The sequence below is a fragment of the Pseudomonas sp. RA_105y_Pfl2_P56 genome (assembly GCF_963970845.1).
GTDB classification, from domain to species: domain Bacteria; phylum Pseudomonadota; class Gammaproteobacteria; order Pseudomonadales; family Pseudomonadaceae; genus Aquipseudomonas; species Aquipseudomonas baetica_A.
Window position 1 is genome coordinate 1 of sequence record NZ_CAXAPL010000013.1, and the last position, 56,077, is coordinate 56,077.

Here is a 56,077-nt window from a genome sequence, read left to right on the forward strand (position 1 = left end):
GGAGGGAGCAAAAGCGGAAATGGCCTTGGCGGTGAACGCTTACAACCTCAAGCGAGCGATTAGCGTGCTCGGAGCCCGCCAGTTGATGGCGCTAATGGGCTGAAAGGCCTTTTTTCGTCTGTTGCCCGCACAAAAACAAACGCCCCGAACAAGTCGGGGCGTTTTGTTGGGCCTTCATCAGTGTGTTTTCACACAGTCTGTTCGGCCGGTTTTTTTGTGTCCGTTACTCACAGGCGCCACAGTCCAAAGGTGGGTGGGCTTGCTCGCGAAGGCGTCATTTCAGGCGATATTTTGGGTGACTGGCACACCGCTTTCGCGAGCAAGCCCGCTCCCACAAGGGACGCGGGTTGGCAATGCAGGATCAGCGGCGGCAAAGGGGCTGGGTTTCGAACTTCACGCCGGCCAGACCGTTGTTGATCAGCGCTCGAATATTGCCGTGATCGCTGCCTTCAGGCGCCGCCACCACCAAGCGGTAGTGCTCGCCGAACGCCAGCAGCGCTTCTTCATCGCTAAAGCCTTCCAGCAGCGCCAGACCGAGGGTCTTGCACGAGCCTTCGTTCTGCCCGGCAGCGTTTTCCACGCCGCCGTTGTTGAACGCCTGAGGCTGGTAGTCGTAACCGGCGGCGATGAAGGCCAGGGTGTCGGCAAAAAGGTGCTCGCCGCTCTTGAGGCTGGTGCGCAGGGTGTTCAGATCACTCATGAGGTTTTCCTTTGGCGAACGCCGCTTGTTGTTCGGCGCTGGCTTCTTGCTGAAATTGAGACTTCCACTCGGCGTACGGCATGCCGTAAACCACTTCGCGGGCTTCATCGAGGCTGACCTCGATCTGGCGCTCGTCGGCTTCGGCCTTGTACCACTTCGACAGGCAGTTGCGGCAGAACCCGGCGAGGTTCATCAGGTCAATGTTCTGCACGTCCTTGCGGCTGTCCAGATGGGCGACCAGCCGGCGGAAGGCGGCGGCTTCGAGTTCGAGGCGTTGTTGATCAGTCATGGGGGTCTCTGCGAGACAGCGTTGAGCGGCAAGCTTCAAGCTGCAAGATTTCAATGGTGGGGTGCCTGTAGCTTACCGCTTGCAGCACGAAGCTTGAAGCTCAGCGGCTTGCCGCAAGGGTAATCGACACCGACTCGGCAAAACGCAGCGCATGCGGCTTGTCGACTTCGACTTCGGCATACAGCACCGAGCCGTTACTCATCACCAGATCCAGTAGTTCCTGGGTCAGACGTTCGAGCAGCGCGAAGCGGTTGCCCTCGACGTGGGCGATGATCGCCTTGGTGATGGTGCGGTAGTTCAGCGCGTGATCGATGTCGTTGTCGCGCACTGCTTCCTGCGCCGCGTACAGGATGGTGAGGTTGATCAGCACATCCTGCTTGTTGAGGATTTCGTCCTCGTTGATCCCGATAAAGGTGCGCAAGCGCAGATCCTTGACCCGGATGCGTGCCATTCCCGGTTGAAGTTGTGCCATTTACTTGCTCCGTCCAATCAATTGCAGGAACTCCTGGCGGGTGTTGCTCGACTCGCGAAAGGCGCCGAGCATGACCGAGGTGTTCATGGTCGAATTCTGTTTCTCGACACCGCGCATCATCATGCACATGTGTCTGGCCTCAATGACCACGGCGACGCCGGCGGCATCGGTGACTTGCTGCACCGCATCGGCAACCTGTCGGGTGAGGTTTTCCTGAATCTGCAGGCGCCGGGCGAACATGTCCACCAGCCGCCCGATCTTCGACAACCCCAGCACCTTGCCCGTCGGAATATAAGCCACATGGGCCTTGCCGATGAAGGGCAGCAGGTGATGTTCGCACAATGAGTACAGTTCGATGTCGGCGACGATGATCATCTCGTCGCTGTCGGAGGCAAACAGCGCGCCATTGACGATCTCATCGACGCTCTGTTCGTAGCCGTGACACAGGTATTGCATGGCCTTGGCTGCGCGTAGCGGCGTGTCTCGCAGTCCTTCGCGTTCGGGATCTTCACCAAGACCGATCAGTATGTCGCGGTAATGCTCGGGCAGGGAGCGGGTCATCGAACATCCTCGCGGGCGTTGTTATTTGACGTGCCGTCCGCCGTTGACGGTCAGGGTCGTACCGGTGACATACGGGTTGTCGAGCAGGTAGCGCAGGCTCTGATAGATCACTTCACTGCCGGGTTCGATACCCAGCGCGGATTTGGCCAGCGCTTTGGCGCGGTACGCCGCGTCGTCGTCGGGATTGAACAATAGCAGGGCAGGGGCGATGCCGTTGACCTTGATCGCCGGCGCATAGCGAGCGGCGAACGACAAGGTCAGGCTGTCGAGCCCGGCCTTTGTGGCGCAGTAACCGATGTGCTTGCTGCTGCCCTTGCGGGTGACATCATCGCTGATGTGGATGATGTCCGCAGGCGTCGATAGCGTGAGCAGATCGGCGCAATGCAGGTTGATCAGATAGGGCGCGAGCATGTGCAGGTTGAACAGGCGTGTGAACGCTTCGGCTCCGTTGTCCGGGGTTTCGGCCAGCCATTCGGAGGCGTTGTGTACGATTGCCCGCAGGCTGTCGGTGTGGGTTTTCAGTTCGGCGATGAAGGCGAGTATGCCGGCTTCGCTGGAAAAATCCGCGAACACGCCGATGGCGCCCAGATCACGCAGCACTTGCACGCCGGGACGTTCGCTGCGGTAACTGAAGATCACAGCGTGGCCGTCTGCAAGCAAACGCTGCGCGCAATGCAGGCCGACACGCTGGCCGGCGCCGGTGATGAGGATCGGGGCGGAGGTTGTGGTCATGTACGGCTCGCGTCGCGGTTGAAGTAAAAACTATAACAGCGACACGAGCGACCTACCTATTGCAGAACCGACTTCAGATGGCTGCGAGCAAGCCCGCTTCCACAGAGGGATCAGCGATTTTGCGCGCAAGGGGTAACGGGCAACGGGCGGGCTGGCGTACTGTTCAGCCAATTTGCCAGTAATCGGGTCGACAACGGAATAAAGAAATAAACCATCAACGGCGTCAGGCATGCCGTGCTGATCAGCATCCGTGGCAGCAGGCTCATTTCACTGAGCAGCGGGCCGAGGACAAAGTTGAACAGCAGCGACACCGGGAAGAACGCCAGCCAGATCGCGACAGCCTGCTTCCAGCGTGGCGGGCGCTGGCCGATCGCATCGGCGCCGAACCAGCCCTCAATGCCGCTGACGCGATGTTCCTTCGGGTGCACAAACAGGTCGCTGCCACGATCCAGCCAGGCAGTACGCGAGGCCGAATGCTCCCACGCATGCAGTGTGTGCTCATCGGCAAAGCGGAAAATGATTTGAAACTCGTTATCGCCGGGCGGTGGAGCGAGCACACCGGAGCCGAGATAACCGGGGAAGTCGGTGGCCAGTTGTTCACCTTCGCGCAGCCAGGCGATCAGATCCTGATAGCGTCCATCGGCGACGCGACGCGCAACCATCAGCGTGACGGGGGAAGTAGACATTGTATATCTCCGTATTTCGAGTGCGTCGCTCCGGGTAGGAGTTTCGCCTGACGCAGGGCCGGGGGTAGTGGCCAGCGTTTTACAGTATGCAAGGAATATTCCGGATTTTACCGATTTAACCAGCGACTTTGGTCGCTGTTCATCGCTTGAATCTTAATGCTCCATCAAGGTTAGAATAGGATCCAATTCGCCAACAAGGAAGTTGATTGTCTTATGTCTGTCATCACGGACAAAAGCCCTGCTTCGCAGGCATCCATTGCGCTGGAATGTGAAGATCTGTTCCCCATACGTGAAGTCGCACGATTGACCGGCGTTAACCCGGTCACGTTGCGTGCATGGGAGCGGCGCTATGGTTTGATTCAACCAACACGCACCGAAAGTGGGCATCGCTTGTATTCGATGGCCGATATCGAGCGCGTTCGCAGCATTCTCGACTGGATCGATCGTGGTGTGTCCGTCAGCAAAGTCGGCAAGATTCTGGCCAAGACCGAGCCGTTGAAAGTGCTGGCGCACATCATCCCCGACGATCGGGTGCAGGCCGATTATCTGCAATGGCAGGTGCAACTGCAGGATGCGATCAGTTCGTTCGATGATCAGCAACTGGATCTGGTCTACGGTCAGATCTTTTCTTCTTATACGTTGCCCGTCGTGTTCCAGGACATTCTGATGCCCTTGTGGCTGCAACTGCTGCAGCGACAAGATGCTTTTGGGCAAACCAGCGAATGGCTGTTCTTCGATGGGTTTCTCAGAGCGCGGGTATTGCAGCGGATCGTCATGCTGCGCGGCTCGAAACCGCGCAGGGTGATTGTCAGTGCCTTGGCCGGACAATGCCGAGAGCTGGAACTGCTGGTGACGGCACTGTTCCTGAGTGGTAATGGCTCAGGGATCCGCGTGCTGACCACCGGCCAGCCGTTCGATGAACTCACCCTGGTCTGCGAACGGACCCGGCCTGACGTACTGGTATTGTTTTCCAACCACGCACCGAGCGCCGACCTTCCGCGACGCTTGAGCCGGCTGGCGTTGAGCCTTGATTGTCAGGTGCTGCTGGCGGGGGATGCCTCCGATCTGGCGCAGGAGAGCCTGGCTGGAACGTCAATCGGTTGCATTGGTAATGAAGGGGCGACAATGTTTCAGCGGCTGACGCAGTTTCTGGCGGGCACGCTGGATACCTGAAGGCCAGGTTTTAAAGGCTCAGGTGTGCAGGGCCGGATGTGTCAGGCGATGTTGTTGCAGGATGAACTGGCGCAGACGTTCGGTTTCATCGGCATAGGTCTGGCTCAGTTCGTAGGCGAAGAAACCTTGCTCGGTTTCTCGTTCGAAATGGCCACGCAATGAAATCCGCTCATAACCCGATGGGCTGAACCACAGAGCGAAATGCTTGGGCGGTTTGGTTTTGTTGCGCACTTCCAGCAATACGCCTTTGTGCGAGATCTCGTGTACCCACAGCGGGCCCGGCTGGCCTTTGGCGTTCTCCAGTGCCACCGGTTCTTCAAGAGCCAGTCGCCATGGGCGAACCATCGGGCCGTCTTCGTAAATGCTAGGTACGCCGAGGCGCAGATGCAGCGCGTGAAACTCGTCCTCCACCAAATGCAGCGGGAAGGTCATCTGCTGATTTTCGAAGTTGGCCTGGATGGTGACCTGTTCGTGAGCGGCCAGACGCGTGAGCAAGTCACGGATCTGCGAACCACCATTCACCAGCAGGCTCGACGTCGCATCCCGCACATTCAATTGCGGGTTGTGTTGCATGGTCTGGATGAAATCCAGCTCATCCTGAGTGAGGAGGGCGTCGCGTTGCATGGCGGACTCGAAAGGAATAGTTACAAAGTCTTTGGTGATTGTAGTTAATGACAATTGGTTCGCTGTTTTGTTTTAACCGTTTGTCGCTTTCAGTTCAGCCAGTTCGGCTTTGAGTGCGGCGACCTGTGCTTCCAATTGCGCAACGCGTTGCTGGGCCTTGACCTGAACCGTCACATCTTTTTGAACACCGACGAAATAGGTTTGTCCGTCATCGGCGTTTTTAACCGTTGAAAGCGACAGTTCATTCCAGAACGGTGTGCCGTCCTTGCGATAGTTGCGCAAGATTTCCCGGCAAGATCCGCTATTGCGCAGCGCTTCGCGAATCAGTGTCAGGTTTTCCTGATCCCTGTCTCCGGATTGCAGAAAGCGACAGTCTTGATAGAGGATTTCCTCGCTGGCGTAACCGGTCAAGCGCTCGAAGGCCGGGTTGACGTAAATCAGGATGTTGTCCTGTTCGCCTTCCTTTTCCGCGACCACAATTCCATCGTTCGATGCGTTGATTACCATTTGCAGCAGGCTGGCGTTGATCATCTTTGAATCCTTTCAGAGGTGTCTGTGACGGGCATTCTAGAAGATCGGCGGAGGCTGTCTATAGGTCATTGGCGCTTATTGGGAGTTAATCGCAACTTCACGGCTCAGGCTGTTAATATCGGCGCTCTTTTTTTCAGCTCCAGGATCAGATTGATGAAAGTCGCCATCCTCTCCGGTTCGGTCTACGGCACCGCCGAAGAAGTCGCCCGCCACGCCCAGAATCTGCTGAAAGCCGCCGGCTTTGAAACCTTCTACAACTCGCGCGCCAGCCTGACGGACCTTCAGTCTTTTGGCCCTCAAGCGCTGCTGGCGGTGACCTCGACCACCGGCATGGGCGAGTTGCCGGACAACCTGCAGCCGTTGTATTCGGCCCTTCGTGACCAATTACCCGCTGCCTGGCGCGGTTTGCCGGGGGCGGTGATTGCGTTGGGCGACGCCAGTTACGGCGACACCTTCTGCGGCGGCGGCGAGCAGATGCGCGAACTGTTCGGCGAACTGGGCGTGCGCGAAGTGCAGGAGATGCTGCGCATCGACGCCAGCGAAAGCGTGACCCCGGAAACCGACGCCGAGCCTTGGCTGGCTGAGTTCATCGGCGCGCTCAAGGGCTGATTGGTCGCTCGCGCAGCAGAGAAAGCCAGGCTTGCGCCGCTTTCGACAGATAGGCGCCCTGACGCCAGATGAAAACGATATCCCAGCGAAGCGAGTCCGGTGCTTTCAAGGTCAGGCGCACGACGCCTGGCCGCACCAGACCCCGCGCGACCACGCTGGGCAGCAACACCACGCCTTGCCCGGCGGCCACCAGTGACACCAGAAAATCCGCCTGCCCACTGCGTCCGCCTTCCTTCGGTGTGAAGCCCATCTGCTGGCACGCCTGGAGCAAGCGATCATTGAGCACAAAACTGCGCTGATACAGCAGAAACGGCGTATCGGCCAATTCTTCCAGACCGATTTCGCCCCGCTCAGCCAACGGATGATCCCTCGGCAACAGTGCATCGAGCTTCTCATCGCAGAACGGCTGATAGTCGAACTGCGCATCCTTGGGCAACAAACTGCCGCCCAATTCCAGTTCTGCACTCAACACGGCTTGCTCAATATGGCGGCTACCGCCTTCAAGTAATTGGATCTTGATATTCGGATAGCGCCGACGGTATTCGGCAAACAGCCCGGCGAACAACGTGTCACTGCCCAACAGCGGCAGGCCCAGGCGCAATTCGCCACGGGCCAGATGGCTGAGGTCGTCGAGTTCGCTGAGCAATTCGTTGCGCAAGCGCAGCATGCCCTCGGCTCGTTGCAACACCACGCTGCCGGCGGTGGTCAGGCGCAACTGCGAACCCAGCCGTTCGAGCAACGGGGTGCCCAGGCTTTGTTCGAGTTGCGCGACTTGTTTGCTCACGGCCGATTGGCTGATGTGCAGGGTTTTCGCGGCCTGGGTAAAACCGCCCTGATGCATGACTTCGACAAAACTGCGCAGTTGTTTGAATTCCATAGTCTGATTCCTTTTTGGAATGGCTTGGAGTCTAACAATTCGCTTCTGGGATGGGTGCTCGGTTCGTAAAATAAGCCCCTGTCAGGAGCAAAGCCATGAACGCCGCAACCCTCAAGTACCTTTCCCGCCTTGTTGTCGAACTGGCCGTGCTGCTCGGTCTCTACCTGCTTGGCTGCCAACTCGCCGCTTGGCTGGCGTGGCCGATTCCCGGTGGCGTGATCGGCATGGCGCTGTTGCTGCTGGCGTTCGCCTTTGGCTGGGTCAAACCGGCGGCATTGCAATTGGGCGCGGGGCTGCTGATGGCGGAGATGCTGCTGTTCTTCATCCCGGCGCTGATGAGCCTGCTTGACTATGGGGCGCTGCTGCGCAATGACGGTTGGCGGATTCTGTTGGTGATCGCCGCCAGCACGTTGATGGTCATGCTGGTGACGGCGTTCACCGTGGAATGGGCCGTGCGCCTGAGGCGGTCCCATGAAGCTTGAATTGATGCCGATGTTCTGGCTCGCATTCACCCTGCTGGCGTACTTGTTCAGCCGCTGGATTTATCGGCGCACCGGCCGTTACCTGCTGTCGCCGCTGATTCTGGTGCCAACGCTGTTGTTGGCGCTGGCCGTGCCGCTGCACACCGCTTACGCCGAGTATTCCAGCAACACCCACTGGTTGATGCGGGTGCTCGGTCCGGTGACAGTCGCCTTCGCCGTGCCGATCTGGCAGCAGCGGCATCTGTTGATGCGGCACTGGCCTGCATTGATGCTCGGCATGGTTGCCGGCAGCACGGCATCAATCGCCACCTCGTTCGGACTGGCCAAGGCCCTGGCACTGGACAGTTCGGTGACGATGTCGCTGGTGCCGCGCTCGATCACCACGCCATTCGCCATGCCGCTGGCTCATGATCTCGGCGGCGTACCGGAATTGACGGCGGTGTTCGTGATGTTTACCGGGGTGTTTGGCGCGATGCTCGGTGGCGTTCTTTTGAAGTGGTTGCCATTGCGCAGTGCCTTGGCCCGTGGCGCCCTGTTCGGTGTCGGTGCCCATGGCGCCGGTGTCAGCCGCGCCCATGAAGTGGGCGGTGAGGAGGGCTCGGTGGCGGGTCTGGTGATGGTCCTCACCGGGTTGCTCAATCTGTTCGCCGCCCCTTTGTTGGCGTCGTTGCTTTGACACGGATCCAAGCTGTTTGCCGGGCTGACTCGTTCAGTCATCAAGCTGGCTGCCAATGCAACTACGCGATGGCCTGCGCCTGACTAGACTGCTCACACGTGCAGAACAATAAGAACGCAGAGGTGCATACAGTGAGCGTAGCCCCCATCCAATCGTCCCTTAATGTCAAAGATCAGGTCAGCGCCGCGGAATGGCAGACCCGAGTCGATCTCGCCGCCTGCTATCGTCTGGTCGCGCTGCATGGCTGGGATGATCTGATCTTCACGCACATTTCGGCCAAGGTGCCGGGCACCGAAGATTTCCTGATCAATCCGTTTGGCCTGATGTTCCACGAGATCACCGCATCAAGCCTGGTGAAAGTCGATCAGGCCGGCAACAAACTCATGGACAGTCCTTACGAAATCAACCCCGCCGGTTACACCATCCACAGCGCCGTGCACGAAGTTCGACACGATGTGGTTTGCGTGCTGCATACGCACACGGCCTCGGGGGTTGCGGTGTCGGCGCAAAAGCAGGGTGTGCTGCCGATCAGTCAGCAATCGCTGTTTGTCCTGTCCAGCCTCGCTTATCACGCCTATGAAGGCGTGGCCCTCAATCACGAGGAGAAGGCGCGCTTGCAGGCCGACCTCGGCGATAACCATTTCCTCATGCTGCACAACCACGGTCTGCTGACCTGTGGCGGCACTATCGCTGACACTTTTCTGATGATGTTCACCTTCCAGCGTGCCTGCGACATTCAGGTGATGGCGCAGACCGGCGGCGCTGAACTCATTGCCATCGAACCGCAGGTTCTGGCCGGCGCCAAAGCGATGATCGCCGGCGTCACCAAAAGTGCTCAAGGCATGGGCGGCGCGCTGGCGTGGCCGGCATTGCTGCGCAAACTCGATAAACAGAACCCTGGATATCAACTCTGATGCCTCTTGCCGAGATTCCGTTGTGTGTCTGGCGCAAGCGCAGCCAGACCTTTGTTTTTCGTGGTCAGTCGATCCGTTACTGGACGACGGGGCAGGGTGAGCCGCTGCTGCTGATCCATGGTTTCCCGACCGCCAGTTGGGATTGGCATTACCTGTGGCAGCCACTGGCTCAACGGTATCGCGTGATCGCCTGTGACATGCTCGGTTTCGGCGACTCGGCCAAACCGGTCAATCACCGCTACAGCCTGCTGGAACAAGCCGATCTGCAACAGGCGTTGCTCGCGCATCTGCAGGTCGAGCAGCCGGTACACCTCCTCGCTCATGACTATGGCGACAGCGTCGCGCAGGAACTGCTCGCGCGGCATTACGAGGCGCACATCAAGGTCGCCAGTTGCGTGTTCCTCAACGGCGGGCTGTTCCCGGAAACCCACCGCCCGGTGTTGATGCAAAAACTGCTGCTCAGCCCTTTAGGCTGGATGATCGGTCGCGCCTTCACCCGAGACGCGCTGGTGAAAAGCTTCGGCCAGATTTTCGGCCCGCAGACCCGGCCAAGCGAGAGCGAGCTGGATGATTTCTGGAGTCTGATCGACACCCATCAAGGCCCGCGCATCATGCACAAGCTGATTGGCTACATCCCCGAGCGTCGCGTGCAGCGCGACCGTTGGGTGGCGGCCATGCAGCGTGGCGAAATCCCGTTGCGGGTGATCGATGGCGAAGTCGATCCGATCTCCGGTGCGCACATGGTCGAGCGGTACCGGGAGTTGATTGCAGACGCGGACACCGTGCTGTTGCCGGGTATTGGTCACTATCCGCAGACCGAAGCGCCGGTGCAGGTGCTCACGCATTACCTGGCGTTCCGCGACCGTTTGGCGCTGCCGCCGCGCAAAGTGGCGTGTTCCTGAAAGATCAATGGATCGCCGCCAGCGATCTATTGATCTTGCTTGGCATCATCCCCTCACCTTATCGCGCATCATTCAGCCTCAGCCGTGTTCGTTGTGACCCAAAGCCCCGTGCCTGACACTCGGGCTCTCTGTCCTTTGGCCTGCTGGAGTTGCCCTGATGAATGAGTCTGTGCGTTTCGAAGATAAAGTCGTGATCGTCACCGGAGCCGGTGGCGGTCTGGGACGGGCGCATGCACTGCTGTTCGCCAGACAGGGCGCCAAAGTGCTGGTCAATGACCTCGGAGGCTCGACCCAGGGCGAAGGCGCCAATGCTAGCGCCGCCGACCGCGTGGTGGCAGAAATTCGTGAGGCCGGCGGCATCGCCGAAGCCAACCACGACTCGGTCACTGACGGCGACAAACTGGTGCAGAACGCCCTCGACGTCTTTGGCCGCGTCGACGTGGTGGTCAACAACGCCGGGATCCTGCGCGACAAGACCTTCCACAAAATGGACGATGCCGACTGGGATCTGGTTTACCGCGTCCATGTCGAAGGCGCCTACAAAGTCACCCGCGCCGCGTGGCCGCACCTGCGTGAACAAAACTACGGTCGAGTGATCTTCACCGCGTCGACTTCCGGCATCTACGGCAACTTCGGCCAATCCAACTACGGCATGGCCAAACTTGGCCTGTACGGCCTGACCCGCACCCTTGCCATCGAGGGCCGCAAGAACAACATTCTGGTCAACGCCATCGCCCCGACTGGCGGCACGCGCATGACCGAAGGCCTGATCCCGCCGCAAGTATTCGAGCAACTGAAGCCGGAGCTGGTCAGTCCGTTGGTGGTGTATCTGGCCAGTGAACAGTGCCAGGAGACCTCCGGGCTGTTTGAGGTCGGTGGTGGCTGGATGGGCAAGGTGCGGTGGGAGCGCAGTTTGGGGGCCGGGTTTGATCCGCGTGCTGGATTTTCCCCGGAAGATGTCGCGGCGCACTGGCAGCAGATTTGCGATTTCGAAGGCGCGGCGCACCCCAAGGACAACATTGAGGCGCTGAAGGAAATGATGGCGAATTTGCAGAAATATTCGCTCTGAACCCTGCGCAACAATCGGCAGGGCTGCGCCAGCCCTGCCATCTCCCCGCTAAAACCCGTCACCCATAAAAAAGGCCGCTGCAAACGCAGCGGCCAAGGTAAGACGTTGGATCAAGGAGCTACAAATCAACGTCAGTGAACACCGGGGCGAGCAACCGAAGACCTTCGGTTGATCTGAAATCTGTCAGCAATGGCTTGAGTGGTTAAGGCGCCAAGGCCGAATGCTTTGCGGCGTGTCCCGTGAAAGCCCGCTCAGAATACGGATTTGAGTCTGTAAGAAAAATAGCGATTGCGGACATGAACTGTTACGGGGCATGTAACAGTCTGCCCCGTACCACATGCACCATGCGCTGCAATGATGTTCGACTATCCAGCGCACTCATGGCCCGCGCAAAGGCGCATCCCACCGGGGCATTCATCCTTTCGAGCGACAACGCGAATACCTCCTTGGTGCGCTTATCGACCCGGTCAACCGGCAGTAGGGTGGGGCCTTCTGTCACTCACCGGGGAAGACGCATGAAAACAAGAACAATGCGCGCCATCTTCACACCGCAGGCGCTGGCAGCCGCGGTGGCTATGGGCTGCTGCGCCCAGGCGCACGCGGTTTCGTTCAACATCGGGGAAATCGAGGGCACCTTCGACTCGTCACTGTCGGTCGGTGCGAGCTGGGGCATGCGCGATGCCGACAAGTCGCTGGTCGGCACGGTCAATGGTGGTACCGGGCAATCTTCGACGGGTGATGACGGACGCCTGAATTTCAAGAAGGGCGAAACCTTTTCGAAAATCTTCAAAGGCATTCACGACCTCGAACTGAAGTACGGCGACACCGGGGTGTTTGTGCGTGGCAAATACTGGTACGACTTCGAACTCAAGGATGAAGACCGCGAGTTCAAACAGATCAGCGACAAGGGGCGCAAGGAGGGCGCGAAGTCTTCCGGCGCGCAGATTCTCGATGCGTTCGTCTATCACAACTACGCCATCGCTGACTTGCCGGGCACCGTGCGTGCCGGCAAGCAAGTGGTGAGCTGGGGCGAAAGTACCTTCATCGGCAACTCGATCAACAGCATCAACCCGATCGACGTGTCGGCGTTTCGGCGTCCTGGCGCCGAGATCAAGGAAGGTCTGATCCCGGTGAACATGCTGTTCGGCTCGCAAAGCCTGACGGACAAGCTCTCTGTCGAAGGTTTCTACCAACTGGAATGGGACCAGACCGTCCTCGACAACTGCGGTACGTTCTTCGGCGTCGATGTGGCGGCGGACGGTTGCAACAACGGGTATACCGTCGGCAGCCCGGCGATTGCGCCGTTTGTGCCGTTGACCACGGCCTTCGGTCAGGGCATTGAGGTGACTCGCGAAGGCGTCGTGGTGCCCCGGGGTGGCGACCGCGATGCACGGGATTCGGGGCAGTGGGGCACGGCGTTGCGCTGGCTCGGCGACGACACCGAATACGGTCTCTATTTCATGAACTACCACAGCCGCACGCCGACGGTGGGCACCACCACGGCCGGGCGTTCGACGCTTGCCGCGTTGCCGGGCATGGTCGGCATCGCCAATGGTCTGGCCCCCGGCAGCGGCTCGGGACTGGCGCAAAGCGTGATGTTGGGACGCGGTCAGTATTACCTCGAATATCCGGAAGACATTCGTCTGTACGGCGCCAGTTTCTCTACCACACTGCCCACCGGCACCGCGTGGACCGGCGAGATCAGCTACCGGCCAAACGCGCCGGTGCAGGTCAACACCAACGACCTGACCCTGGCGTTGCTCAACCCGATTGCCGGGGGCGCTGCTTCGCCACTGGCGACTTCGCCCGGTGCTGACAACAAGGGCTATCGTCGCAAGGAAATCACCCAGATCCAGAGCACCCTCACGCACTTCTTCGATCAGGTATTAGGGGCCCAGCGCCTGACCGTCGTCGGTGAAGCAGCGGTGGTGCGGGTCGGCGGTCTGGAGTCGCGCAGCAAGCTGCGTTACGGCCGCGACTCGGTGTACGGCCAATACGGTTTCGGCGGCGACACCGATGGCTTCGTCACGTCGACTTCGTGGGGCTACCGCGCCCGGGCCATCCTCGATTACGCCAACGTGATTGGCGGGGTCAACCTCAAGCCGAACCTGTCGTGGTCGCATGACGTCGCCGGTTACGGCCCCAATGGCCTGTTCAACGAAGGCGCCAAAGCGATCAGCGTCGGCGTCGATGCCGACTACCGCAACACCTACACCGCGAGCCTCAGTTACACCGATTTCTTCGGCGGCGATTACAACGTCCTCGAAGACCGTGACTTCGTCGCCCTGAGTTTCGGCGTGAACTTCTGATCTGCCCGAGAAGGATGAATGCAATGCGCAAAATGATTCTGCAATGTGGTGTCCTGGCCCTGAGCCTGCTGGCGGCCAACGTGATGGCGGCAGTGTCACCGCAAGAAGCCAACAAGCTTGGCACCAGCCTCACGCCGCTGGGCGCCGAGAAGGCCGGTAACGCCGATGGCTCGATTCCGGCATGGACCGGTGGCATCCCGAAAAACGCCGGGGCGGTCGACAGCAAAGGGTTCCTGGCTGACCCGTTTGCCAATGAAAAACCGTTGTTCACCATCACCGCCGCCAATGTCGACCAGTACAAGGACAAACTCTCGGACGGTCAGGTGGCGATGTTCAAGCGTTACCCGCAAACCTACAAGATCCCGGTTTACCCCACCCACCGTACCGTCGCCGTACCGCCTGAGATCTATGAGTCGGCCAAACGCAGTGCGCTGAATGTGACCACGATCAATGACGGCAACGGCCTGGCCAATTTCACCGGCAACCGCTACTACGCCTTCCCGATTCCGAAGAACGGCGTTGAAGTGTTGTGGAACCACATCACCCGTTACCACGGCGGGAATCTGCGCCGGATCATCACTCAGGTCACACCACAGACCAACGGCAGCTACACGCCGATCCGCTTCGAAGAAGAGATCGCCGTGCCGCAACTGATGAAAGATCTCGACCCGGAAAAAGCCGCCAACGTCCTGACCTTTTTCAAGCAGTCAGTCACCGCGCCGGCACGTCTGGCCGGCAACGTGCTGCTGGTTCACGAGACGCTCGATCAGGTGAAGGAGCCGCGTCTGGCGTGGGTCTACAACGCCGGTCAGCGTCGGGTACGCCGCGCGCCGCAAGTGGCCTATGACGGGCCGGGCACCGCCGCGGACGGTCTGCGCACCTCGGACAACTTCGACATGTTCTCCGGCGCCCCGGATCGTTACGACTGGAAACTGGTGGGCAAGAAGGAAATGTACATTCCTTACAACAGCTACAAGCTCGATTCGCCGAAACTCAAGTACGACGACATCGTCAAGGCTGGCCACATCAATCAGGATCTGACCCGCTATGAACTGCATCGCGTGTGGGAGGTGATCGGTACGGTCAAACCGAACGAGCGGCACATCTACGCCAAGCGCCACATGTACATCGATGAGGACAGTTGGCAGGTGGCGCTCGCTGACCATTACGACGGTCGCGGCCAACTGTGGCGGGTCGCCGAAGGTCACGCTCAGTACTACTACGATCACCAGACGCAGGCCTACACTCTGGAAGCGCTCTACGACATCATTGCCGGCCGGTACATTGCCCTGGGGATGAAGAACGAAGAGAAACACAGCTTCGAATTCGGCTTCGAGGCCAAGGCTGCCGACTACACACCATCGGCCCTGCGCGCAGCGGGTGTGCGGTAACGTTTGGGATACAACGGCTGTACAAAAGGCGACCGCACGGTCGCCTTTTTTATGGCTGCCAATCAGCGCGCTGAATATTTATCAACAAGCTGACAGCAGAGGGCTAGGGTGGCTGCAAAACAATAAGAAGGCTCACCCGATGACCGCCATGACGCCGTGTCTGGATCGCCCCGGTTTCCTGCCCAGACTGTCTTCCCATCACCAGCCACGTTTGCGATTGAGCGAACCACTGCTTGAGTCGATGGCGCGGGTCAGGCTGATCTGTGCGCCCCCCGGTAGCGGAAAAAGTGCGCTGCTTACCGAATGCCTGCTTCAGGCGCCCGCGACGTATAAGGTGCTCTGGTTGCCACTGGCAGGTGCGCAATTGAGCAACGGCGAGATGTGCCATCGATTGACTGCAGCGCTGGGCCTGACCGACACGGATGAGGCTGGTCTGATCGCGGCATTGACTCATTGGGAGGCACCAACCTGGCTGTTCATCGACGATTACAGCCGTTTGCCGGATCCGTCACTCGATGCCTTGCTCGACCGTTTGCTGACAATCAGCAGCCCCGCATTGACCTGGTGGATCGGCTCTCGCCGGCGTCCGCAATGCAACTGGCCGCGGCTGTTGCTGGACGACGAATTGTATGAATGCGAAAGCCCGACGCTGGCGCTGACCCAGGACGAGATCGCCCAGGCACTGAAACACTTGTCAGCCGAGCAGGCCGCCAATGTGGCTGGACGGATTGTTCATCGCACCGGTGGCTGGTGCGCCGGAGTGCGAATGACGTTGCTGCAAAAATGCGACTGGTCGCAAAGCACCCAACCGCAGCAACGTGTGGAAACCTTGCTTGATTATCTGCAGCACGAACTGTTCAGCGGTTTGACGCCGGAGCTGGCGGAAGTCTGGCGGGTACTGGCGAATTTGCCGCGTTTCAACGCTGAACTGTGTGAACACTTGTTCGGTGCCGGTGAGGGGGCTGATTACCTGCGAACGCTGCAAACGCTGGGTTGCTTTATCGAGCCATGGAATGAATCGTCGCAGTGGCTACAGATATTCGCGCCTTTGGCGCAGGTGATGCGCGATGAACATTGGCCCGCGTCTCGTTCATGGCATCGTCGGGCGTGCCAATGGTTCGCCGCTACCGGTGATTGGCGTTCGGCTTTCGAGCAGGCGTTGCTTGCCGAGGAATTCGAAACGGCAGTGAGCCTGTTGCAGCATTTCAACTTCGAGCATCTTTTTGAAGAGCAAACGGTGGTGCTGTTGTTGCGCCTGCATGAATCTCAGGGCGAAGGATTGACCTTGGGATCACCGCAGTTGGTCGGGCTGATCAGCGCAGCGCTGTTGTTTGCCGGCCGGTTCGAACAGGCCACGCAGTGCATCGCGCACCTGGCGAGGTTCATGCCACAGCCTTCGGCCACGCTCGAGCGGCAACTGATTGCGCGCTGGCAAACCTTGAATGGCTGGCTGCTGCATCTGGAAGGGCAGATGACTTGCGCTCAGGGTCATTTTTCCGAGGCGCTGGATTCGCTCGACGACGACCACTGGATGGCGCGGGTGATGTGTTTGTCGGGGGTGACGCAACAGGCGCTCTTGAGAGGGGCGCTGGATGTGGCCTACGCCCACAATCGGCAGGCGCTGTGTCTGGCGCGGGCGCAAAATTCGCTGGTTTTCGAGGCGCTGCTTGAGCTCGATCATGCACAAATACTGGAGCAGCGTGGCGCGGCGGCGCGGGCCGAATGTCTGTTGGCCGCAGTGCACGCTCTGCTCGGCAGACGACCGGATCGACCGACGCCGCTATTGGGCAGGATTGCACTGCGTCGGGGGCGTCTGGCTCTCAGTCAGGGGCAGGATGCCCTGGCGGCTGCTTTTTTTCAGTCCGGCCTCGACGATTGCAAGCGCAACCATGACAAGCGGGTCTTGTATGGCTATCTGGGGCAGGCACAACTGGCGGCCAATCAGGCGGATTTTGAAGGCGCATTTGTCTGGTTGCGCGATGCACAGCGGCTGATGCAGCAGCGGCAGATTCCGGAGACTGTCTATCGTGGGGTGTTGTTGCAGATCAGCAGTCTGTTGTGGCTTCAGCAAGGGCGTGCCGAACTGGCCAACGAGGCGATGGCGCGTCTGCTGCGTCACTATCAAGGGGCCGGTGCATTGCAGGCACCGCCGGCGACCATCGAGTTGATTCCACGGGTTGAATACCTGCTGATCCTGGCGCAAACGGGTCTGCGCATCGCCAATAATCCGATCATCCGCCTTGAGCAGTTATTGGCGGACGCGAAGCAGTGCAGAATGGTCGCCCTCGAAACTGACTTGCTCCTGGCGTTGGCCGAAGTTGCCTTTCTGCAGTGCGATCAGGCCGGCGCGCAACACTATTTGCAGCAGGGCCTTGAATTGGTTGCTCATCACGGCCTGCACCAGGCGTTGCGTGAACTGGAATTGCGCCAGCCGAACGTGTTGCAGGCACTGAATAACAAGATCGCTGAAGATGCAGCCGCGCAGACATTAAGCAACTACGGCGTGCTGAGCCAGCGAGAACTTGAAGTTTTACGACTGATCGCCAAAGGCTATTCCAATCAACAGATTGCAGATGAACTGTTTATTTCGCTACATACCGTAAAGACTCATGCCAGGCGTATACACGGAAAGTTGGGTGTCGAACGAAGAACTCAAGCGGTGGCAAGTGCAAAGCTGTTGGGTCTCGATCTAAGTTGAATTTGTGACAGTCAAATGGAGGAATATTTATTTTGGCGTTTGTCTGAGATGTTTTATGACGTTTGAAAACTTGCAGTAACGGCTGTTGGATTTTGTTCGCTGTTTATATTCGATAACTTGCTCGCAATCGAAGTGGCGCAATGTCATTTCTTGATCGTGGACCAAGGAGTTAGGTATGAGCGTTATCAATGGCTTTTCAGAAGTTCGACCCGCATGGCTGTCAGGTGCCAGTGAACAAAATAAGCAGCGTCATGACCATTTGCTACAGCAAGTGCGCGCTGAGGAAACCCGGCGTGACCAGTTTCTGGATAAGGCAGCATCGCTGAAAGCCTATGCTGCTGCGCGAAGTAAAGAGTGGATCAACAGTGCATTGGGTGTTTCGGTTGATCCTGAAACTATCAAGGTCACCTGTCGCTATACCATCAAGGTCGGAGCGCGCACCCTGGTTCAGGAAGACAAGCGCACGTTTGTGGAACTGGCGCTGTTCGGCGTACATGATCGCAATCAACGCTTCGAGATGGCTTTTGAAGGGCCGGTTCCTTCCGGCTTGACACCTGTGCGCGTAGAAAACTGGCTGGCGTCTGTCAACATCCGCTCGGATTTCTGGGACACGCGCCGTAAAGCCTTTAACGATTACGACGTGCAGATGGCACTTCTGCAGGTCTTGGGGGCGCGCATCGCCTACAGCACTTTTTGCGCTGCCGTGCAGGGGCATCTCAATCAGCCAAACATGGCAATGGTCGAACGCTTTATGCAAGGAGACCGGAGTATTTCGGCATCGGCCTTCGTGATGAATGGCTTCCGGTTCGGTTTCCGCGATCTGATGGTTTTCCAGCAAAAGGCCAATCCCCACGGCAACTGCGTCTTGTACGCTCCAGGTTCGCCGGAAGAGCGCGACTGGTATCAATTTCCCAACAGTCGTGAACTTGAATTTCATGTGGCTGGCTGGGTGAGAACAGCCGAAGGGCAGAGCTATCTGGCGGCGCAAACCCAACCTGCGGAAAGGGCGCCACTGGCCAAATACATGGCCACGCTGCGGCAGCTACCGAGTGCCTGGAAAGGGGTAACGTTTTCCGAATGGCCGGACGCACCGGAAGGCATTCTTGTCGAGGCAATCTTCCATCAGATCGCCTGGGACCTGGCACAGGAAACGCTCGCCCATCCTGCCGCCTATCGAAGCGCCCCTGATGAAATGCGCCAGTCGTTTGCCCGCTTGAATACGGAGTTGAAAGCGCTCTACACCATCGGCACTCGCGAAGCGGGCATCCTGACCTATGAGCGCTTCTGTTACGACTTGATCAAGCAACGGATCGAAGATCTTTTAAAGACCTTTGGAAAAACGGTGCAGGTAAACCCGGACGAGATCCTCCTTGATCTGAGTGAAAACGAGACGATTACACTCACCCGGTTGATCATCAAGGAAACGCAGTTTTATGCCCATGATCGTGGCGGCGAAGTGATTGGGATTTATCCGCGCTTTCGTGTAGGCGCGAAGCATCCAGCACTGCCCGACCTGGACATACGTCAACTGGCCAGTTGGTCGAGAACGTTGCGTCCGGGAGAGAAGTACATCGCCATGTTGCGTGCCGATTATTTAAACAGACAACACCCCGATTATGAATTCAAGAAAGACGTTCACTTCAAGTCTCGACAGGTTGAAATGCAACGTTCGGTGTTGTCGAGTTTTTATGCCGGTGCTATCACCCTCACGTTGGCTGAGCAATTGCGCACGTTGATCCTGAACTTCGATAAAGGAACGCCTGCCTCTTTTCCGCCTTTCGGAGAAGTGCCTTCGACCGTGCAGTTCAGTGCAGTCTTCAAGTTTCACGTAAAACGGTGTCTGGTTGAGGGCGTGTATGTTTTCAGGCTGGTACAGGGCGGCAAAGTCAGTGAAATTCTTTATACGCCTGACGCGCCGGACGGCGTCTACTTGCGACCGTTGAGCGGTTTTTTCGAGGCGATCAAGGAACACGGGCTGGGTCAGTATTTCTACGACCGGGTCAAGTACGTCGATCAACGGATCATGGGGACGTTCATCAATAACATTGAATTCAACAATGTTTCTGAAAAACTTCCCGTGCTTGAGCTCAACAGCCGCGTGCTGTCGTTGCGCGCGAGTTATAACGAACGTATTGAACGGATCATTGCTGATATTGACGCGCAAACCACCAGCCTGAACGAAATCATTGGCAAATTGGCCTATGACTCGGTGGCGTTGGCTGCGAGTGTCGTCAGTTTGGTAATACCGCCCGTTGGTTTCGCGCTGTCCGTGGTGCAAATCACCAAAAACGTACTGGAAGGCGCCGAGTCCTACCGATATGGCGATCGAGAAACGGCCTTCAACAGTTTCAAGGAAGCTCTACTGGACCTGGCGTCTTTGATTCCTGGAGGCAAGGAAGCAACCAAGGCGCAGAAGACGCTGATTCAACTCATGGGTGACGGCAAGGCAATCGTCGGCCTGATTGGATCGGCGACCGGCCAGACCCTCGGCCATGAACGTCTTTTGGCGATAATTGAAGAAATTCTCCAGGAGGAGCCAGCGGGGGACAGCAAAACCGTATTGCTGTAACACCCTGTTAGCGAATTGCCGACGCCGCTGCGTCGAACCCCATTCGCCAACTCACGGCCCGCGTCGCAGCCAGCAAGCGCTGCGCCGCCGGGCCGTTTTCGTCGGCGTGAAACAGTGAGGTCGGGCCGACGATGGTGATCACGGCGGCGATCTGTCCGACAGCGTTGAATACCGGGGCCGACAAGGCATCCACCCCCGGCATCAGCAAGCCATGCACATGATGCAAACCACGTTCGCGGATCTGCTCACACAACGTCGTGTAGGCGTGCTCGTCTTTTAATGGATGATCGGCGACGGCGATTTCCTGCTCGCGCAATTCGTCAACTTCCCGATGGGGCAAGTAGGCGCTGAACACCAACCCCGTCGAAGAGCTGAGCAGCGGCAGCACTGAACCCAATTGCGTCACCACCGTCACCGCACGCACCGCCGGCTCGATGTGCACCACAGTGGCCCCCTGATTACCCCACACCGCGAGGAAACAGGTTTCGTTGAGTTCGTCGCGCAATTGGGCCAATGGCAGGGCCGCAACTTTCAGCACGTCCATACTGTTGAGTGCGGCCAGACCCACGCGCAGCGCTTCGCGGCCGAGGCCGTAATGGTTGGTGGCGGGGTTCTGTTCGGCAAATCCCGAGGCGATCAACGCTTGCAGGTAGCGGTGCACCTTGCTTGCGGGCATTTGTACGTGCTCGGCCAGGCGCGACAAGGAAGTGGCGGGCGACAACTCGGCCAGGGCCTTGAGGATGTCGGTGCCGACTTCGGCGGAGCGGACTTTCTGTTTGCCGTGACTGTCGCTGGTTTTTTCCATGATGCTGCCGGGTTCCGGAACGAATGGGCGTCTTTATAGCTTGACGCTGGATAGCGAGCAAATTACGTTATGCGTAATCGAATTACGATAAAAACAACCCCGGCGTGCCGAAACCTCTGAGCCAGAGCGATGGGCCATGCCGACTCCCTGTTCAGGAGGCTCCATGAACCTCGATTCAACCGTGTCGACGCTGACTTATCAGTCCGGTTTCGGCAACGAATTCAGCACTCAAGCGTTGCCCGATGCGCTGCCCGTCGGCCAGAACTCCCCGCAAAAAGCCCCGTACGGTCTCTACACCGAATTGTTTTCCGGTACCGCGTTCACCATGACCCGCAGTGAAGCCCGGCGTACCTGGATGTACCGAATTCAGCCATCGGCCAATCACCCGGCGTTCGTCAAACTTGAACGGCAACTGGCTGGCGGGCCGTTGGGCGAGGTGACCCCCAATCGTCTGCGCTGGAACCCGCTGGATATCCCCAGCGAGCCGACCGATTTCATCGACGGTCTGGTGAACATGGCCGCCAACGCCGGCGCCGATAAACCCGCTGGCATCAGCATCTACCACTACACCGCCAACCGCTCGATGGAGCGTGTGTTCTTCAACGCCGACGGCGAACTGCTGCTGGTGCCGCAACTCGGTCGTCTGCGCATCGCCACCGAACTGGGTGTGCTGGAAGTGGCACCGCTGGAAATCGCCGTGCTGCCACGCGGTTTGAAATTTCGCGTCGAACTGCTTGACCCGCAAGCACGCGGCTACATCGCCGAGAACCACGGCGCGCCGCTGCGCCTGCCGGATCTGGGGCCTATCGGTAGCAATGGCCTGGCCAACCCGCGGGATTTCCTGACCCCGGTCGCCGCTTACGAAAACCTTCAACAACCGACCACCCTGGTGCAGAAATTTCTTGGGCAGTTGTGGGCCACCGAGCTCAATCATTCGCCGTTGAATGTGGTCGCCTGGCATGGCAACAACGTGCCGTACAAATATGATCTGCGCCGCTTCAACACCATCGGCACGGTCAGTTTCGATCACCCGGATCCGTCGATCTTCACCGTACTGACCTCGCCGACCAGCGTGCACGGTCTGGCCAACCTCGACTTCGTGATCTTCCCGCCGCGCTGGATGGTGGCCGAGAACACCTTCCGTCCGCCGTGGTTTCACCGCAACCTGATGAATGAATTCATGGGCCTGATCCAGGGCGAATACGACGCCAAGGCTGAAGGCTTTGTGCCTGGCGGCGCCTCGCTGCACAGCTGCATGAGCGCCCACGGCCCGGACGGTGAGACCTGCACCAAGGCCATCAACGCCGACCTCAAACCGGCGAAGATCGACAACACCATGGCCTTCATGTTCGAGACCAGTCAGGTGCTTCGCCCAAGCCGCTTCGCCCTCGACTGCCCACAACTGCAACCCCATTACGACGCCTGCTGGGCCACACTGCCCGCCACGTTCGACCCGACCCGGAGATAACCCATGACTCAGAATTCCATCACCCGCAGTTGGGTGGCGTCGGCCAACGACCACGCTGATTTTCCTCTGCAGAACCTGCCGCTCGGCGTGTTCAGTGTCGACGGTTCGGCGCCGCGCGCTGGCGTAGCGATTGGCGATCACGTCTTCGATCTGCAAGTGGCGCTTGAAGCCGGTCTGTTCGACGGCGCAGCGCGCAGTGCCGTCGAAGCCATGAAGGGCGGTTTGCTCAATGCGTTCTTCGAACTCGGTCGCCCGGCTCGCACTGCGCTGCGCCAGCGTCTGCTTGAATTGTTTGCAGAGGGCAGCACCGAGCGCGGCAACATCGAAGCCCAAGGGGCAACACTGCTGCCTTTGGCCGTGGACTGCCAGATGCATCTGCCGGCGCGCATCAGCGACTACACCGACTTCTACGTCGGCATCGAACACGCGCAGAACGTCGGCAAACTGTTCCGCCCCGACAACCCTCTGCTGCCCAACTACAAGCACGTACCGATCGGCTACCACGGTCGCGCCTCGACGGTGCGCGCCTCCGGCACCGACGTGCGTCGCCCCAAAGGCCAGACGCTGCCCGCCGGTCAGACCGAACCGACTTTTGGCCCGTGCGCTCGCTTGGACTATGAACTGGAACTGGGGATCTGGATCGGTCAGGGCAATGAGATGGGCGACTCGATTGCCATCGGTGATGCGGCTGAGCACATCGCCGGTTTCTGCCTGCTCAACGACTGGTCGGCTCGCGACATTCAGGCGTGGGAATATCAGCCGCTGGGCCCGTTCCTGTCCAAGAGCTTCATCACCAGCGTCTCGCCGTGGGTGGTGACCGCCGAAGCGCTGGCGCCGTTCCGCACCGCGCAACCTGCGCGCCCGCAAGGTGATCCGCAGCCGCTGCCTTACCTGCTCGACAAACGCGATCAGGACGCTGGCGCCTTCGACATCGAGCTGCAAGTGTTGCTGCTTACCGAAGCCATGCGCGAGCAAAACCTGCCGGCCCATCGCCTGACACTGAGCAACACCCGCTACATGTACTGGACCGTCGCGCAAATGGTTGCGCACCACAGCGTCAACGGTTGCCAGTTGCAGGCCGGTGATCTGTTCGGCTCTGGCACTTTGTCCGGTCCTGAAAACGGTCAGTTCGGCAGCCTGCTGGAAATCACCGAGGGCGGCAAAAAGCCGATAGAACTGGCGTCCGGCGAAGTGCGCAAATTTCTTGAGGATGGCGACGAAATCATCCTGCGTGCGCGTTGTGCCCGTGACGGTTTTGCTTCCATCGGTTTTGGCGAATGCCGCGGCAAAGTGCTGGCGGCGCGCTGACAGGAGCGGCTCATGGATCTCTATACCTATTACCGTTCGACCTCGTCGTATCGGGTGCGGATCGCGCTCGCGCTCAAGGGGCTTGATTATCAGGCACTGCCGGTCAACCTGATTGCACCGTCCGGTGGCGAACATCGGCAAGCGGCGTATCTGGCGATCAATCCGCAGGGGCGGGTGCCGGCGTTGCGTACTGACGAAGGCGAACTGCTGATTCAGTCGCCGGCGATCATCGAGTATCTGGAAGAGCGTTATCCACAGATGCCTCTGCTGCCCGAAGACCTTGCTACCCGTGCGCATGTGCGCGGCGTGGCGGCGGTGATCGGGTGCGATGTGCACCCGCTGCACAACGTCAGCGTGCTCAATCGTCTGCGTCAGTTGGGGCACGATGAGCCGCAGGTGGTGGAGTGGATCAGTCACTGGATCGGGCAGGGGCTGGCGACGGTGGAACAGTTGATCGGTGACAGCGGTTTCTGTTTCGGTGAGTGGCCATGCTTGGCGGACGTCTACCTGATCCCGCAGTTGTATGCCGCGCAGCGGTTCAATGTTTCGCTGCAGGCTTATCCGCGGATTCGCCGCGTGGCGGCATTGGCCGCTGAACATCCGGCGTTCATCAAGGCGCATCCCGCCAACCAGCCAGATACACCGTAAATTCCTGTGGGAGCGGGCTTGCTCGCGAAAGCACCGTGTCAGACACAGAGATTTTGACTGATACAGCGCATTCGCGAGCAAGCCCGCTCGCACAAGGGATCAGTGGACTATGGAATTGGGCGGGAGATGCCCGAGCCGTTCGGTCAGGCGCAAGCGCTGAATCGGGTCATCACTGAGCAGTAGCGCATGCTCCAGATCGAAGCGTTCGGCATTCGGGCAGTCGAGCCGCTGATAGAGACTGGCGCGGGCCAGGTAATCGGCGGCGTTGGCGTCGCCCAGTTCAAGCACGCGTTCGGCGTCGATCAGGGCCGCGATAAAGTCATCGTGAGACAGGTACAACTGGCGCAGGTTACGTGACAGGCGTTGAAGCATCTGCACCGGCGTTGCAGTCAGCAGATGGTCGGCGTTGAGCTTCATGTTCGGGCCGTATTGGCGCTGCAACAGTTCTCGACAGTCGTTGGGGTACAGGCGTCGCCCCCCGCAGGGGTCAAGCAAGTGGTCGGCCCCGGGTACCCGGAGCAGGAAGTGCCCGGGAAAGTTGACCCCGGCCAGTGGAATTTCCAGCGCGCGCGCCAGTTCCAGGGCAATCAACGCCAACACCAAAGGCTGGCCGCGTCGGGTTTGCAGCACTTTGTGCAACAACGCGGCTTGTGGGCGCAGCGGGAGGAAGTCGTCCTGAGCGAAGCCTAGCTCTGTCATCCGCCGTAATAGCGGCTGTGCCAGTTCGCTGACCGGCAGCATCGGCAAGCCATAGCTGACCCGCTGCTGCAACTCCTTGAAGTCCTGCATAAGCGCCTCGGGATTGACCGTTTTATCGTGTTCGGCCGCGATCCACAGCGCGGTCTCGAACAGGGCAGGCGGTGAACGTTGCAGACACTCGAAAAAACGTTGGCGCGCACTCATCAGGATCTCCGGGTAATGCCCCGTTTTAGCCCCGTCCATGCCATTCGTCCAGTGCCTGGCTGCGCCAATCTGGGGTTATGCCGCAAATCCAGTGTCAGCGCGGGTGCTTATTCCGGTGCGCTTCTGCAATTTTCGGGCGCAAGCCTATACTGGCGTTCTACAAGAAGTGATTCGGGAGCCCAACGATGTTTGCGCTCATGCAAAGCACTCGCCTGGAATCGCTGCACCTGAGCGTTGATCCGGTCTCCGGGTTGAAGGCGGTCATTGCCATCCATAACAGTCGCCTCGGGCCAGCCCTTGGCGGATGTCGTTATCTTGCCTATCCCAATGACGAATCAGCCGTTGAGGACGCCATTCGTCTCGCTCAGGGCATGAGCTACAAAGCTGCGCTGGCCGGGCTGCCGCAGGGCGGAGGCGTGGCGGTGATCGTGCGCCCGGTGCATGTGGAAAATCGCGGGACGTTATTTGAAGCCTTCGGCCGCTGCATTGATCAACTCGACGGTCGCTACATCACCGCCATCGACAGTGGCACTTGCGTGGCGGACATGGATTGCATCGCCCAGCAGACGCAGCATGTCACCAGCACCACCTCGGCCGGCGACCCCGCGCCACACGCGGCCATGGGCGTGTTCGCCGGAATTCGGGCCACCGCCATGGCGCGGTTGGGCAGCGATAACCTCGAAGGCCTGCGCGTGGCGATTCAGGGTTTGGGCAATGTCGGTTACGCACTGGCCGAGCAGCTTCACGCGGCGGGCGCCGAACTGCTGGTCAGCGACATCGACCACGGCAAGGTGCAACTGGCGATGGAGCAACTCAACGCCCATCCAATCGCCAACGATGCGCTGCTCTGCACGCCTTGCGACATTCTGGCGCCGTGTGGGCTGGGCGGTGTGCTCAACAGTCACACGGTCACGCAACTGCGTTGCTCGGCGGTAGCGGGTTCTGCGAACAATCAGCTGACGCATCTGGACGTGGCCGATCAACTGGAGCGGCGCGGCATACTGTATGCCCCGGATTACGTGATCAATGCCGGCGGCCTGATCTACGTTTCACTGAAACATCGCGGCGAAGAGTTGCCCACGATCACCGCGCATCTGTCGAAAATCAGTTCGCGGCTGACTGAAGTGTTTGCCCATGCACAGGCGGAAAAACGTTCACCGGCGAGGGTGGCCGATGAGTTGGCGGAAAAAGTGTTGTATCGCTGAGACACCTGCATGAAAAAGGCCCTGAGCCATTCGACTCAGGGCCTATTCAATTCGGGCATTGATTACTTCGCAGCTTTCACCGCTTTTGCCGGTTTCAACGGCGCTTCGGCAGATTCCTCTGCCTCGGCCTTCTCGACCGGCTCAGCCGGTGCATTGATCAGCTCCGAGAGTGCATCAGGCTGGTTCTTGAACGCCCGGGCGAACACATCGCGGTTCTTCGCCATGTAGATCCCGGCTTCTTCCACTTGCTGCTCAGTCATGGACGGAACGGCTTTTTGCAACACATCGGCCAGATATTCGGCCAGTTCGAGCATTTTGTCATGACGGTCAGCTTCGGCTTTATCCATGAACAAGCGCTCCAGATCTCGGCTGCTGCGGTATACCACTTCGACGGCCATTCACCACCTCACATGCCTTCACGTTAAGTTGTCTTCACGACTACTGTATCCATATACAGCGAAAAGGATAAGCGAATCCCTGCGCCATGGGTAGTGGCTTTTCAATGTAGACCGAATTCAGGGTTTGTCAGCCTTGCGCAGGCACTGCGACGAAACGCCACGGCGCGCGCTTCGTGGCACCTCGCCATGATGGCGTGGCCTCTTTTCTGCATGAAACCCAAAGCATGCAGAAAAACGTCATGTCCAACACGCATCATCCGCTCGAATCGGGCTAAGGAACATCATCGTGAAAATCAACTGGGCCGAGAAACTGCGGCAAAACGTGCATCAACTGGCCGAGTCCCTGGGCAACCTGTTCGTCGAAACTTTCCACTACCTGGCGCTGTTCGCCATCGGGGCGGTGACGGCGTGGGCGGCGGTGATGGAGTTTCTCGGGATGCTCGAAGAGGGGCATATCAAGATTGATGACATTCTGTTGCTGTTCATCTATCTGGAACTGGGCGCGATGGTCGGGATTTACTTCAAGACCAACCACATGCCGGTGCGCTTTCTGATCTACGTGGCGATCACCGCACTGACCCGTCTGCTGATCTCCAACGTCTCGCACCACAACCCTCCGGACATGGGCATCATCTACCTGTGCGGCGGGATTTTGCTGCTGGCGTTTTCGATTCTGGTGGTGCGTTACGCCTCGTCGCAATTTCCTTCGGTGAAAATCGACAAGCCGCAACGCAAGCTCGGAGCAGGTTCCGGTGAACACCCTGAGATCGAGAAGGGCGAGCTTTAAAGCCCGGCAGCCTGCCGAGGCTCACCGCTGATTCGCTGCGGTGGCGGGGTCAGGCCGTCGCCGCGGGTCATCGCTTCAAGGATCGCCATGGCACTGTGGCCTTGTTCGATGGCGATGCCGAACTGGATGCTTTGCACCAGACGCTTGAGGCGTTTGGGGTCGTTGCGTTGTTCGGTGCTGATCATGCGTTTGGCCACGATGCGGCCGCTGTTGGACAGGGTCAGCATGATGCTGCCATCCAGGCCCTGAATGCTCAGGTTGATCTGATAGTCCGGCGCGAAGGCATCGGTAATGATCTGAAAAGGATTGTCCATGATGCGTCACCGCCTGATTGAACGTGCAGTTGTTGACCGGCCGCGATCGGGTTGGTTCGCCCATCCAGACCACCGGCCATTCCGTGGCCATTTCGCCATATCGCTTTATGCAAGTGCTGTAGCAAGGGCTATGCCGGAATAATTGTCGAACAATGAACACGGACAAAAACAAGGCGAGCCATGGGCTCGCCTTGTTCATTGACGTCCTGTTTCAGGGCAGGAACGCGTCGATGATCGCTGACAGTGCAGTCAGGCTGATCAGCATTCCACCCAGTTCACCGCCAGGCCACCCCGTGAAGTCTCTTTGTATTTGTCGTGCATGTCGGCGCCGGTATCGCGCATGGTGCGGATCACCCGGTCGAGGGAAATGAAGTGGTTACCGTCACCGCGCAGGGCCATTTGCGTGGCGTTGATCGCCTTCACTGCGGCGATGGCGTTGCGCTCGATACAGGGCACTTGCACCAGCCCGCCGACCGGATCGCAGGTCAGGCCCAGGTTGTGTTCGAGGCCGATCTCGGCGGCGTTCTCCAGTTGCTCCGGGGTGGCGCCGAGCACGTCGGCCAGGCCGGCAGCGGCCATCGCGCAGGCGGAACCGACCTCGCCCTGACAGCCGACTTCGGCGCCGGAAATCGAGGCGTTTTTCTTACACAAAATGCCGACAGCGGCGGCGCTCAGGAAGAAAACGACGACGTCATCGTCGGACGCGTCCGGGTTGAATTTCATGTAGTAGTGCAGAACCGCAGGAATGATCCCGGCGGCGCCGTTGGTCGGTGCGGTAACCATGCGCCCGCCCGCGGCGTTTTCTTCGTTGACGGCGAGGGCGAACAGGTTGACCCACTCCATCGCCGACAGCGTCGAGCTGATGACATTCGGTTTGCCGATTTCCAGCAGACTACGGTGCAGTTTTGCCGCGCGGCGCGGCACATTGAGACCGCCGGGCAACAGGCCTTCGTGGCGCAGGCCTTGCTCGACGCATTCGCGCATCACCGACCAGATGTGCAGCAGGCCCTGACGAATTTCGGTGTCGCTGCGCCAGGCCCGTTCATTGGCCATCATCAGCTCGAAAACCCGCAGGTTGTGCTGCTTGCACAGCGACAACAGTTCGGCGGCGCTGGAAAAGTCGTACGGCAATACCACGTCGCTGGCCGGCGCCACGCCGGATTCGGCTTCTGCCGCTTCGATGATGAAACCGCCACCGACCGAGTAGTACGTTTGCGTAAACAGTGCAGCGCTTTCGCCAAAGGCTGTCAGGGACATGGCGTTGGGATGGTAGGGCAGGCTCTCGTCGAGCAGCAGGAGATCGCGTTGCCAGTTGAAGGCAATTGACCGCTGGCCGGCGAGGGACAGTTGGCCGGTCTCGCGCAGTTGCTGGATGCGTGGGTCGATGGTCGACGGATCGATGCTGTCTGGCCACTCGCCCATCAGGCCCATGACCGTGGCGCGGTCGGTGGCGTGGCCGACGCCTGTGGCGGACAACGAACCGTACAAGCGGATTTCCACGCGTTGTACATCGTTGAGCCAATGCTCGTCGATCAGTGCCTGAGTGAAGGTTGCAGCAGCGCGCATCGGGCCGACGGTGTGGGAACTGGACGGGCCGATGCCGACTTTGAATAGATCGAAAACACTGATAGCCATGCTAAAGCCTTACAAGCAATGGTGTAGGAATCGCTGCCATTTTTTGTAGGCCAAGCGCAAGGTCGGCGATACTGCCTACCTCGGTCTTGTGTGACCAACGAAATTTCCTAAGACAGCCTTTAGCAGGACTAAACGATGAGTCGTCAATTGCATGCCCAGACTTACGTCTGGCTGCAGGTGTTTTCCTGTGCCGCGCGGCACCTGTCCTTCACCCGCTGTGCAGAAGAACTGCACATCACGCCGGGGGCGGTCAGCCAGCAAATTCGTCAACTGGAGGAGCGTCTTGGTTTTCGCCTGTTTCATCGTCGTGCGCGAGGGGTGGAACTGAGCGCGGAAGGGCAGCGGTTGGCGATGACGGTCAACGAGGCCTACGGCAGCATCGATGCCGAATTGCGGCGCCTGGATGCGGGGATGATCAGTGGGGTTTTGCGGCTGCGTTCGATTCCGTCGTTCCTCAGCAAATGGCTGACGCCGCGCCTGCCACGCTTGCAGCAACGATACCCGGACATCCAGTTGCGGCTGGTGGCTGAAGACAGCAGTGTGCCGCTGCACGAGGGCGATTTCGATCTGGCGATCGATCTGAACGACGGCAGTTACCCGGGATTGTTATCCACAGCCTTGCTCGATGAGCAGATTTTCCCGGTGTGCGCGCCGAGCCTGCTGCGCGGGCGTCCGCCGCTGCATGGGCCGGCGGATCTGGGGCATTTTCCGTTGCTGCACGACATCACCGCCTGGCGCGGCAGTTATGAATATACGGAATGGGAGTTTTATTTGAACGCGATCGGCTTCGAGGGCGCGGACGTGCGACGAGGGCATACCTTCAATCGCAACCACCTGACCATCGAAGCGGCCATCGCCGGTATGGGGGTGGCGATTGCCCGGCGCACGCTGCTCAACGATGAGCTGGAGCGGGGCACGTTGATGGTGCCGTTCGGGCTGTCGGTGCCCAATCACAAACGTTACATGTTGCTGTATGCGCCGGGGGCGTTGAGCCATCCTGGCGTGCGTGCAGTGCACGATTGGCTGGTGGAGGAGGCAGGGATTTTTCGCAGTTTGCACCCGTTGAACGAGGGCAATTGTGAGTAAATCTTGCAGGATGACAAGTCGACCCAACTCCCGACATTACCAGTGACTTACTCGGTTGTCCGGCTTTTTTTGCGAATGAATATTTTTCTTTTTTCAGGGGTTGAAATGTTCGTCAGTCGGGCCGATTGTTGTAATCAAGGGGTCACGAAATCCTGATCAAGGCCTCTTGCGAGCTAGCTGAAATAAGGGATGAACTATGCAAATCCAAGTCAACAGCGATAACCATATTCAAAGCAGTAAACGACTGGAGGAGTGGGTACGTACAACCATTGAGAGCACGCTCGACCGTTATGAAGAAGACCTGACCCGTGTCGAAGTCCATCTGAGCGACGAGAACGGTGACAAACCTGGTCCCCATGACATGCGCTGCCAACTGGAGGCGCGGCCAAAAGGCCATCAACCGATTTCCGTCACCCATAAAGCCGATACGCTGGAACAAGCGATCGATGGTGCAGCCGAAAAACTGGAGCATGCGCTGGATCACCTTTTCGGCAAACTGCGGGGCAAACCACGCGCTGCTGTGGTGCCATTTAGCAAGGCGAATGACGCACTGCTGGAGGAAGAATTTTTTGAGAATGAACAGGCAGCGATCAACAGTTGATACGCTGATTTTTTAAGCCATCCCCAGAAAACGGGCCTGCGAAAGCAGGCCCGTTTTGTTTTCAGCGCATTTTGCCAAGGCAAGCCACGGCCCGGCTTGCCAATTGAACGGGTAAAACCCTGCGCCGGCAATCAGATGCTTTTGCGTATGAGAATATTTATCATTAGTATTGCTCGCCTGTTGGTTCGGCTTGTCGGCCGAGCGTTTTCCGTTTCAGGGTCGAAACATGAAAGGCAAACTTGCCACTCTCCCCATGTCCTATCGTCTGGCCGTTACCTCACGGGTGTTGGCCGCGGTGTTCGGCGGCTATCTGGTTGCGGCGCTGGCCAGCGTGACCTTGACGATGTGGCTGCCACTGAGCCGTGCTGAAGCCGTGGTCACCGGCATGACCCTCTCGTTTCTGGTCTATCTGGTCGCTGTGCTCTGGTGCTTTGCCTGTCGCACGGCGTGGTCGGCATGGGTTGGCTTGCTGGTGCCGAGCGTGATTCTGGCGACCATTTGCGGCGCGGCACGTGGGTTGGGTTTTGCATGAAAGAGGGTTTTCGTCAGGCCATGGCCTGGCTGCACACGTGGGCCGGACTGCTGTTCGGCTGGCTGTTGTTCGCGATTTTTCTGACGGGAACCCTGGCTTATTTCAAGGATGAAATCAGTCACTGGATGCAGCCGGAAATCCCCGCGCGGCCAATCAATGCCGAGGCCAGCCTGAGCCTGGCCCAGGATTATCTGCAACAACACGCTGCGGGTGCCTCACGTTGGCTGATCGACTTGCCCGATGCTCGCGATCCCGGCTTGACCGTGCGCTGGCAGCAGGCACCTGCGAAGCCTGGCGAGCGCGGCCGCTTTGAATCCAAAACCCTCGACGCGCAAACCGGCACCGAAGTGCTGGGCCGCCAAAGCATGGGCGGCGAGTTCTTCTACCGTTTCCACTTCCAGCTACAAATGCCATACCCGTGGGGCCGCTGGCTGGCGACGATCGCCGCGATGGTGATGTTCGTCGCGTTGATCACCGGGATCATCACCCACAAGAAAATCTTCAAGGACTTCTTCACGTTTCGCCCGCGCAAGGGCCAGCGTTCCTGGCTCGACGGACATAACGCCGTGGGCGTGCTGGTGTTGCCGTTTCACTTGATGATCACCTACAGCAGCCTGGTGATTTTCATGTCGATGGTCATGCCGGCGAGCATTCTGGCTTCTTGCGGCGGCGACGTGCGGTCGTTTTACGATGAGGTGTTTCCCGCCTCGAAGGCGCCGGAACGGGCCAATGTCCCTGCTGCACTGGCACCGCTGGCACCCTTGTTGGCCAAGGCCAGTGCGCAATGGTCCGGTGGCCACACCACGCGGCTAACGGTGAATCATCCCGGTGATGAACATGCCTCGGTGGTGCTGTCGCGCGCCGGTGATCGAGTGGTGCACGATTTCGGCAGCGCAGTGACCTTCAATGGCGTTACCGGAAAAATGCTCGGGCGCACACCGGCGCAACCCGTGGCGATGGCGGTGAGCGGCACTTTCTATGGTTTGCACATGGGCCACTTTGCCGGGCCGGTGCTGCGCTGGCTGTATTTCATTTGTGGTTTGGCCGGCACGGCGATGATCGGCACTGGGCTGGTGATCTGGCTCGGCAAGCGCCAGCTCAAACACGCCAAAAGCGGTGTTATGCCGTTCGAGTTGCGGCTGGTTGAAGTGCTGAACGTTGCCAGCATGGCAGGGTTGCTGACGGCGGTTGCGGTGTACTTTTTGGCCAATCGGCTGTTGCCAGTGGCTTTGACCGGGCGGGCAGATTGGGAAGTGAATGCGTTTTTCATCGCTTGGGGATTGAGCCTGGCGCATGCGCTATTGCGTGTCGGGCGCAAGGCATGGATCGATCAGCTCGTGCTGGGTGCTGCACTGTTTATGGCGGTGCCGCTGATCAATGCGCTGACCACGCCATGGAATCTCGGCGTAACGCTGAGGCAGGGCGATTGGGCAATGGCCGGGTTTGATCTGACGTGTCTCGCCGCCGGTTTCTTCCTGGCTTGGGCTGCATGGAAAATGCAGCGCGCCGGCAACACCGCCAGCGTTAAAAAAACGCGCCGCGAAACGTCTCGACCGATCACGCTTGAACAAGGGGCGAACTGATGCTGCTGGCGCTGTTGCTTTGTTACGCCGGGTTCACGGCGCTTTGCCTGTCGATGCCTCGACATCACGATGAACTGCTCGGCCACAAACCCTCTGCCCGACGCCGTCGTGGCCTGATGCTGGCGGGAGGGTTGCTGTTGTGTGTATCGCTTTGGGCGGCGGTGACGGCCAACGGCTGGAGTTTCGGTCTGGTCGACTGGGTCGCGGTGTTGATGATCAGTGCGTTGACGCTGGTGCTGTTGCTGCCGTATCGACCGCGACTCGCAATGGCGCTGGCCGGGATGAGCCTGTTGGCCAGTCCGGTTGCCGCATGGGCGCAGGGCTGACGTGTTGATCGGTCTGCCCCCGGAATCTCGCGACGACGAGCCGCGTGGGGCGCGTGCACATTTTCTTCAAGTGTTCCTGTCCCAGCGCTCGCAAATGGAAGCGCTGGTCACTCGCCGTGTCGGTTGCCGGGCGACGGCAGCCGACCTGGTTCAGGATCTGTTTCTGCGTTTCTGGCGGCGTCCGCTGGTGCAGGTGGAAGAACTCAGCACCTACCTGTTGCGCTGCGCCGGCAACATTGCCATTGACCATCTGCGCAGTGAAGGCACGCGGGTGCGCGTCAACGAGGGCTGGCAACCTGAAGAGCCGGACAGCCGGGGCAGCGAACCGCAAGCCGCGCTAGAAGCGGGCAATGATCTGCGTCATGTCGAAGCGGCGTTGCGCGCTTTGCCCGAGCGCACCCGGCAAATCTTTTTGCTCAATCGCATTCACGGGCGCAAGTACGCGCAAATCGCCAAGGCCATGGGCCTGTCCCAAAGTGCCGTCGAAAAACATATGATGCGCGCCCTCGAGGCCTGCAAGGCCAGCCTGCGCGAACCCGCGCCACGCCTGCCAGGGAAAGCACCGTGAATCCTTCAGAGCCCATCATCCCGACCCTTGCGCAGGAACAGGCAGCGTTTGCCTGGCTGAGCCTGTTGCATGATCGGCCTAGCGCTGGCGATCAACTCACGTTCAGCCAATGGCTGCGCGCTGATCCCGCCCACGCCGAGGCCTATGCGCAGGCGCAAGTGGTCTGGGAATTGAGCGAAGGCCCCGCGCGAACATTGGCCGATGAGCAGGCGTTGGCGCTACAGGGCTACCTCAATGCGATGGATCGCCCGCGCCGTTCGCTGCTTTTGCGTGGGGGCGGGGCTTTGGCGATGGCCGCGTGCCTGCTGTTGATGGTCAGCCTCGGTACGGGGTGGCAGCCGCAGCGCTGGTTCGATGATCTGGGCGCTGACTATGTCTCGGCGCCCGGTGAGATTCGCACCGTGACCCTGGCCGATCAATCGCAAGTGACCCTCGATGCCGACAGCGCCATCGCGGTGGACTTCAGCCATGGCGAGCGTCATGTGCAATTGCGTCGCGGTGCCGGTTTTTTCAGCGTCACGCACACTGGCGAGCCGTTTGTGGTCGAGGCCCGCAAGGGCGAGGCGCGGGTGCTCGGCACGCAATTTGAAGTGCGTCTGCAACCCCATGGCGCGCAGGTCACGGTGTTGTCCGGGCGGGTCGGGGTGACGGCCGATCGCGATGGCGAGCAGCAGATTCTTACGGCCGGCCAGCAAGTGGCCTACGGTGAAGGTGCTGCGCAAAAACTCCACGCCGTCGACAGCGAGGCGCAGCTTGCCTGGCGTCAGGGCTGGCTGACTTATTACAAGTCGACGCTGGGCGATGTGGTGGCGGATCTGCGTCGCTATTACCCCGGACGAATTGTGTTGCTCAACGATGAACTGGCGGCGCGCAAGGTCAGTGGCAGTTTTCCGAGCAGGGATGCGCAGGCTGTGCTGAGTTCGCTGCAATCGGTGTTGGGGTTTGAGCAGCATCAGGTGCTCGGGCAGCTGATCATTCTGCGTTGAGGTCACTGGCCTCTTCGGGAGCAAGCCCCCTTCCCACAATTTGAAATGTGGTGCCCTTGGGGGAGGGGCTCCCGAAGGCGTCGGCACATCCTCCAAAAATATTTTCAAAATTGTGGTGAGGTAAACCCGAGCCCCATCCGTGTAGTGACTGAAACTGCGAGTCATTCGCATCCGTTGCGGTTCTACACAGGTCATTGAGCAATGAAGTCCAGGGCAAAGTCGGGTTCGGTCAAACAGTGGTTCGGTGCGTCGGCGTTGAGTTTTTCGGCATTGGCGTTGTTGCCGATGAGCGTGGCGCTCGCCGCTGAAACCACCAGCAGTCAGGCGCAAAAGCAGTTCAGTTTCTCCCTGGCCGCCCAACCGCTGCCGCAAGCCCTGAGCGATTTCAGCCGTGTCACCGGGCAGAGTGTGGTTTACACCGATGAAGCGCCCTACGGCCTGAACGCTCCGGCGGTCAACGGCCAGATGAGTGCCGAGCAAGCCTTGCGGCGCCTGCTCACCGGTTCCGGCTTGAACGGGCGCCGCACCGACAGCCACACCCTGGTGCTTGAACCGCAACCCGCTGGCGGTGCGTTGAACCTCGGCGCCACCACCATCACGTCGGTGCGCGACGAGTCGATGAGCTACCAGCCGCCGCACACCAGTTCGGTGATGCGTTCTTCGGCGTCGCTTCAGGAAATCCCGCAGACCGTCAACGTCATCCCGGCCCAGGTCATTCGCGATCAGGCGCCGCGCAATCTCGACGATGCGCTGGCCAACGTCAGTGGCATCACCCAGGGCAACACCTTGGGCAGCACTCAGGACTCAGTGATGACCCGCGGTTTCGGTGATAACCGCAACGGCTCGATCATGCGCGACGGCATGCCATTGGTGCAGGGGCGGGGCATGAACGCCACCGTGGACCGGGTCGAAGTGCTCAAGGGGCCGGCGTCATTGCTTTACGGGATTCAGGACCCGGGCGGCGTGGTCAACATGGTCAGCAAGAAGCCTGAGCTGACTCAGTACAACGCCCTGACCCTGCGCGGCTCGACCTACGGCGAAGGCAAGAATGGCAGCGGCGGCACCTTCGACAGCACGGGTGCGCTGGGCGAATCCGGGCTGGCGTATCGTCTGGTGATCGATCACGAAGACGAGGATTACTGGCGCAACTTCGGCACTCACCGCGAAACCCTGATCGCCCCGTCGCTGGCCTGGTTCGGCGAGCGGACCAAGCTGTCCTTCGGCTACGAGCATCGTGAATTTCTCACGCCGTTCGATCGTGGCACGGTCATCGATCCACGCACCAACCACCCGCTGAACATCTCGCGCAAGGAGCGTCTCGACGAGCCGTTCAACGATATGGAAGGGCGTTCGGACTTGTATCACGTCGAAGCCGATCACGAACTCAACGACGACTGGAAAGCCCACTTTGGCTACAGCTGGAACCGCGAAACCTACGACGCCAGCCAAGTCCGTGTCACAGCGATCGACACCAACAAAGGCACGCTGACCCGCAACATGGATGGCACGCGCAACGCGATCACCACCGACCGTTTCACCACGGCCAGCCTCGAAGGCAAGGTCAACGTGCTGGGCATGCAGCATGACCTGGTGTTTGGCGTCGATGACGAGTACCGCAAGATCTACCGTGCTGACCTGATCCGCCAGAAAAGCCTGAGCACCTTCAGCTACGTCAACCCGGTGTATGGCCGTGAAGTCGAAGGCACCACGGTCAGCGCGGCGGACAGCGCGCAGACCGATCTGCTGCGCAGCGACTCGGTGTTTTTGCAGGACTCGATCCACCTTGATGACCAGTGGATTCTGGTCGCCGGTGCTCGTTTTCAGGCGTACGACCAGTACGCTGGCAAAGGCGTGCCATTCAAGGCCAACACCGACAGCAATGGCCAGAAATGGGTGCCGCGCGCAGGTCTGGTGTATCGCTACACCGATGAGCTGTCGTTCTATGGCAGCTACACCGAATCGTTCAAACCCAACTCGACCATCGCCCCGCTGAGCGGCAGCAGCACCGTGCTCGACGGCAGCATTGCGCCGGAAGAGGCCAAGTCGTGGGAGCTGGGCGCACGGCTGGACATGCCGGGGCGCATCACCGGCAACATCGCGCTGTTCGATATCAAAAAACGCAACGTGCTGGTCGCCAACTCTGAAGGCCCGACGACGATTTACAGCGCTGCCGGTGAAGTACGTTCGCGGGGTCTTGAAATGGATTTGACCGGCCAACTCAGCGACCGCTGGAGCCTGATCGGCAGCTACGCCTACACCGATGCCGAAGTGACCGAGGACCCGACCTACAAGGGCAAACGTCTGCAGAACGTGGCGAAAAACAGCGGCTCATTCTCGGCGGTGTATGACTTCGGCAGTGTGATCGGTGGCGATCAATTGCGCGTGGGTGCCGGGGCGCGGTATGTCGGCGAGAGAGCGGGTAACGCGGTGAATGATTTCGACCTGCCGAGCTACACCGTGGCCGATGCCTTTGCGACTTACGACACCAAGGTAGAAGGGCAGAAGGTCAAATTTCAGCTCAATGTGAAGAACCTGTTTGATCGCACGTATTACACCTCGTCGGCGAGCCGGTTCTTTGTGTCCATGGGGGATTCGCGGCAGGTATCGTTGTCGAGCACCCTGGAGTTCTGACCTGAAACCGCGTCATCGTTCTTCGCGAGCAAGCCAGATTTCACAGGAGGGAATACATTTCCAAGTGTGGGAGCGGGCTTGCTCGCGAAGGGGCCATGACAGGCGATAAAGACTTTGGCACTAACGCAAAAACGCCTGCCGATACTCCCCGGGCGTCCCGCCCGAAATCTGCCGGAACCGATTGGCGAAATGACTGGCGCTGGCAAACCCGCACGCCAGCGCAATCTCACCCAACGGCAACGTTGTATTGCGCAGCCATTCCCGCGCCCGGCTCAGACGTCGCGCCAACACGTACTGATGCGGTGGCAGTCCGAAACTCACGCGAAACATCCGTGCAAAGTGGTACTCCGACAGGGCACACAACCCGGCCAATTGCCCAAGGCTGATGGGCTCGGCCAACTGCGCATCAATGAACTCCACCAATTGTCGGCGCTGGTGCGGCGCCAGCCCGCCCTTGAGGCGCAAGCCCTGACGAACACCAACCTGACTGAGCAAGGTATGGCTGATCAATTCATGAGCAAGGCTACTGGTCAGCAAACGTTCGGCGGGTTCGTCCCAGTTCAGCGTCAGTAACTGTCGGAAACGTTGCGCCTGGTGTGGGTCTTCAAGAAAGGTCTGCTCGCGCAACTGCATCTGTCGCGGTTCGCGATCAAGCAAGGTGATGCAACCAAGGGCAAATTGTTCAGCGCTGAAATACAAGTGTGCCAGGCGGATATCGCCGTTGATGACCCAGCCCGATTCGTGATCGGCCGGCAGGATGCACAACTTGTCCGGGCCACCCTTGTGCCCCGGTTGACCGCGGCGAAACGTGCCGGTGCCACCGGCGATGTAGCACGACAGGGTGTGATGACTCGGTGCTTCGTATTCCTGGGCGTCGTGGTGGTTGGTCCACAGGGCCGCAGACAAACCGTCGCCGAGCTCGGCGCTGTGCAGCAGGCGAGAGTTCGGCGAGCGGTTAAGCGCCTGGAAGACTTGCAGGTTATCGATGGCGGACATGATCGGTTCTCTTCAACGCCTTGCATCGTACTCCGTAGCCGTCCCGCTGCCAGCCGGCCGCCCGACAAAAGCGCAAGTTTATGCAAGCGCTTGTCACCTGCCGCAACTGACACTCAAGGCCTATCTAGGAGTGTTTACCATGAACCTGTCGTTGTATCTGCTGACGGTGCTGATCTGGGGCACCACATGGATTGCCTTGAAATGGCAATTGGGTGTGGTGGCGATCCCGGTGTCGATCGTCTACCGCTTTGGACTCGCCGCGCTGGTGTTGTTCGTGCTGTTGCTGTTGAGTCGTCGACTGCAACCCATGAACCGGCGCGGCCATTTGATCTGCGTGGCCCAGGGCTTGTGTCTGTTTTGCATCAATTTCATGTGCTTTCTCACCGCCAGTCAGTGGATTCCCAGCGGCTTGGTGGCGGTGGTGTTTTCTACCGCCACGCTATGGAACGCGCTCAATGCAAGGGTGTTTTTCGGTCAGCGTATTGCCCCAAACGTGCTGATGGGCGGTGCGCTGGGCCTGTTCGGGTTGGGCATGTTGTTCTGGCCGGAGTTGGCCGGTCATCACGCCAGTCCGCAAACCTTGCTCGGCTTGGGGCTGGCGCTGTGCGGCACCTTGTGTTTCTCGGCGGGCAACATGCTGTCGAGCCTGCAACAAAAGGCGGGTCTCAAGCCGCTGACCACCAACGCCTGGGGCATGGCCTACGGCGCGGCGATGTTGTCGGTGTGGTGCCTGGTCAAAGGCATTCCATTCAACATGGACGGGTCGCCGCGTTATGTAGGGGCTCTGCTGTATCTGGTGATACCGGGTTCGGTCATCGGTTTCACCGCGTATCTGACGCTGGTCGGGCGCATGGGGCCGGAGCGCGCCGCGTACTGTACGGTGCTGTTCCCGGTGGTGGCGTTGAACGTCTCCGCGTTTGCCGAAGGGTATCAGTGGACGGCGCCGGCGCTGTTCGGACTGGTGTTAGTGATGCTGGGCAACGTGCTGGTGTTTCGCAAACCGAAAGCGGTGGCGCCGCCGATGTCGGGAAAGTTGGTTTGAAATAAAACGAGCGCTGAACTTCAGCGCTCGACTTTCAAGGTGATGTAAATCATGACAGGGAAGATGAAGTCAACGATATGCCGTGCCCAGTCCTTGGCATTCCATGATTGCGAAGTGTCCATGTCAAACCATTCCACCCCCACGGTTTGCAGGCACACGTAATAAATGAATATTGCCGCGAGGATGCCCATGATCGAGAACTTTTTTGCCTCGTGGAATATTTCGGCGGTGGCGTTGATGTTGCGATAGAGCTGATAGGTGCCTATCAGGCACAACACTGTATACGTGACTTCCAGGGTGATAATGAACCAGTAGATCCGGTGATGAATCATCGGCGACTCGATGGCTCGATACTTGATGGTGTCACTGGCAGTGGTGGTGTCCATGCTCAGGATGTGCGCCACGTAAGTGTAGTTTGAATCATAGTCGGTGAAGTTGTGAGTCATCACCAGTAGGCCAAAGAAACTGATGTAAGCCATCAATATAACTTTGCTGTAACGGATAAGTCTGTCGGTGGTCAGGGCGTTCAAGGTTTTAGCTCTCCATTGCATTGTCGATTATTCGACAATTCGGAGAGCTTATAATTTTGTTGTTTAATTAGGTTTGTTGTTCAATTTCAAGTTGTGTATTAAACCAACTAACGGGCAAGTGCCATGGCGCACTTTCCCGTTTTTTCAGCCACGCCAAACTTGCGGGTTTACCAGGTCTTGCGGGCGTTCGCCGAGCAACGCGCTGCGCAAGTTGGCCAAGGCGCGATTGGCCATGGCTTCGCGGGTTTCATTCGTTGCCGAGCCGATGTGCGGCAGGGTCACGGCATTTTTCAATTGGAACAGGGGCGACTCGGCCAGCGGTTCTTTCTCGTACACGTCCAGGCCGGCACCGCGAATCCGGTTGTTTTGCAGGGCTTCAATCAGCGCCGGTTCGTCGACTACCGGGCCACGGGAGATGTTGACCAGAATCGCGCTTGGCTTCATCAGGCCCAGTTCGCGATGGCTGATCAGGTGGCGGGTCTTGTCACTGAGCGGAACGACCAGGCAGACGAAATCGGCTTCGGCCAGCAGTTGATCGAGGCTGCGAAATTGTGCGCCGAGTGCTTGTTCAAGTTCGCTCTTGCGGCTGTTGCCGCTGTAGAGGATCGGCATGTTGAAACCGAAGCGGCCACGGCGGGCGATAGCGGCCCCGATGTTGCCCATGCCGACGATGCCGAGGGTTTTGCCATGCACGTCGCAGCCAAACAGCGGGGCGCCGACGCTGGCTTGCCATTGCCCGGCCTTGGTCCAGGCGTCGAGTTCGGCGACGCGGCGGGCGCTGCTCATGATCAGGGTGAAGGCGAGGTCGGCGGTGCTTTCGGTGAGCACGTCCGGGGTGTTGGTGAGCATGATCCCGCGTTCGTTGAAGTAGTCGAGGTCGTAGTTGTCGTAGCCGACGGAGACGCTGGAGACCACTTCGAGTTTTGTCGCGTTTTCGAGTTGGGTTTTGCCGAGTTTGCGGCCGACGCCGATGAGGCCATGGGCGTGGGGCAGGGCTTCGTTGAATTGGGCGTTGATGTCGCCGTTTTTTGGGTTGGGGACGATGACGTCGAACTCTTGCTGGAGGCGTTCGATCATGGGCGGGGTGATGCGGCTGAAGGCCAGGACTGTTTTTTTCATCGTTTTTGGCTCTTGTTCGGGCTTGATGCCAAGCAAGCTAACATTTTTGTTTTGGGGTGTCTTGGCGGCCTCTGGGCCGACCAGGGTTTGGTGGGTGGGGTGAATATCCGGTTTGTTTGTGATGGCGGCTTGAGGTTTCGCCCTTACGGCGACTCACTTTTTTTACAAACGCCTAAAAAAAGTAAGCAAAAAAACGCTTGCTCCTACGTGCGGCCCGCTCGCTGGGGCTCGGGGTGCCTTCGCTCCGGGATCGATCCGGGGGCATCGCTTCCGGTTTGCTTCGCTGCACCTCCTTTCGATGTGTTTGGCTGCGCCAAACGGTCGCTGCGCTCCCACCCCCGGATCAATCCCTCCGCTCAGCCTTCCGACGTCGCCCGTGGATCAAGATCAAGAGCTGCAGCCGAGCTAACGCTCATCCTGTTGAGTGGGGCGGCATTCGCCGCGTGCGGGTTGTCCTTGCCTCCTTTGTAGGAGCTGCCGAAGGCTGCGATCTTTTGATCTTGCTGTTGCTTTTGTGTGGAGTTGGCCTGCCAGCGATGGCGGCCTGACAGCCGATCGATTTTTAGCAGGTTGTATGCGATTCACATTGTAGGAGTGAGCCTGCTCGCGATGACGGTGTGTCAGGCACCTACGATGTTGAATGTGAGCCTGCAATCGCGAGCAGGCTCACTCCTGCAAGGGGTCAGCTGTGTGGCGCGGGTTGGGGGATGTCGACGTTATCCAGTACGCGATTCACGGCCAGTTCCGCGAGCATGATGATTTGCTGGATCGCGAGAATTACACGCCGTTCGGGGAGGTCGACGTAGGCGGCGATGTCGCTGCTCATGATGTTGGCTTGCGCCAGTGATTCGCAGGCGTGGACGAGGAGGCTTTCGTTGTCTTGGCCCGGCGCGACCTGAAACATGGTGCTGGGTTTGTGGAAGCGCAGGGTCAGGGCGTTGGGTTTGAGGTAGTGGTCGAGCGCTCGCTCGGCGGCTTCGTGGAATTTCTTCGAATCAGGCGATTCGTAGGGAGAGGTGTTATCCGCTCCGGGCGGATTCGGGCTGTGCTTTTTCATGACAAAGATCCTTTAGATGGAAATGGAGCTGCCATGTTTCGTTTTCCAGGCGAAAGGGTGGCAGCTGTACGCGGACTGGAAAAACCGGCAAAGGATCAAACCCGGCAGACCCGAAGGTCTCCCACGTACAGCCGCCATAACTCAAAAACCGGCGCTGAAAAAGCGCGGCATTATGTCATGTGCTGTGATCCTGCGGGTTTTCCAGACCCGGTCGCTGATTCGTCAGCGACACCCAAAGCCTATCCACCGCACTTCCGACGGACAACCTGCAAAACACGTCGGAAAGTTCCGCGAAAAGCCCGAAATGTAGGAGCTGCCGTAGGCTGCGATCTTTTGATTTTTAAACATCAAGGTCAAAAGATCGCAGCCTGCGGCAGCTCCTGCAGGTTTCACGGTGTGTTGAAAATCAGTTGGCTACGCGTGCTCCGGCGAGGCTGCCGCTGAGTTCGTAGGCGGCCAGTTCTGCCTGGTGTGCAGCAAGGATTTCCGGCAACGAGCCGCGCAGGTACTCGACCCACGTCTTGATCTTTGCATCAAGGTATTGCCGCGATGGGTAGATCGCGTACAGGTTCAGTTCCTGCGAGCGGTAGTTGGGCATGACCCGTACCAGCGTGCCGTTGCGCAAGCCTTCGATGGCGGCGTACACCGGTAGAACACCCAGGCCCATACCGCTGATGATCGCGGTTTTCATGGCGTCGGCGGAGTTCACCAGGAACGGGGAGCTGTTGATGGTGACCATTTCCTGGCCTTCGGGGCCGTCGAAGGCCCATTTTTCCAGAGGGATTACCGGGCTGACCAGGCGCAGGCAGGCGTGGTTGAGCAGGTCGCTGGGCTTTTGTGCGCAGCCGTTGGCTTTCACGTAGGCCGGTGAGGCACAGACGATGCTGTAGGTGATGCCCAGGCGTTGCGAGACGAAGCCGGAGTCCGGCAGTTCGCGGGCCAGCACGATGGAGACGTCGTAGCCTTCATCGAGCAGGTCCGGCACGCGGTTGGCCATGGTCAGGTCGAAGGTGACGTCCGGGTGGGTCTTGCGATAGCGGGCGATGGCGTCGATGACGAAGTGCTGGCCGATGCCGGTCATGGTGTGCACTTTCAACTGCCCGGCAGGGCGCGCGTGGGCTTCGCTGGCTTCGGCCTCTGCCTCTTCGACGTAGGCCAGAATCTGCTCGCAGCGCAGCAAGTAACGCTTGCCGGCTTCGGTCAGGGCGATGCGCCGTGTCGTGCGGTTGAGCAGGCGGGTTTGCAGGTGGGCTTCCAGGTTGGAGACCGCGCGCGAGACGTTGGCTGTGGTGGTGTCGAGTTGCACGGCGGCGGCGGTGAAGCTGCCTGCTTCGGCCACACAACTGAAGGCGCGCATGTTTTGCAAAGTGTCCATGGGGTGCTCTCAAGGGAGATGGCAAATTGTGACACGAAGTTTCGGGGGCTGAGACCCCCGACCAACGGATTATCTCGTTAACGGTAACAAAGATTCACAGGAATCCCAGCTTATCGCCGCCAGGTCGCCCCCCTAGAATTGCGCCGTTCCCTATACACCTCCCCGCCATACCCCTTTCTCAGGAATTCGCAGCTGTGCCGCGTCGCATCAACAGAGCGCTTTTGCCGCTCAGTGTTCTGGCTTTTTCCCTGGCTCTCGGCGGCTGCATCGGTACCGAAGGAATTGCCCCACAGGGCAAAGCGTTGGAGGCCAATGCGCTGGCCACCGACGAGGCCATCGCCCACGCCGCCCGTGACGCCCACTGGCCCACCGCACAATGGTGGCAAGCCTACGGCGACCCGCAACTCAATCGCTGGATCGACCTCGCCGTGCAAGGCAGCCCGAGCATGGCCATGGCCGCTGCGCGGGTGCGTCAGGCCAAAGCCCTGGCAGGCGTCGCGCAAGCGGCCGAGTCGTTGCAGATCAATGGCGAGTCGACCCTCAAGCGTCACAACTGGCCAACCGATCCGTTCTACGGTCCCGGTGATCTGGCCAATTCCACCACTTGGGACAACAACGCTGCGCTGGGTTTGAGCTACGCGCTCGACCTCTGGGGCCGCGAGAGCAACGCCAGCGAGCGTGCTGTGGATCTGGCGCACATGAGCGCCGCCGAGGCGCGGCTGGCGCAGTTGGAGTTGCAGAACAACATCGTGCGCGCCTACATCCAGATGTCGCTGCAGTACGCCCAGCGCGACATCGTCGCCGCCACGCTCAAACAGCAACAGCAGATTCTCGATCTGGCGCACAAGCGTCTGGACGGCGGGATCGGCACGCACTTCGAAGTCAGTCAGGCCCAAACGCCGTTGCCGGAAACCCATCGACAACTCGATGCGCTGGACGAGGAAATTGCCCTGAGCCGCAATCAACTGGCCGCATTGGCGGGCAAGGGGCCGGGCGAGGGTGCGCAGTTGCAGCGTCCGACCTTGTCTCTCGGCGCTGCATTGAAATTGCCCGGCGCGCTGCCCGCCCAATTGCTCGGCCAGCGTCCGGACGTGGTTGCCAGTCGCTGGCAAGTGGCGGCGCAGGCGCGGGGGATCGATGTGGCGCACGCCGGGTTTTATCCCAACGTCGACCTGGTCGGCAGCCTTGGTTACATGGCCACCGGCGGTGGCGCGCTGGAGTTTTTGACCGGCAAGAAGCTCAACTACAACGTTGGCCCGGCAATCTCGTTACCGATCTTCGACGGTGGACGACTGCGTGCCGAATTGGGAGAAGCGTCGGCCGGTTACGACATCGCCGTGGCGCACTACAACCAGACCCTGGTCAATGCGCTGAAAAACATCTCCGATCAATTGATCCGCCGCGAGTCGATGGACAAGCAACAAGGGTTCGCCGCCGAGTCGGTGGCCGCTGCGCAGAAAACGTACGACATCGCGATGATCGCCTATCAACGGGGCCTCACCGATTACCTCAACGTGCTGAACGCGCAAACGTTGCTGTTCAAGCAGCAGCAGGTGCAACAGCAGGTGCAGGCGGCGCGGCTGAGTGCGCATGCCGAGTTGGTGACCGCGCTCGGCGGCGGGCTCGGTGCCGGCAACGACGTGCCGACTGCCGAACAAACCCAAGCCCCGAAAACCCCGACCCTTTTACGGTGAACCCAAAACCTGTTGTGGGAGCGAGCCTGCTCGCGATGAGGGCGCGTCAGTTGGCTTTTTCGTCGACTGACACACCGCTGTCACTCGCACGCTAGCGCCCACATGTTTTGCGACCTGACTGAACTTCATTGAGCACAATCAAATGACTCCCTTGCCCGCCCCGCTGCGCTGGCTCTACTCCCTGGAATGGCGCCGGGGTGTGTTCGACTGGGCGCGCAGCGATGGCGTGACCTGGGTCTACATCTTCAAGGTGCTGTTCGCCGCTTTCCTGACCCTGTGGCTGGCGATGCGTCTGGAACTGCCGCAGCCGCGCACCGCGATGATCACGGTGTTCATCGTCATGCAGCCGCAGAGCGGTCATGTATTTGCCAAGAGTTTCTATCGCTTCCTCGGCACCCTCGCCGGGTCGGCGATGATGGTCACGCTGATTGCGTTGTTTGCGCAGAACACCGAGTTGTTTCTCGGCTCGCTGGCAATCTGGGTGGGCATCTGCTCGGCCGGTGCCGCACGCTGCCGTAACTTCCGTGCTTACGGTTTTGTGCTGGCCGGCTACACCGCTGCGATGGTCGGTTTGCCAGCGTTGGCGCACCCGGATGGCGCGTTCATGGCGGCGGTATGGCGGGTGCTGGAAATCTCCCTGGGGATTGTCTGCTCGACCGTGATCAGCGCCGCGATTGTGCCGCAGACCGCCAGCGCCGCTATGCGCAACGCGTTGTATCAGCGCTTTGGTGTGTTTGCCTTGTTCGTCACCAATGGCCTGCGCGGGCGAAGCAAAGCGCAAGACTTTGAAGCCAGCAACGTACGGTTCATCGCCGAAGCCGTGGGCCTGGAAGGGCTGCGCAGCGTGACCGTGTTCGAAGACCCGCACATGCGTCGGCGCAACGGTCGGCTGAGTCGTTTGAACAGTGAGTTCATGGGCATCACCACCCGTTTCAATGCGCTGCATCAGTTGCTCGAACGCTTGCGTGGCTATGACGAAGAACACGTCGTGGTGGCGATCAGACCCGGTTTGCAGGATCTGGCCGAAGTGCTCGATGGCTTCAGTGGCCGTGCCTTGACCAGCCCCGATGCGGCACGGCTGGTCGCGGCGCTGGCGACCTACAAAGAAGGCTTGCCGGCGCGGGTGCGCAGCTTGCGGGCAATCTTTCAGGAGTGCGAGCCGAGCGACGCCGAGCAACTGGATTTTCACACCGCGTACGAGTTGCTCTATCGCTTCGTCGATGACCTGCACAGTTATGCACAGACCCACGCCTCGCTCGCCGATCACCGCCACGAACGCGAGCGCTGGGACGAGCCGTTCACCTCGCAAACCAACTGGTGGGCAGCCGCGGCGTCGGGCATTCGCGCCTCGTTTATTTTGATCGTGCTGGGCAGTTATTGGGTCGCGACGGCATGGCCGAGTGGTGCGACGATGACGCTGATCGCCGCGGCCACAGTGGGCCTGTCCGCCGCCACGCCAAACCCGAAACGCATGGCCTTTCAAATGGCTTGCGGCACCTTCCTCGGCGCACTGATCGGCTTCGTCGAAATGTTTTTCATCTTCCCGTGGATCGACGGTTTCCCGTTGCTGTGCGTGATGCTCGCGCCGGTGATCGTACTGGGCTCGTTCCTGACCTCGCGGCCGCAGTACGCCGGTGTCGGCCTCGGTCTGTTGATCTTCTTCAGCACCGGTTCTGTACCGGACAACCTGACTGTCTACAACCCGTACGCCTTCATCAACGACTACATCGCCATGGTCATGGGCATGCTGGTCTGTGCGGCGGCTGGCGCGATTATCCTGCCGCCCAACAGCCGTTGGTTGTGGCAGCGTCTGGAGCAGGATCTGCGTGGCCAGGTGGTCTATGCGATCAGTGGCAAGCTCAAAGGCCTGGCGTCGAGTTTCGAGAGCCGTACCCGCGACTTGTTGCATCAGGCCTACGGTCTGGCGACGGGCCAGCCGACCGTGCAAAAGAACCTGTTGCGCTGGATGTTCGTGGTGCTCGAAGTCGGTCACGCGATCATTGAGTTGCGCAAGGAACAGGCGATCTTGCCGGTGCACCCGGCCTATGCCGAATCGCAGCCGTGGCGTCAGGCGATCCGCGTGATGGGCCGGGCGTTGGTGCGGCTGTTCTTGCAGCCCAATCAAAGCAATCTGGAGCGCGCACTGGTGGCGGTCGATCACGCGATCAGCCGGGTCGCGGCCACCGATGAGCCGTTCGCACCGCACTTCGACACCTCCGCGCTGCGCCGGGTGAAGAGCTATCTGCACTTCATTCGCACCTCATTGCTCGACCCGCAATCACCGCTTGCTGCGCTCACGCAAGCCAAGCCTGAAGGACTTGCCCATGCCCCGTGAAATCGCTTTCGACGGCGTGTACATGCCGACCATGACCCTGATGTTTTTCATCGCTGCAGCGCTGGCCTGGGCGCTGGACCGGTTTCTCTCAGGGTTCGATCTGTACCGCTTCTTCTGGCACCCGGCGCTGCTGCGCCTGAGTCTGTTTACTTGTCTGTTCGGCGCCTTGGCGCTGACTGTCTACCGTTGAGAACGTACTGATGAAAAAGTTTTTCAGCCTACTCGCGACCCTGCTTGTGCTGGCCCTGGCGTTGTGGATCGGCCGCACGCTGTGGGAGCACTACATGAACACGCCGTGGACCCGCGACGGCCGCGTGCGCGCCGATATCATCAACGTCGCCGCCGACGTCACCGGTGAAGTCATCGATGTGCCGGTGCGCGACAACCAGTTAGTGAAGAAGGGTGATTTGCTCATGCAGATTGACCCGGAGCATTACCGCATCGCAGTGAAACAGGCGCAGTCGCTGGTCGCTTCGCGCAAGTCGACGTGGGAAATGCGCAAGGTCAACGCCCACCGCCGCGCCGATCTGGACAACCTGGTGATCTCCAAGGAAAACCGCGACGACGCGAGCAACATCGCCGACGCTGCACTGGCTGACTACCAGCACGCCCAAGCGCAACTGGAAGCCGCTGAACTCAACCTCAAACGCACCGAAGTGCGCGCAGCGGTGGACGGCTATGTGACCAACCTCAACGTCCATCGCGGCGACTACGCACGCATCGGCGAGGCGAAAATGGCCGTGGTCGACATGAACTCGTTCTGGGTTTACGGCTTCTTTGAAGAGACCAAACTGCCCCACGTACGCGTCGGTGATCAGGCCGACATGCAACTGATGAGCGGCGAAGTCTTGAAGGGGCATGTGGAAAGTATCTCGCGCGGCATCTACGACCGCGACAACCCGCAAAGTCGCGAGCTGATTGCCGATGTGAACCCGACCTTCAACTGGGTGCGACTGGCCCAGCGCGTGCCGGTACGCATTCACATTGATGAAGTGCCGGCGGGGGTGCTGTTGGCAGCGGGGATGACTTGTACGGTGGTGGTGAAGCAGGACGCTGTGGATAACGGATAGACCGCGTGGCTGCCAGCGCTAGCAGGCTCCCACAGAGGTTCTTCGGTGTGACACAGACCTGTGTGTGAGTGAGCCTGCTCGCGACTGAGCTTATCGGTAGAACGTGTTGACTACCCGCAGTCCAGACTCGATGGCTTCGTCCACCGACAATGCTTGATCTTCCATGAGGGCGACGATCCGCGGGTCTGTTGCGATATTCGCGTCAGGCTTTTTCAACTGAGCGGCGCGGTTCAGTACGATGTAGGCCACAACGTCGCCACGGTTTTTGGTGAAGGGCTGCTCGATAGCAGTGCGCATGGTTTGCTTCACATAGTCGTAACGCTCGACAGATGACATGCCCTTGAAGGTGTCCGGATAGTTCTGATAGATATCGGCGGAGTAACGTCCGACGTCTTCTTCGCGTGCTTCAGCGAACAATGTTTTCTTGCTGGTGACCTGGGTGACAAGTTCGCTGTAAAGCTTGTCGCCTTCGGCGATCTGAGCGGCGTTCATCTTGGCTTTCAGGTCAGCGCCCGCCGTGGTGTCTTCGGCTTTGGCCATGATCCTGGTCCAGGCGTAGGCGGCGCTCAGGTTACCCAGTTCCTCGTATTGCTCGATCAATATCTGCTGGGATTCGGCATAGCCATGCAGCGAGGAACGCTCCAGCCAGCGAGTGGCGAGCGCAGCATCTTGCCGGGTCCCGACTTTGCCGTATTTGTAGCTCTCGTACATACCGTATTCCGCGCACCAGTCGTTCTGCGTCGCTGCGTAAGCCATGTAGTTGAAGGCTTCGGTGTTACGTTGGTCGGCGGTCAGGGTTGAGTCATAGCGGGTGGTCATCGACAGGTAGCAAAACGCGCGAGTGTGCTTGGGGGCGGCCATGACCATGCAGGTTTTGGCGTCCTTGTACTCTCCGTTTTCGTACAACCGGTAGCCGACGCCATACAGAATGTCGCTGTCCATCTGCGCGTTGCAATGCTCGTTGGCGGTCACGACCGGCAGCACGTTTTGCAGGGTCAGTTTGGGCAGCGTGTCATTGAGGGGCAGTTCTTTGGTCGCGCAGCCTGCCAGCACCGTGAGCAATGCCAGAGGCAATACGTTGAAGAGTTTCAAGGGATGTTTCCTGATCTGAATTGATGCGTGTGAGCAGAGCTCGCGTCAGGCAGGTCAACAAAGCAGCGACCGCTTCGGGCGGAAACAGTCGGGGAGGGGGAGATCAGTGTTCAGCAATTCCCTTGCTTCGATGCTTGCCCTAGCGACTCCATGCGCTATCGGGTTTCGGGTTCACATGAAGCGTCGGGTACTTCATGCGCGGCGCATTCTACGTAGATCGACCGGTTTGGCCATTTCATCAGTTGTAATCAAAAGTTTCCGCGCAAGCCGAACCGCTTCATCAACGCCGATTCCAGCAACCCCTTGGGCAACAACGTTGCCAGCAACGGTAACGCCCGGCTGCCATTGCCGAGACGGATCAGGCGTGGCGGCTTGCGCTGCTGCACGGCCTTGAGGACCCCGGCGGCAAACTCACTGGCCGGTGTCGGCTTGTCCTGCGAGGCCTTGGCCCGTGCGCGAATGCCTTCACGCAGGGGAAACCATGGCGATTGCTCGTTGATCAACTGCTCAGCCTCATGCCCGGCGCTTTTGGCGAAACTCGATTGAATCGCCCCCGGTTGCACTTCCATCACGCGAATGCCCAACGGCGCCAACTCCATGCGCAGCGCATCGCTCAAGGCATGCACCGCCGCTTTCGAGGCGCAGTAGGCACCGGCGAACGGCGTGACCAAAACGCCGGAAACGCTGCCGATATTTACCACCAGCCCTTTGCCCCGGCGCAGGGCGGGGAACAGTGCGCGGGTGACACCGATAATGGAGAAAACATTGGTTTCGAACTGGCGCTGCATGGCGGGCACACCGCCGTCGAGCAACGGGCCCATGGCGCCGTAACCGGCGTTGTTAATGAGCACGTCGAGGCTGCCGTGTTGCTGGTTGATCCGTTCGCCGAGTTGTTCCAGTGCCGCGCCGTCGTTGACGTCCAGTTGAATCGCGGTAAACCCGGCGACGCTGAGCGCGGCGATGTCTTCAGGCTTGCGTGCAGTGGCCCAGACTTCAAAACCGGCGCTTTTGAACGCATCGGCCAGCGCACGGCCAATGCCGCTGGAACAACCGGTAATCAACGCAACGGGCATGGCGCATTCCTTGTGCAAAAAAGTGGGGAAGGGGATCAGTCGGAGAAACTGCCCTGCAATCGCTCGGCGCGAAACTCCAGGGTTTGCGGGCGATAACCGGGGCGCAGGGGCGGCATGGGCAGGCAGTCTTCCCAATCAGCGCCGGCCTGTAACTCGCCGGGGCCGCGATAACGCGGGGCGGTGTATTGGTTATCGGCCAGATTCACGGTGTCGCCGGGTGCGTAGGCACCGATGCGCCAGCGCAGTTCGGTCAGTGGCACATCGTTGCCGTTGTTCATCTTCAGTTGCAACGGCCGATCCGCGGGGCATTGTTCCGGTGCGTAGCTGATGCGCATCTCCAGGCGAGCCAATTGCTTGACCTCGCGGTTGTCCAGCCAAACGACCCACATCGCCACCAACCCCAAGCCGATAGCCGCCGCTACGGAGACAGGCAGGGCCTTGGCCGGATAGCGCAACAACAGGATCAACCAGGTGATGATCAGCAAGATGCCGATGAACATGTTTGAACGCTCCTTGAACACGTGCCCACCATCCTACCGAAGGGGCGCGGGAATGGACATTCGGCTGTTAAACCGGGCACCGTCGGTCGGGACTGTAATTTCTGACAGTTGGCAGGGCCGTTCGCCGCTGCTTTGATGTTCGAGGCAAAGGGATGCCGGCGCGGCGCGGCGCGGGCCGGCAGCGATCGCCAATTACTCACAAAGCTATCGGTATGACGCTGGCGGCAATCTGCTCAAATTGATTCACGTCGGTGCACAAAACCCGGGCCATGACCTGCAAGCCGCCCGCTACAGCAATCGCTGTCTGCCCTGGCGCAAGTTACAAGAACATTCGCTATTCGGGCAAGGAACGCGATGCCACCGGTTTGTATGCCTTCGGCCATCGCTATTACATCCCGTGGTTGCAGCGCTGGTTGAATCCGGACCCTGCCGGGGCCATCGATGGCCATAACCGCTACCGGGCGATGCGCAACAGTCCTGTGGTCTATCGAGACAGCGACGGACGCAAGCCAGAGAAGAAACTCGATGATCGGGTCTATCACGTTCTAGCCGAGAAAAAACTGGTCAGCCCGATCCAGGCGGCCGGCATGCAACCGGTGCGCAATTATTTTCAGAGCAGTCCGGACCCGAAAGTGCAGGACTACCGACGGCAAATTCCCGTTGAACTGGCAAAGCTGGGGGCCAAAAGCGGCGCGCTGCTCAATACCCATGAGGCCCACGTCAGGGCCGTCGTGATCACCGAAACTTCTCCGCCGTCGGGCCCTGTGATGTATCACGGCGGCGAAGTGCTTTCAGCGGGACTCAGTACGCTCCTTGGCGAAGCGATCGTGCAGGGTGGGAACGTTATAGACCCGCGCGGGAAGAGCAAGCGGTCAAGACTGCCCAGTCCTCTGGGTGAAAGGCTGGCTGAATGTAGAGACCTGCAAAAAAGCCCCCGCCCAACCCACTGCGGATAGGGGACGCAGTGGGCTGGACGAGGGCTTTTTATTGCAGGTCGATCACTGCGCGATGGTTTTCACCGACACGCCGCGTTCGATCGGGGTCGAGCGACCGTAGATGTCTTCGAAACGCTCGATATCGTCTTCACCCAGGTACGAACCGGACTGCACTTCGATGATTTCCAGCGGGATCTTGCCGGGGTTGCGCAGGCGATGCACCGAGGCGATCGGGATGTAGGTCGACTGGTTTTCGCAGAGCAGGAACACGTTTTCATCGCAGGTCACTTCGGCGGTGCCGCTGACCACGATCCAGTGCTCGGCGCGGTGGTGGTGCATCTGCAGCGACAGGCACGCACCCGGTTTGACCGAGATGTGCTTGACCTGGAAACGCCCGCCCATGTCCACCGAGTCGTAAGAACCCCACGGACGATAGACCTCGCAGTGGTTCTGGGTTTCGCTGCGGCCCTGCTCGTTGAGCGTGTTGACCATCTGCTTGACGCCTTGGACCTTGTCCTTGTGGGCGATCATCATGGCGTCCTTGGTTTCGACCACGACGATGTTTTCCAGACCGATCACCGACACCAGTTTGCCGTTGCCGTGGATCATGCAGTTCTTGCTGTCCTGAATGACCACGTCGCCCTTGGTGACGTTGCCGTTGGCGTCCTTTTCGTTGACTTCCCACAGCGACGACCAGCAACCGACATCGCTCCAGCCCGCCGTCAGCGGCACCACGCAGGCGCGCTGGGTTTTCTCCATCACGGAGTAGTCGATGGAGTTGTCCGGGCAGCAGGCGAAGGTGGCTTCGTCCAGCGTGACGGTGTCGGCGTCTTGCTCGCTGCGCTCAAGGGTCAGCAGGCAGGTGTCGTAGATGTCCGGGTCGTGCTTTTTCAGTTCTTCGAGGAAGCGGCTGGCGCGGAACAGGAACATGCCGCTGTTCCAGTAGTAACCGCCGGACTCGACGTACTCGGTAGCGCGTTTCACATCGGGTTTTTCGACAAAGTGCGAAACGCGGCTGACGCCTTCTGGCAACAACGAATCGTTGCTGGACTTGATGTAGCCGTAACCGGTTTCCGGTTTCGTTGCGGGTACGCCGAACAACACCATTTCACCGTTTTCGGCGGCGACGGTGGCCAGAGCCAGTGCGCGTTGCAGGGCTTTCTGATCTTCCAGAACGTGGTCGGCCGGCAGCACCAGCATCAGTTCGTCGCGACCTTCATTGACCAGCATCATCGCGGTCAACGCCACGGCCGGCGCGGTGTTGCGGCCGAACGGTTCCATCAGGATGCGTTGGCATTCCAGGTTACGGTTGCTCAACTGCTCGTTGACGATGAAGCGGTGATCCTTGTTGCAGACCACGATGGGCGTGTCCATGCCTTCGAACACCAGGCGTTCCAGGGTTTGCTGGAACAGCGTGTGTTCGCCGGTCAGGGCGAGGAATTGCTTGGGGAACTGTTTACGCGAAAGCGGCCAAAGACGTGAACCGCTACCACCTGACAAGATCACCGGAATCATATTGTTTACTCCATAAAATCGATTGGGTTAGAGCCACGAACCTGTGTCGTTTCACTCTTGTTTTTGTCTCGTATCCGAACTGACAACCCTCCCACAGCGGGGACGGGGTCAGTCAGGAAAAATGATTAGCGCGTCGACACCGGGCGTTTCACCCAGACCGGCGACAGATTGCTGCCGTTACCGGTGACGTACAGCACCGCGGCTTCACCGCGTTCCAGCGCGACCGGTTTCACGTCGCTGACTTTTTTGTCGCCCTCAAACAGCGCCAGGCTGACTTTCACTGGATTGATTTCACGTTCGCCACGGCCCTTGGCGGCGACGCTCTTGACCACTTCGGTCTTGCCATCGGCGGTTTTCAGGGTCAGCGGTTTGTCGCTGAGGTTCTGCACGCGCACCAGGGATTTCTGCTTGTTCTTGAACGGCGGCTCTTCAATCAGTTGCGGCGCGCCGGCAGCGTTGTTGACCAGGGTGTAGTAGTGGTCACCGGCGAGTTTCACCGCCAGGCTCTGGCTGCCGACTTTGGCGCTGTAATCGCCGCCCGGCATGAAGCTGAAGTCGCTGCTGGCCAGTGGTGCGATATCGCTCAGGCTGGTGCTGCCGACAGTGGCGCTGACTTCGGCGTTGCTGGCGTTGTAGACCCGCACGAAGGTCGAGCCTTTCGGTGCGGTCGGGCCGTAGAGCGCGGCGTCGCCACCGGCAAAGGCCTGGACCGACAGCACGCTCAGACCTGCAACCAGTGCAATGCGTTTCACGAGACTTTGATGATTGGTAGTGAAAGTCATGGTGTACCTCTCTTTCAGTTTTGCGCCCGGTCGGGCGTCTCGGATTGAGTGTTTACAGCGACGTTTTGTTGGCGGGCGCCGGCTTGTTTAAGCTCTGCGACCCACTGCGGGTCGGCGTCGCCGATTTCGTTGTTCACAGGCAGATAACGTTCAGGAAACTCCCAGATCAGCACCTGTGGCGGGCTGTTCTTGAAGTCATCGCTTTTGAGGTAGCTGAGCATCGGTCGAATCGGGCCGTGGCCGTCCTCGGCGTAGCTCACCACGTCGCTGTGCAGCGCTTGTTTGAGTGCACCGACGAAGTTCCAGTTGGGGTTGGCGCTGTAGCTGGTGCCGACCAATGCGACCGGTACTTCGTTGTTGGCGAAGAGGGCGTCGTCACCGGCCGGCTGATCACCCGCGGCCACGGTGTTGCGCTTTTGCAGTGGCTCTTGCGCCGGCATCAGGTTTTCGAACAGCGGGTCCAGCGGCAGGAACAGACGCAGGTCGCCCTTGTGCGTGACCTTCTCGGCCGGCGTGGTGACAAAGCGCTGCGGCTCGCCGCTGAGCGGGAACTTGTCGGCGATGGTTTTCGCCAGGGTGTTGGCCGCAACCTCGGCGCCCTCAGGCGTCCAGTGCGTGTCGGTGCGCAGGAACACTTGCTGACCGTTCTGCTTGGCCTGTTGCAATGGCTTGAGCAGGTCGGGGGCGAGGATCTTGTCCGCCGCCACGCGGGCGTGGAAATCCTGATAGAGGTTTTCGTGGATGCTCGCCGGTTTCACTTCACCCAGGTGCTCCGGGTACAGGCGAACCTTGGCCGGCACGATCGCCATCACCAGTTTCACGCCTTTGGCTTTCAAGGTCTGGCGCACGCCTTCGACCAGCGCGTAGTTGCCTTGCAGGTTCAACTCTTCGTTGACGATCGGGTTGAATTCCTC

General features: G+C 59.5%; 54 protein-coding genes and 2 pseudogenes (1 of these 56 cut by a window edge). 31 read left to right on the top strand and 25 right to left on the bottom strand.

Features of this window, described 5'->3' with window-relative positions; all coding sequences use genetic code 11:
- Positions 1-361: 361 nt before the first annotated feature.
- The 6 genes from AACY11_RS11105 to AACY11_RS11130 all read right to left on the bottom strand — a co-directional run bounded on the left by AACY11_RS11105 (position 362) and on the right by AACY11_RS11130 (position 3,440).
- Positions 362-700: a HopJ type III effector protein gene (locus AACY11_RS11105; RefSeq protein WP_339494755.1), complete on the bottom strand. Its 339-nt coding sequence runs from the start codon at positions 698-700 to the stop codon at positions 362-364.
- The gene (locus AACY11_RS11110) at positions 693-989 is read right to left on the bottom strand and encodes a DUF1244 domain-containing protein (RefSeq protein ID WP_339432019.1); all 297 of its coding nucleotides are present in this window, start codon (positions 987-989) and stop codon (positions 693-695) included. The genes AACY11_RS11105 and AACY11_RS11110 overlap by 8 nt, the downstream gene beginning before the upstream one ends.
- A gap of 100 nt (positions 990-1,089) precedes the next feature.
- Positions 1,090-1,461 carry a dihydroneopterin triphosphate 2'-epimerase gene (folX, locus tag AACY11_RS11115; RefSeq protein WP_339432020.1) on the bottom strand — a complete coding sequence of 124 codons (372 nt, stop codon included), beginning with the start codon at positions 1,459-1,461 and terminating at the stop codon, positions 1,090-1,092.
- Positions 1,462-2,022, bottom strand: a complete 561-nt coding sequence (folE, locus tag AACY11_RS11120; RefSeq protein WP_339432021.1) for a GTP cyclohydrolase I FolE — start codon at positions 2,020-2,022, stop codon at positions 1,462-1,464.
- 21 nt (positions 2,023-2,043) lie between these two features.
- On the bottom strand, positions 2,044-2,754 hold the full coding sequence (gene folM / locus AACY11_RS11125) for a dihydromonapterin reductase (RefSeq protein WP_339494756.1): 711 nt from the start codon (positions 2,752-2,754) through the stop codon (positions 2,044-2,046).
- 110 nt (positions 2,755-2,864) lie between these two features.
- A complete protein-coding gene (locus tag AACY11_RS11130) occupies positions 2,865-3,440 on the bottom strand; it encodes an antibiotic biosynthesis monooxygenase (protein ID WP_339494757.1) in 576 nt (191 codons plus the stop codon).
- A 213-nt stretch (positions 3,441-3,653) separates the two neighbouring features.
- Between AACY11_RS11130 and AACY11_RS11135 the strand changes: the two genes are divergently transcribed.
- Positions 3,654-4,613, top strand: coding sequence for a MerR family transcriptional regulator (locus AACY11_RS11135; RefSeq protein WP_339432024.1), 960 nt, complete (start codon positions 3,654-3,656; stop codon positions 4,611-4,613).
- 18 nt (positions 4,614-4,631) lie between these two features.
- Here AACY11_RS11135 and AACY11_RS11140 read toward each other — a convergent pair whose 3' ends face one another.
- Both AACY11_RS11140 and AACY11_RS11145 read right to left on the bottom strand, forming a co-directional pair.
- On the bottom strand, positions 4,632-5,237 hold the full coding sequence (locus AACY11_RS11140) for a hypothetical protein (protein WP_339494759.1): 606 nt from the start codon (positions 5,235-5,237) through the stop codon (positions 4,632-4,634).
- Between the two features lie 72 nt (positions 5,238-5,309).
- Positions 5,310-5,768 (bottom strand): PAS domain-containing protein, encoded by a 459-nt coding sequence (locus AACY11_RS11145; protein ID WP_339432026.1) that lies wholly within the window; start codon positions 5,766-5,768, stop codon positions 5,310-5,312.
- Positions 5,769-5,921: 153 nt separating this feature from the next.
- On the opposite strand from AACY11_RS11145, the gene AACY11_RS11150 reads away from it, so the two are divergent.
- On the top strand, positions 5,922-6,377 hold the full coding sequence (locus tag AACY11_RS11150; RefSeq protein WP_339432027.1) for a flavodoxin: 456 nt from the start codon (positions 5,922-5,924) through the stop codon (positions 6,375-6,377).
- On the opposite strand, the gene AACY11_RS11155 is transcribed toward AACY11_RS11150, so the two are convergent.
- A complete protein-coding gene (locus AACY11_RS11155; RefSeq protein ID WP_339432028.1) occupies positions 6,367-7,254 on the bottom strand; it encodes a LysR family transcriptional regulator in 888 nt (295 codons plus the stop codon). The two genes, AACY11_RS11150 and AACY11_RS11155, sit on opposite strands and share 11 nt — an antisense overlap.
- Positions 7,255-7,349: 95 nt before the next feature.
- Between AACY11_RS11155 and AACY11_RS11160 the strand changes: the two genes are divergently transcribed.
- The 9 genes from AACY11_RS11160 (at position 7,350) to AACY11_RS11200 (ending at position 20,264) form a co-directional block, all read left to right on the top strand.
- Positions 7,350-7,736: a CidA/LrgA family protein gene (locus AACY11_RS11160; RefSeq protein WP_339432029.1), complete on the top strand. Its 387-nt coding sequence runs from the start codon at positions 7,350-7,352 to the stop codon at positions 7,734-7,736.
- A complete protein-coding gene (locus tag AACY11_RS11165; protein ID WP_339494760.1) occupies positions 7,726-8,412 on the top strand; it encodes an LrgB family protein in 687 nt (228 codons plus the stop codon). Before AACY11_RS11160 ends, AACY11_RS11165 begins: the two co-directional genes overlap by 11 nt.
- A 131-nt stretch (positions 8,413-8,543) precedes the next feature.
- Complete coding sequence (locus tag AACY11_RS11170) at positions 8,544-9,326, top strand: class II aldolase/adducin family protein (RefSeq protein ID WP_339465824.1); 783 nt, start codon at positions 8,544-8,546, stop codon at positions 9,324-9,326.
- A complete protein-coding gene (locus AACY11_RS11175) occupies positions 9,326-10,228 on the top strand; it encodes an alpha/beta fold hydrolase (protein ID WP_339494762.1) in 903 nt (300 codons plus the stop codon). Before AACY11_RS11170 ends, AACY11_RS11175 begins: the two co-directional genes overlap by 1 nt.
- A 157-nt stretch (positions 10,229-10,385) precedes the next feature.
- Positions 10,386-11,297 (top strand): SDR family oxidoreductase, encoded by a 912-nt coding sequence (locus tag AACY11_RS11180; RefSeq protein WP_339432032.1) that lies wholly within the window; start codon positions 10,386-10,388, stop codon positions 11,295-11,297.
- Positions 11,298-11,812: 515 nt separating this feature from the next.
- Complete coding sequence (locus AACY11_RS11185) at positions 11,813-13,606, top strand: DUF1302 domain-containing protein (RefSeq protein WP_339465826.1); 1,794 nt, start codon at positions 11,813-11,815, stop codon at positions 13,604-13,606.
- 23 nt (positions 13,607-13,629) lie between these two features.
- Positions 13,630-14,997: a DUF1329 domain-containing protein gene (locus AACY11_RS11190; RefSeq protein ID WP_339494763.1), complete on the top strand. Its 1,368-nt coding sequence runs from the start codon at positions 13,630-13,632 to the stop codon at positions 14,995-14,997.
- Between the two features lie 139 nt (positions 14,998-15,136).
- Positions 15,137-17,695 carry a LuxR C-terminal-related transcriptional regulator gene (locus AACY11_RS11195; protein WP_339432035.1) on the top strand — a complete coding sequence of 853 codons (2,559 nt, stop codon included), beginning with the start codon at positions 15,137-15,139 and terminating at the stop codon, positions 17,693-17,695.
- A 175-nt stretch (positions 17,696-17,870) separates the two neighbouring features.
- Positions 17,871-20,264 (top strand): dermonecrotic toxin domain-containing protein, encoded by a 2,394-nt coding sequence (locus AACY11_RS11200; RefSeq protein ID WP_339494765.1) that lies wholly within the window; start codon positions 17,871-17,873, stop codon positions 20,262-20,264.
- Between the two features lie 7 nt (positions 20,265-20,271).
- On the opposite strand, the gene AACY11_RS11205 is transcribed toward AACY11_RS11200, so the two are convergent.
- Positions 20,272-21,069, bottom strand: coding sequence for an IclR family transcriptional regulator (locus AACY11_RS11205; RefSeq protein WP_339494767.1), 798 nt, complete (start codon positions 21,067-21,069; stop codon positions 20,272-20,274).
- A gap of 163 nt (positions 21,070-21,232) precedes the next feature.
- Between AACY11_RS11205 and hmgA the strand changes: the two genes are divergently transcribed.
- The 3 genes from hmgA to maiA are packed head-to-tail and all read left to right on the top strand — an operon-like array spanning position 21,233 to position 24,493.
- Positions 21,233-22,537, top strand: coding sequence for a homogentisate 1,2-dioxygenase (gene hmgA, locus AACY11_RS11210; RefSeq protein WP_339432038.1), 1,305 nt, complete (start codon positions 21,233-21,235; stop codon positions 22,535-22,537).
- A gap of 3 nt (positions 22,538-22,540) precedes the next feature.
- The gene (gene fahA / locus AACY11_RS11215; RefSeq protein ID WP_339494768.1) at positions 22,541-23,845 is read left to right on the top strand and encodes a fumarylacetoacetase; all 1,305 of its coding nucleotides are present in this window, start codon (positions 22,541-22,543) and stop codon (positions 23,843-23,845) included.
- Positions 23,846-23,857: 12 nt separating this feature from the next.
- Positions 23,858-24,493: a maleylacetoacetate isomerase gene (maiA, locus tag AACY11_RS11220; RefSeq protein WP_339432040.1), complete on the top strand. Its 636-nt coding sequence runs from the start codon at positions 23,858-23,860 to the stop codon at positions 24,491-24,493.
- Between the two features lie 99 nt (positions 24,494-24,592).
- Here the strand turns inward: maiA and AACY11_RS11225 are convergent, their stop codons facing one another.
- Positions 24,593-25,396, bottom strand: coding sequence for a SirB1 family protein (locus AACY11_RS11225; RefSeq protein ID WP_339432041.1), 804 nt, complete (start codon positions 25,394-25,396; stop codon positions 24,593-24,595).
- 185 nt (positions 25,397-25,581) lie between these two features.
- On the opposite strand from AACY11_RS11225, the gene AACY11_RS11230 reads away from it, so the two are divergent.
- A complete protein-coding gene (locus AACY11_RS11230; RefSeq protein ID WP_339432042.1) occupies positions 25,582-26,601 on the top strand; it encodes a Glu/Leu/Phe/Val dehydrogenase family protein in 1,020 nt (339 codons plus the stop codon).
- 143 nt (positions 26,602-26,744) lie between these two features.
- Here AACY11_RS11230 and AACY11_RS11235 read toward each other — a convergent pair.
- Positions 26,745-26,999, bottom strand: a pseudogene (locus tag AACY11_RS11235) (YebG family protein); the annotation flags it as partial.
- A gap of 286 nt (positions 27,000-27,285) precedes the next feature.
- On the opposite strand from AACY11_RS11235, the gene AACY11_RS11240 reads away from it, so the two are divergent.
- Positions 27,286-27,786, top strand: coding sequence for a phosphate-starvation-inducible protein PsiE (locus tag AACY11_RS11240; protein ID WP_339432043.1), 501 nt, complete (start codon positions 27,286-27,288; stop codon positions 27,784-27,786).
- On the opposite strand, the gene AACY11_RS11245 is transcribed toward AACY11_RS11240, so the two are convergent.
- On the bottom strand, positions 27,783-28,100 hold the full coding sequence (locus tag AACY11_RS11245) for a DUF3509 domain-containing protein (RefSeq protein WP_339494769.1): 318 nt from the start codon (positions 28,098-28,100) through the stop codon (positions 27,783-27,785). The two genes, AACY11_RS11240 and AACY11_RS11245, sit on opposite strands and share 4 nt — an antisense overlap.
- Positions 28,101-28,358: 258 nt before the next feature.
- Positions 28,359-29,735, bottom strand: a complete 1,377-nt coding sequence (locus AACY11_RS11250) for an L-serine ammonia-lyase (RefSeq protein ID WP_339432044.1) — start codon at positions 29,733-29,735, stop codon at positions 28,359-28,361.
- A 135-nt stretch (positions 29,736-29,870) separates the two neighbouring features.
- On the opposite strand from AACY11_RS11250, the gene AACY11_RS11255 reads away from it, so the two are divergent.
- From AACY11_RS11255 to AACY11_RS11290, 8 genes are all read left to right on the top strand, one after another.
- Entirely contained in the window at positions 29,871-30,821 is a 951-nt protein-coding gene (locus tag AACY11_RS11255; protein WP_339494771.1) for a LysR substrate-binding domain-containing protein, read from the top strand.
- A 196-nt stretch (positions 30,822-31,017) separates the two neighbouring features.
- Complete coding sequence (locus AACY11_RS11260; RefSeq protein ID WP_339494772.1) at positions 31,018-31,422, top strand: HPF/RaiA family ribosome-associated protein; 405 nt, start codon at positions 31,018-31,020, stop codon at positions 31,420-31,422.
- A gap of 226 nt (positions 31,423-31,648) precedes the next feature.
- Positions 31,649-31,954 carry a DUF3649 domain-containing protein gene (locus AACY11_RS11265; RefSeq protein WP_339432046.1) on the top strand — a complete coding sequence of 102 codons (306 nt, stop codon included), beginning with the start codon at positions 31,649-31,651 and terminating at the stop codon, positions 31,952-31,954.
- The gene (locus AACY11_RS11270) at positions 31,951-33,537 is read left to right on the top strand and encodes a PepSY-associated TM helix domain-containing protein (protein WP_339494774.1); all 1,587 of its coding nucleotides are present in this window, start codon (positions 31,951-31,953) and stop codon (positions 33,535-33,537) included. The genes AACY11_RS11265 and AACY11_RS11270 overlap by 4 nt, the downstream gene beginning before the upstream one ends.
- Positions 33,537-33,863 carry a DUF3325 domain-containing protein gene (locus tag AACY11_RS11275; RefSeq protein ID WP_221729976.1) on the top strand — a complete coding sequence of 109 codons (327 nt, stop codon included), beginning with the start codon at positions 33,537-33,539 and terminating at the stop codon, positions 33,861-33,863. The genes AACY11_RS11270 and AACY11_RS11275 overlap by 1 nt, the downstream gene beginning before the upstream one ends.
- A gap of 1 nt (position 33,864) precedes the next feature.
- Positions 33,865-34,431: an RNA polymerase sigma factor gene (locus tag AACY11_RS11280; protein WP_221729975.1), complete on the top strand. Its 567-nt coding sequence runs from the start codon at positions 33,865-33,867 to the stop codon at positions 34,429-34,431.
- Positions 34,428-35,417: a FecR family protein gene (locus AACY11_RS11285; RefSeq protein WP_339494775.1), complete on the top strand. Its 990-nt coding sequence runs from the start codon at positions 34,428-34,430 to the stop codon at positions 35,415-35,417. Before AACY11_RS11280 ends, AACY11_RS11285 begins: the two co-directional genes overlap by 4 nt.
- A gap of 201 nt (positions 35,418-35,618) precedes the next feature.
- Complete coding sequence (locus tag AACY11_RS11290) at positions 35,619-38,048, top strand: TonB-dependent siderophore receptor (RefSeq protein ID WP_339465841.1); 2,430 nt, start codon at positions 35,619-35,621, stop codon at positions 38,046-38,048.
- A 120-nt stretch (positions 38,049-38,168) separates the two neighbouring features.
- Here the strand turns inward: AACY11_RS11290 and AACY11_RS11295 are convergent, their stop codons facing one another.
- Entirely contained in the window at positions 38,169-39,044 is an 876-nt protein-coding gene (locus AACY11_RS11295; protein ID WP_339432050.1) for an AraC family transcriptional regulator, read from the bottom strand.
- 139 nt (positions 39,045-39,183) lie between these two features.
- Here AACY11_RS11295 and AACY11_RS11300 point away from each other — a divergent pair, with 139 nt between their 5' ends.
- Entirely contained in the window at positions 39,184-40,086 is a 903-nt protein-coding gene (locus AACY11_RS11300; protein WP_339432051.1) for a DMT family transporter, read from the top strand.
- A gap of 20 nt (positions 40,087-40,106) precedes the next feature.
- Here AACY11_RS11300 and AACY11_RS11305 read toward each other — a convergent pair whose 3' ends face one another.
- The 3 genes from AACY11_RS11305 to AACY11_RS11315 all read right to left on the bottom strand — a co-directional run bounded on the left by AACY11_RS11305 (position 40,107) and on the right by AACY11_RS11315 (position 42,792).
- Complete coding sequence (locus AACY11_RS11305; protein WP_339494776.1) at positions 40,107-40,616, bottom strand: DUF2165 family protein; 510 nt, start codon at positions 40,614-40,616, stop codon at positions 40,107-40,109.
- Between the two features lie 144 nt (positions 40,617-40,760).
- Positions 40,761-41,735, bottom strand: coding sequence for a 2-hydroxyacid dehydrogenase (locus AACY11_RS11310; protein WP_339494778.1), 975 nt, complete (start codon positions 41,733-41,735; stop codon positions 40,761-40,763).
- 682 nt (positions 41,736-42,417) lie between these two features.
- Positions 42,418-42,792 (bottom strand): DUF6124 family protein, encoded by a 375-nt coding sequence (locus tag AACY11_RS11315; protein WP_339494780.1) that lies wholly within the window; start codon positions 42,790-42,792, stop codon positions 42,418-42,420.
- A 16-nt stretch (positions 42,793-42,808) separates the two neighbouring features.
- On the opposite strand from AACY11_RS11315, the gene AACY11_RS11320 reads away from it, so the two are divergent.
- The gene (locus AACY11_RS11320; protein ID WP_339465848.1) at positions 42,809-43,102 is read left to right on the top strand and encodes a hypothetical protein; all 294 of its coding nucleotides are present in this window, start codon (positions 42,809-42,811) and stop codon (positions 43,100-43,102) included.
- A gap of 96 nt (positions 43,103-43,198) precedes the next feature.
- Here the strand turns inward: AACY11_RS11320 and AACY11_RS11325 are convergent, their stop codons facing one another.
- Positions 43,199-44,167, bottom strand: a complete 969-nt coding sequence (locus AACY11_RS11325; RefSeq protein ID WP_339432055.1) for a LysR family transcriptional regulator — start codon at positions 44,165-44,167, stop codon at positions 43,199-43,201.
- A gap of 194 nt (positions 44,168-44,361) precedes the next feature.
- Between AACY11_RS11325 and AACY11_RS11330 the strand changes: the two genes are divergently transcribed.
- The 4 genes from AACY11_RS11330 to AACY11_RS11345 all read left to right on the top strand — a co-directional run bounded on the left by AACY11_RS11330 (position 44,362) and on the right by AACY11_RS11345 (position 49,266).
- A complete protein-coding gene (locus AACY11_RS11330; RefSeq protein WP_339494782.1) occupies positions 44,362-45,861 on the top strand; it encodes an efflux transporter outer membrane subunit in 1,500 nt (499 codons plus the stop codon).
- A gap of 142 nt (positions 45,862-46,003) precedes the next feature.
- Entirely contained in the window at positions 46,004-48,196 is a 2,193-nt protein-coding gene (locus AACY11_RS11335) for an FUSC family protein (RefSeq protein ID WP_339432057.1), read from the top strand.
- Positions 48,186-48,386, top strand: a complete 201-nt coding sequence (locus AACY11_RS11340; RefSeq protein WP_339494783.1) for a DUF1656 domain-containing protein — start codon at positions 48,186-48,188, stop codon at positions 48,384-48,386. The genes AACY11_RS11335 and AACY11_RS11340 overlap by 11 nt, the downstream gene beginning before the upstream one ends.
- Before the next feature lie 10 nt (positions 48,387-48,396).
- Positions 48,397-49,266 (top strand): HlyD family secretion protein, encoded by an 870-nt coding sequence (locus AACY11_RS11345; protein ID WP_339494785.1) that lies wholly within the window; start codon positions 48,397-48,399, stop codon positions 49,264-49,266.
- A gap of 90 nt (positions 49,267-49,356) precedes the next feature.
- On the opposite strand, the gene AACY11_RS11350 is transcribed toward AACY11_RS11345, so the two are convergent.
- The 3 genes from AACY11_RS11350 to AACY11_RS11360 form a co-directional block, all read right to left on the bottom strand.
- Positions 49,357-50,358 carry a sel1 repeat family protein gene (locus tag AACY11_RS11350; RefSeq protein WP_339432059.1) on the bottom strand — a complete coding sequence of 334 codons (1,002 nt, stop codon included), beginning with the start codon at positions 50,356-50,358 and terminating at the stop codon, positions 49,357-49,359.
- 248 nt (positions 50,359-50,606) lie between these two features.
- On the bottom strand, positions 50,607-51,431 hold the full coding sequence (locus AACY11_RS11355) for an SDR family oxidoreductase (RefSeq protein ID WP_339432060.1): 825 nt from the start codon (positions 51,429-51,431) through the stop codon (positions 50,607-50,609).
- Positions 51,432-51,466: 35 nt separating this feature from the next.
- Positions 51,467-51,931 carry a multidrug transporter gene (locus tag AACY11_RS11360; RefSeq protein ID WP_339432061.1) on the bottom strand — a complete coding sequence of 155 codons (465 nt, stop codon included), beginning with the start codon at positions 51,929-51,931 and terminating at the stop codon, positions 51,467-51,469.
- A 175-nt stretch (positions 51,932-52,106) separates the two neighbouring features.
- On the opposite strand from AACY11_RS11360, the pseudogene AACY11_RS28370 reads away from it, so the two are divergent.
- Positions 52,107-52,440, top strand: a pseudogene (locus AACY11_RS28370) (RHS repeat-associated core domain-containing protein); the annotation flags it as partial.
- A 489-nt stretch (positions 52,441-52,929) separates the two neighbouring features.
- Here the strand turns inward: AACY11_RS28370 and AACY11_RS11370 are convergent.
- From AACY11_RS11370 to AACY11_RS11380, 3 genes are all read right to left on the bottom strand, one after another.
- Positions 52,930-54,381 carry a mannose-1-phosphate guanylyltransferase/mannose-6-phosphate isomerase gene (locus tag AACY11_RS11370; protein WP_339432062.1) on the bottom strand — a complete coding sequence of 484 codons (1,452 nt, stop codon included), beginning with the start codon at positions 54,379-54,381 and terminating at the stop codon, positions 52,930-52,932.
- Positions 54,382-54,506: 125 nt separating this feature from the next.
- Positions 54,507-55,163 (bottom strand): alginate O-acetyltransferase AlgF, encoded by a 657-nt coding sequence (locus AACY11_RS11375; RefSeq protein WP_339494787.1) that lies wholly within the window; start codon positions 55,161-55,163, stop codon positions 54,507-54,509.
- A 14-nt stretch (positions 55,164-55,177) separates the two neighbouring features.
- On the bottom strand, positions 55,178-56,077 hold the 3' portion of the coding sequence (locus tag AACY11_RS11380; RefSeq protein ID WP_339494789.1) for an alginate O-acetyltransferase. 276 nt of this gene lie beyond the right edge of the window; 900 of the gene's 1,176 nt are visible here — the last part of the coding sequence; its start codon lies off the right edge, out of view — the gene reads right to left on this strand; it ends in the stop codon at positions 55,178-55,180.

Bases quoted from the DNA above. Each gene is read 5' to 3' on its own strand.
- AACY11_RS11270 (WP_339494774.1), top strand. From the start codon at position 31,951: ATGAAAGAGGGTTTTCGTCAGGCCATGGCCTGGCTGCACACGTGGGCC.
- AACY11_RS11290 (WP_339465841.1), top strand. From the start codon at position 35,619: ATGAAGTCCAGGGCAAAGTCGGGTTCGGTCAAACAGTGGTTCGGTGCG.
- AACY11_RS11140 (WP_339494759.1), bottom strand. From the start codon at position 5,237: ATGCAACGCGACGCCCTCCTCACTCAGGATGAGCTGGATTTCATCCAG.
- AACY11_RS11255 (WP_339494771.1), top strand. From the start codon at position 29,871: ATGAGTCGTCAATTGCATGCCCAGACTTACGTCTGGCTGCAGGTGTTT.
- AACY11_RS11320 (WP_339465848.1), top strand. From the start codon at position 42,809: ATGGAAATGGAGCTGCCATGTTTCGTTTTCCAGGCGAAAGGGTGGCAG.
- AACY11_RS11205 (WP_339494767.1), bottom strand. From the start codon at position 21,069: ATGGAAAAAACCAGCGACAGTCACGGCAAACAGAAAGTCCGCTCCGCC.
- AACY11_RS11370 (WP_339432062.1), bottom strand. From the start codon at position 54,381: ATGATTCCGGTGATCTTGTCAGGTGGTAGCGGTTCACGTCTTTGGCCG.
- AACY11_RS11355 (WP_339432060.1), bottom strand. From the start codon at position 51,431: ATGCCCGTTGCGTTGATTACCGGTTGTTCCAGCGGCATTGGCCGTGCG.
- AACY11_RS11340 (WP_339494783.1), top strand. From the start codon at position 48,186: ATGCCCCGTGAAATCGCTTTCGACGGCGTGTACATGCCGACCATGACC.
- AACY11_RS11275 (WP_221729976.1), top strand. From the start codon at position 33,537: ATGCTGCTGGCGCTGTTGCTTTGTTACGCCGGGTTCACGGCGCTTTGC.
- AACY11_RS11265 (WP_339432046.1), top strand. From the start codon at position 31,649: ATGAAAGGCAAACTTGCCACTCTCCCCATGTCCTATCGTCTGGCCGTT.
- AACY11_RS11195 (WP_339432035.1), top strand. From the start codon at position 15,137: ATGACCGCCATGACGCCGTGTCTGGATCGCCCCGGTTTCCTGCCCAGA.
- AACY11_RS11180 (WP_339432032.1), top strand. From the start codon at position 10,386: ATGAATGAGTCTGTGCGTTTCGAAGATAAAGTCGTGATCGTCACCGGA.
- AACY11_RS11185 (WP_339465826.1), top strand. From the start codon at position 11,813: ATGAAAACAAGAACAATGCGCGCCATCTTCACACCGCAGGCGCTGGCA.
- folE (WP_339432021.1), bottom strand. From the start codon at position 2,022: ATGACCCGCTCCCTGCCCGAGCATTACCGCGACATACTGATCGGTCTT.
- maiA (WP_339432040.1), top strand. From the start codon at position 23,858: ATGGATCTCTATACCTATTACCGTTCGACCTCGTCGTATCGGGTGCGG.
- AACY11_RS11325 (WP_339432055.1), bottom strand. From the start codon at position 44,167: ATGGACACTTTGCAAAACATGCGCGCCTTCAGTTGTGTGGCCGAAGCA.
- AACY11_RS11295 (WP_339432050.1), bottom strand. From the start codon at position 39,044: ATGTCCGCCATCGATAACCTGCAAGTCTTCCAGGCGCTTAACCGCTCG.
- folM (WP_339494756.1), bottom strand. From the start codon at position 2,754: ATGACCACAACCTCCGCCCCGATCCTCATCACCGGCGCCGGCCAGCGT.
- AACY11_RS11190 (WP_339494763.1), top strand. From the start codon at position 13,630: ATGCGCAAAATGATTCTGCAATGTGGTGTCCTGGCCCTGAGCCTGCTG.
- hmgA (WP_339432038.1), top strand. From the start codon at position 21,233: ATGAACCTCGATTCAACCGTGTCGACGCTGACTTATCAGTCCGGTTTC.
- AACY11_RS11145 (WP_339432026.1), bottom strand. From the start codon at position 5,768: ATGATCAACGCCAGCCTGCTGCAAATGGTAATCAACGCATCGAACGAT.
- AACY11_RS11335 (WP_339432057.1), top strand. From the start codon at position 46,004: ATGACTCCCTTGCCCGCCCCGCTGCGCTGGCTCTACTCCCTGGAATGG.
- AACY11_RS11310 (WP_339494778.1), bottom strand. From the start codon at position 41,735: ATGAAAAAAACAGTCCTGGCCTTCAGCCGCATCACCCCGCCCATGATC.
- AACY11_RS11250 (WP_339432044.1), bottom strand. From the start codon at position 29,735: ATGGCTATCAGTGTTTTCGATCTATTCAAAGTCGGCATCGGCCCGTCC.
- AACY11_RS11245 (WP_339494769.1), bottom strand. From the start codon at position 28,100: ATGGACAATCCTTTTCAGATCATTACCGATGCCTTCGCGCCGGACTAT.
- AACY11_RS11225 (WP_339432041.1), bottom strand. From the start codon at position 25,396: ATGAGTGCGCGCCAACGTTTTTTCGAGTGTCTGCAACGTTCACCGCCT.
- AACY11_RS11160 (WP_339432029.1), top strand. From the start codon at position 7,350: ATGAACGCCGCAACCCTCAAGTACCTTTCCCGCCTTGTTGTCGAACTG.
- AACY11_RS11135 (WP_339432024.1), top strand. From the start codon at position 3,654: ATGTCTGTCATCACGGACAAAAGCCCTGCTTCGCAGGCATCCATTGCG.
- fahA (WP_339494768.1), top strand. From the start codon at position 22,541: ATGACTCAGAATTCCATCACCCGCAGTTGGGTGGCGTCGGCCAACGAC.
- AACY11_RS11315 (WP_339494780.1), bottom strand. From the start codon at position 42,792: ATGAAAAAGCACAGCCCGAATCCGCCCGGAGCGGATAACACCTCTCCC.
- AACY11_RS11360 (WP_339432061.1), bottom strand. From the start codon at position 51,931: ATGTTCATCGGCATCTTGCTGATCATCACCTGGTTGATCCTGTTGTTG.
- AACY11_RS11345 (WP_339494785.1), top strand. From the start codon at position 48,397: ATGAAAAAGTTTTTCAGCCTACTCGCGACCCTGCTTGTGCTGGCCCTG.
- AACY11_RS11230 (WP_339432042.1), top strand. From the start codon at position 25,582: ATGTTTGCGCTCATGCAAAGCACTCGCCTGGAATCGCTGCACCTGAGC.
- AACY11_RS11260 (WP_339494772.1), top strand. From the start codon at position 31,018: ATGCAAATCCAAGTCAACAGCGATAACCATATTCAAAGCAGTAAACGA.
- AACY11_RS11375 (WP_339494787.1), bottom strand. From the start codon at position 55,163: ATGACTTTCACTACCAATCATCAAAGTCTCGTGAAACGCATTGCACTG.
- AACY11_RS11175 (WP_339494762.1), top strand. From the start codon at position 9,326: ATGCCTCTTGCCGAGATTCCGTTGTGTGTCTGGCGCAAGCGCAGCCAG.
- AACY11_RS11165 (WP_339494760.1), top strand. From the start codon at position 7,726: ATGAAGCTTGAATTGATGCCGATGTTCTGGCTCGCATTCACCCTGCTG.
- AACY11_RS11300 (WP_339432051.1), top strand. From the start codon at position 39,184: ATGAACCTGTCGTTGTATCTGCTGACGGTGCTGATCTGGGGCACCACA.
- AACY11_RS11105 (WP_339494755.1), bottom strand. From the start codon at position 700: ATGAGTGATCTGAACACCCTGCGCACCAGCCTCAAGAGCGGCGAGCAC.
- AACY11_RS11155 (WP_339432028.1), bottom strand. From the start codon at position 7,254: ATGGAATTCAAACAACTGCGCAGTTTTGTCGAAGTCATGCATCAGGGC.
- AACY11_RS11110 (WP_339432019.1), bottom strand. From the start codon at position 989: ATGACTGATCAACAACGCCTCGAACTCGAAGCCGCCGCCTTCCGCCGG.
- AACY11_RS11150 (WP_339432027.1), top strand. From the start codon at position 5,922: ATGAAAGTCGCCATCCTCTCCGGTTCGGTCTACGGCACCGCCGAAGAA.
- folX (WP_339432020.1), bottom strand. From the start codon at position 1,461: ATGGCACAACTTCAACCGGGAATGGCACGCATCCGGGTCAAGGATCTG.
- AACY11_RS11200 (WP_339494765.1), top strand. From the start codon at position 17,871: ATGAGCGTTATCAATGGCTTTTCAGAAGTTCGACCCGCATGGCTGTCA.
- AACY11_RS11130 (WP_339494757.1), bottom strand. From the start codon at position 3,440: ATGTCTACTTCCCCCGTCACGCTGATGGTTGCGCGTCGCGTCGCCGAT.